Raw genomic sequence first — 56,255 nt, 5'->3', positions numbered from 1 at the left:
GGCGTTGCGCACGACGAACAGGTCGCCGAGGCCGAGGTCGAAGATGATCTCGGCGGCGAGGCGCGAGTCCGAGCATCCGAACAGCGTCGCCACGGGATGCTGAGCCGCGGCGAGGTGCTTACGGCGGGCGACGTCCTGATTGGGGTGCCGGGGAGCGTCATCGACGAATCGCTGATTGCCTTCCTGCATCTGCTTCCAGGCGGCGGCGGGCGTGAGCGTGTCTGTCATGAGGGCTACTCCGAGAGTTCGCGGATCTGGGGGACGAGGGACTCGGCGAGCTCGGCAGTGGAGTCGGCCGAGCGCGAACCGTAGAGAAGCAGGTAGTCGTCACCCGCCTGGGTGCCGATCGCATGCGTGATGTTCTGCTTCGCCCCGGCATCGCCCAGCTCGTAGACATCCCACTCCAGACCGCCGATCGAGGTCGTGTCGGTGGGTGCCGTGCCGTTGAGACGCTGCGGTGCCCACGACGAATCGGAGTCGAAAGCCTGCGCGATCTTGATGAATCCCCGCTCGTCCTCGGCTGAGGGTGCGAGGGTCAGGTCCCATACGAGTGGAGCGCCGGTGGTGAGCTTGGCGACGTTCACCCGCCAGAAATCGCCGAGATCGGGCACGATGACCGGACTGTCGACGGTGGACTCGACGTCGCTCGCGATGCCGACCATGTCGACCGTCGGAGCGCTCGCGGGCTCGCCCCGCGGCACGGCGAACACGATCACCATCACGATGGCGAGGGTGACGATCAGAGCGGCGACCAGACTGCGAACCGTCTGGCTCGAGCGGTACGCCTTGCTGGACGCGGCCTTGCGTGCGGCGGTCTCCTCGGGGGTCTCCGGGCGCCCGAGCTCGGCGACGATGGGCGCAGGCTTGTTCATGACTCCGCCTCGTCAGAGTTGTCGGATGCCGCAGCACGTGCGGCCTCGAGGCGACGCTTCGCGCCGAGGAGCCATTCTTCGCAGCGGGCGGCGAGAGCCTCTCCCCGCTCCCACAGGGCGAGCGACTGTTCGAGCGTCGGCGAGCCCTGTTCGAGCTCGGACACGACCTTCACGAGCTCGTCGCGAGCGGCCTCGAACGACAGCGTGTCCACAGGGGTGTCGTTCAGCGCACTCACCCCTCCATCCTACGCGGTGCAGGCGGGGTGCTCATGCGGAGCGGGCGGCAGCTCCCTCGGCGATCTCGCCTTCGGAACGGACAGCCACCGAGCCTCGGTCGACGGTGATGGTGAGGGCGCTGCCGGCCGGTGCGTCGGCCGCATCGCGAAGGATCACACCGCCGTCGAGGTGCGCGATCGCATATCCGCGAGCGAGGGTGGCCGCGGGCGAGAGGGCGCGCAGCGACGCTCGCAGCTCACTGGTCGTGCGGCCGGCCGCCTCGTGCTGCCGCGCGAGGGAGTCGCGCCCCCGGGAGACCAGCAGCCAGATGTCCTGGGATCGCGATTCGATGATCGGATCGGGGGAGCGCAGCGCGGGACGGGAGCGCAGCTGCTCCAGCTGGGCGATGTCGTGCGACAGCCTCTGGGTGAGCCTGGTGGTCGCGCGGGAGCGCAGCTGAGCGATGAGGGCGCGCTGTTCGCTGACATCGGGCACCACTCGTTTGGCGGCATCCGTCGGCGTCGAGGCCCGGAGGTCTGCGACGTCGTCGAGCAGAGGATGATCGTTCTCGTGCCCGATCGCGCTGACGACCGGAGTCGATGCCGCTGCGACAGCTCTCACGAGCCGCTCGTCGCTGAAGCCGAGCAGGGTCTGCGGGTCACCGCCGCCCCGCGCGATGATGATGACGTCGACATCAGGATCCGCGTCGAGCCGGGCCAGAGCGGCGAGGGTGTCGGGTACGCAGCGATCGCCCTGCACAGCGGCGTACTCGGTACGGAATCTCACCTGCGGCCAGCGCAGCTCCGCGTTGCGGTGCACGTCTTTCTCCGCATCCGAGCGCTCGCCCGTGATCAGTCCGATCACGTGGGGCAGGAACGGGAGACGCTTCTTGCGCGAGGCGTCGAAGAGGCCTTCCTGGCGGAGTTGGAGCCGGAGCTTCTCCAGTCGCTCGAGCTGATCGCCGAGCCCGACGTGCTTCATCGCCGACACCGTGAAGCTGAAGTCGCCGGCCTTGACGAAGTAGTCCGCCTTGACCGCGGCGACGACGTGGTCGCCGACGGCCAGATCGCCGGGAATCCGAGGGCGGACGCTCGACCAGATCCGGATCGAGATCTGCGCGTCGGAGCGCGTGTCTTTGAGGCGGGCGAAGATGTTGCCGCCGCGGACGTTCCACGACGTGATCTCGCCTTCGACCCACACCGTGTTCCACCGGGCGACGAAGTCGCGGATGGTTCCGTTCAGTCGGGCGACCGAGGTCGGAGCGTCGGCGGAGGAGTCGCGTGGAGCGACCGCATCGGCCGGTGGCGTCTCGCCGGGGCGTGTCGACGCTTCGAAGACCGTCATCCGTTCAGTGCACCTTCCGCTCCTGCTCAGGTTGTCGGCAGTAGAATTCTGGAGTGACCTCGACTGTCGTACATCTCCCTGCCCCGCGTGTCCCACGAGTGCGTGCGGCGACCGGGCGGCTTCAGGATAACCCGGTCGTCGGACACAAGCGTGTTCTCCTCGCCGCTCCGCGCGGTTACTGCGCGGGCGTCGATCGAGCCGTGGTCGCGGTCGAGAAGGCGCTCGAGCGCTACGGTGCACCGGTCTACGTGCGCAAGCAGATCGTGCACAACATCCACGTGGTGACCGAGCTCGAGGAGAAGGGCGCGATCTTCGTCGAAGAGGTCGACGAGGTTCCCGAGGGAGCGCACGTCGTCTTCAGCGCCCACGGTGTCTCGCCTGCTGTCGTCGATGCCGCTTCCGAGCGAGGCCTGCATGCGATCGACGCGACGTGCCCGCTCGTCACCAAAGTCCACCGCGAAGCGGTGCGCTTCGCCCGCGACGACTTCGAGATCCTCCTGATCGGCCACGAGGGACACGAAGAGGTCGAGGGGACGGCTGGTGAGGCCCCGGAGCATGTGACCATCGTGAACTCTCCCGACGAGGCTGACACCGTGCAGGTCAAGGATCCGTCGAAGGTCGTCTGGCTCTCCCAGACGACGCTCTCGGTCGACGAGACGATGGAGACCGTCAACCGACTCCGCGCTCGCTTCCCCGAGATGCACAATCCGCCGTCGGATGACATCTGCTACGCGACGCAGAATCGGCAGGTCGCGATCAAGAAGGTCGCGGCGAACGCCGACCTCGTCATCGTCGTCGGATCGTCGAACTCCTCGAACAGCGTGCGCCTGGTCGAGGTCGCGCTCGAGTACGGCGCCAAGGCCGCCTACCGCGTCGATTACGCCGAAGAGGTCAAGCAGGAGTGGCTCGACGGCGTCGCGACGGTCGGCGTCACCAGTGGAGCATCCGTCCCTGAGGTGCTCGTGCGCGAGGTGCTCGATGCGCTCGCAGGCGCCGGGTACGAGGATGTCGAAGAGGTCAAGACGGCCGAGGAGGACCTGATGTTCTCTCTCCCGAAGGAACTGCGTCAGGACTCGTCGGGCCAGCGGGATGCCCGCGCACTGGGAGGCCGCACCTCCGGCGGAAGCGCCTGACAGTGCCCGCCGCCGAGGCGGAACCCACTCTCATCGGCAGTGTGCAGCGCGCGCTGCGGCTCGTCGACATCGTCGCCAACTCGGCGCGCCCACTGCCGGTCAAGACTCTGGCTGCGATCACCGGCCTCACCCCGGGGACGACCTACAACCTGATCCGCACCCTGATCCACGAGGGGTACCTCGCCAACGAACCCGACGGTCTGGTTCTCGGCGCGCGGTTTCCGACGTTCCGGACGAGCGTCGACTCGCGAGGTGTCTTCCTCGCTCGGGTACGTGCTGCTCTGCGGGATGTCACAGAAGAGGTGGGTGCCACCGCATACCTCTCGCGATACAGCGACGGTGAGATGCACCTCGTCGACATCGTCGATGCGGCCCGCAGTCCTCGGATCGATCTCTGGGTCGGCATGGACTCCAGCGCCCATGCAACGGCTCTCGGCAAGCAGATCCTCACCGACCTCGCATGTGACGAACGACTCGACTACCTCTCCCGACACCGGCTCGAGGAGCTGACTCCCCGGACGATCAGCGACAGGCGCACGCTGCTGACTCACCTCGAGCACTCGCAGGGGTTCGCCGTGGATCGGGAGGAGTACTCGATCGGGAACTCCTGCGTCGCTGTGCCGGTGATCGCGCCGGGCGTCACGGCGTCGCTCGCGATCTCGCTTCCCGCCGACAGCGCGGCGCTCGACGGCGCACTCGTCTCCACGCTCCAGCAGACCGCTCGACGTCTATCCCTGCAGCTGGGTGCGGACGCCCTGATCGGCGAGGGGTCTGGCGCCCAGGGCGATATCTGACCGCTGTTCATTATCTGAAGAATGGGATCTGGCGACCGCGGCCCCGGTTTCCTATCGTTGAAGAGTAGTCGTCAGTGCGAACGGCGCTACCGGCGAGTGAACGTCCCCAGCGTTCATCGCTCACTTGGACGGCGAGTGTCCCCAGCACTGTCATCCGCGGCCCCGAGGAGTCCCCACTTCTCCGGGGCCGCCATCAGTTTCGGGCTGTCTTCCTGAGAAGCCCCCACCGCCGATCCGACTAGCATGCTGGAATGACGGATCAACGGCCCCAGTACGGCGAGATCGCGACACTCGAGGAGCAGCGCAGGGCAGCAGGGCTGCCGCCGATCGCGGAGGTGGCTCCCGAGAGCATCCAGGCAGCTCCGACGCAGCCTTCGACGTCTCCGCGGGGCGCGGTACGGACGAGCCGTCCCGTCGACCGGTTCGTCACGATCGCTCTTCTGGCCTACGGTCTCGTGAACGTCGTCATGACCGGCCTGTCGTACCTCGACTTCTCGACGGCGATGAACGAGGTCATGACTGTTCTCGGTATCGACGGCGAGTTCACGAACTACGCGCAGGGCCGCCTCTGGGGCACGATCGCCGCGATCGTGCTCGCGGTCGGATGGTCGATGACCGCGTACCTCTCCATCCGCAGGCTTCGCAGCGGAAAGGTCACCTGGTGGGTGCCGATCGCCGGTGCGTTCGCGACGATGATCATCGCGTCGATCTGCGTCGCGGTTCCGATGATGGGCGACCCGGCGTTCGTCGAGTTCCTGACCTCTTCCGCGCTGCAGTGACGCAGTGAATGCGAAGGAGCCCCTGACCCACGGGTCAGGGGCTCCTTCGCATTGAGGATCAGATCAGCTCTTCGACTGGCCGTACGAGCCGAGCTGGCGAGTCGACTCGACCACGCGGGCTGCCATGGCGGTCTCGGCGACCTTGCCCCAGGCGCGCGGGTCGTACTGCTTCTTGTTGCCGACCTCGCCGTCGACCTTCAGCACGCCGTCGTAGTTCTTGAACATGTAGTCGGCGATCGCGCGGGTGTACGCGTACTGCGTGTCGGTGTCGATGTTCATCTTGATCACACCGTTCGCGACGGCGAGGGCGATCTCGTCGTCGGTCGAGCCGGACCCACCGTGGAAGACGAGGTCGAGCGGCTTCGCGCCGGTGTTGTACTTCGCGGCGACCTGCTGCTGGATGTCGCCGAGCAGTTCGGGGCGCAGCTTCACGCCGCCCGGCTTGTACACGCCGTGCACGTTGCCGAAGGTGAGCGCGGCGATGTAGCGACCCTGCTCGCCCAGGCCGAGTGCCTGAACAGCCTGGTCGACGTCCGCGAACGTCGTGTAGAGGGCGTCATTCGAGCCCTCGTGCGCGACGCCGTCCTCCTCGCCGCCGACGACGCCGATCTCGACCTCGAGGATGGCGTTGATGTTCTTCATGCGGGGGAGGAGATCCTTGGCGATCTCGATGTTCTCGGCGAGCGGCACAGCCGAGCCGTCCCACATGTGCGACTGGAAGATCGGGTTGCGACCGGCCTTGACCTCTTCTTCGGAGGCGGCGATGAGCGGCTCGACGAAGCCGGCGAGGGCGTCCTTCGGGCAGTGATCGGTGTGAAGCGCGACCGTGACGGGGTAGTTCTTGGCGACCTCGGTCGCGTAGCGCGCGAATGCAAGGGCACCGGTCGCGCGGGCCTTGACGGTGTGGCCGGCGAAGTAGTCGGCGCCACCGGTGGTGACCTGGATGATGCCGTCGGAGCCGGCCTCGGTGAGACCCTGCAGGACGGAGTTGATCGTCTGCGAGCTCGAGACGTTGAATGCGGGATACGCGAAGCCGCCGGCCTTCGCGCGGTCGAGCATTTCGGCGTACTGATCCGGGGTGGCGACGGGCATGAGAACTCCTGCGATAGGTGAAGCCGGGACAGCTGTCACTCTATCGGGGAGCGTGGGTCGATGCTGGCCGACCGGACTCCGCGCTGAGCCTCGCATACTCTCACGTTAAGAATTGCGATTCCTTCACCCAGCACGGCCTGAAAAGTGGTCGATCGAACACCTCTCGTGGCTAGGCTGACCGCATGGTGAGTCTTACGGCCGATCTGAGCCCCCTGCATCCTGACCGAAATCTCGCAATGGAGCTGGTGCGTGCGACCGAAGCGGCTGCGATCCGTGCCGTGCCCTTCATCGGCCGCGGAGCGAAGGAGGCCGCCGACGGCGCGGCGGTCGACGCGATGCGCGCCTTCCTCGGCACCGTCGCGTTCCAGGGGCGGGTCGTGATCGGCGAGGGCGAGAAGGACAACGCCCCGATGCTCTTCAACGGCGAGGTCGTGGGCACCGGCACCGGGCCGCAGTGCGACATCGCGGTCGACCCGATCGACGGCACATCGCTCACTGCGGCGGGCCGACAGAACGCCCTTTCCGTGATCGCGGTGTCCGACCGAGGATCGATGCTCGACGCCTCCAGCGTCTTCTACATGGACAAGCTCGTGACGGGCCCCGCGGGCGTCGGGGTGGTCGACATCCGTCTGCCGGTCGGCGAGAACATCCGCAAGCTCGCCGGCGCGCTCGGCAAGCCCGTCGATGAGATCGTGGTCTCGGTGCTCAACCGGCCGCGGCACGAGAAGCTGATCCAGGAGATCCGGGATGCCGGCGCAGGAACGCGTCTCATGAGTGACGGCGACGTCGCCGGAGGCATCAACGCGGCACGGCACGGGGCTCGCACCGACATGTGCGTCGGGGTGGGCGGCAGCCCCGAGGGCATCGTGACCGCGTGTGCGATCAAGGCTCTCGGCGGTCACATCCAGGGTCGCCTCTGGCCCCGCGACGATGACGAGCGCCAGCGCGGCATCGATGCCGGACTCGACATGGACAGGGTCTACGAGGCGGGCGATCTCGTGCGTGGAGACAACACGATCTTCGTCGCGACCGGCGTCACTGACGGCCAGCTCGTCGACGGTGTGCGCCGCGAGGGCGGGTACATCTACACCGAGAGCGTCGTGCTGCGCGGCGCTTCCGGAACGCTGCGCAGGATCGCATCGGAGCACCTCGTCTCGAAGTGGCTCTGACCTCCTCTCGCTGAGGCCGCGAGGGGCATCGTTATCGACCCGGTACCGCTGTGCGCAGCGGTGCGCCCTGCTTCTCCGGCCGCACGTGTCACAATTGTCACTGGATTTGTCGCCGTCGACGGAGCCGCCAGGCACCGCAGGCACAGGAGGGCAGACCGATGACAACGCAGCACACGAGTGGCTCCACAGCCGCGCCGACCAAGATCGTGACCACGGCCACCGGCCGCATCCTGCGGGTCAACGTCGATGAAGCAGGCGTGCCGCTCTCGACCGGAACGCCGGTCGCGCCCGCAGCAGCCTCGCCTGCGATCGCCGACCCTGCCCGTCGTGCCGACGTTCTGTTCCGCGTTCGTCGCGCCGAGGGGCACGAGCTGAGCGCGTGGTGGATGGTCGGGGCGTTCGTGGTGACGAGCGGTCTGGTGATCCTCCTGCTCAGCGGTGTTCCCGGCATCGCCTGATCAGTCGTCGGCCTCCAGGCGGGAGCGCACGTCTCCGACGTCGGCGTGCAGTGGTGCCGCCTCGTCATCCGGCGGTGCTGCCGACGCATGGTCGGATTCGGTGTCGATTCTGGAGTCTGTGTCGACGAGTTCGGCTGACGTGAATCGACGCGTCTGCGCCGTGATCGCAGACGGCGCGGCGTCGAGCGCGGAAGGGTCGATCCCCGGGAACTGCCGTGCAGTGACGAGCACACGACTCTCGAGTGACCCTGCGAATCGGTTGTAACTGTCGACCGTACGCTCCAGTGCCCGTCGAAGATCGTCAGCGTGACCTGCGAGGACGCCGAGCCGGTCGTACAGCTGCGTGCCCAGGTTCAGGAGCGATCGTGCCTCGGTGGACACCTCCTGCTGTGTCCAGGTGTAGGCCACCGTCTTCAGCACGGCCCAGAGATTGACCGGTGAGGCGAGAGCGACGCGCCTGCCGAAGGCGTAGTCGAGCAGGGTCGGGTCTTCGTCGATCGCGGCGGCGAGCAGCGACTCGCTCGGCAGGAAGCAGATGACGAACTCGGGGCTCGCGTCGAGTCCGGTCCAGTACGCCTTCTTGGCCAGAGCGTCGATGTGCGCGCGCACGGCCTTCACATGCTTCTGCATGTGCGCCCGCCGCTGACTCTCGTATGCGTCGCCGATCGGCAGCGCGGAAGCCTCGAGGTAGGCGTCGAGCGGAACCTTGGCATCGACTGCGATCGACGTGCCACCCGCCAGCCGTACGACCATGTCGGGGCGCCCCTGGCCGCGGTCCGACGAGATCGTCGTCTGCAGGTCGAAATCGACGTGGCGGGTCAGGCCTGCCGCTTCGACCACTCGGCGCAGCTGGGTCTCTCCCCACACGCCGCGGGTCGCGGTGGAACGAAGGGCGCCGGCCAGCGACTCGGTCGTCGCGCGCAGCGCCTCGTCGGACTCCTGCGCCCGTCTGAGCTGCTCGGCGAGAGAGCCGAACTGCGCATGACGCTCCTGCTCGATCGCCGCGACCTTCTGCTGCATGTGTTGAAGGCTCTCGCGCACGGGAGCCAGAGCCGTGAGCACGGCGTTCTGCTGCTGTACGCGCTGGGCCTCGGCACGCTGTTCGTGTCGTGCGTGCTCCACAGCGTCGCGATACAGGTCGTACTGCCTGTCGCGATCGTCACGTGCGGCCGCGAGTTCGGCCTGTGCGCGGGCCAGATCAGCCGCCCCGCGCCCCGCGCGCAGGAACCACCCCGCGGCGGCGCCGACCACCAGCGCAGCCAGAAGAAGAGCGATCGTCAGAGCATCCATGTGCTCCATGATGCCCGGGGCCACGGACATCCGCGGGAGGTGCGCTCAGGCGACCGCGCGCTCCGGCGTGGCGACCACGGGATCCGTCACCCGGATGCTCAGCGAGTCGGCGAGCTCGAACAGGTCCGACGCATCGACTCGACGGGCGGCGTCGATGACGATGTGCGCGCAGGCGAGAGCATCCGCGAGGGCGTCGTGATGAGAGAAGCCGGTGAACCCCGCAGCCTCGGCCGCCTTGGGGAGGCGATAGGAATCGAGCTCATAGGTCTTGCGTGCCACCTGCAGGCTGCACAGTGAGCGATACGGAGGGCAGTCGCCACCCGTGGCCTCGGATGCGCGGCGCAGAACGTTGAGGTCAAACCCGGCGTTGTGCGCGACGAGCACATCAGCGCCGGCGAAGGCGCACAGACGGTCGAACTGGTCGACCCAGGACGCGGCCGTGAGCACGTCCTGCGCACGGATGCCGTGGATGCGTGTGTTCCACTCCTGGAACTCGTCATGACCGGCGGGAGGTCTGATCAGCCAGCCTGCAGTGGCGACGACCTGGCCGTCGCGCACTCGCACCAGTCCGACGGAGCACGCCGAGGCGGGGCTGGAATTCGCCGTCTCGAAGTCGATGGCGGTGAAATCCAGAGGCACCTGTACACTCTCTCCCGGTGTTCCGGCCGCGTGCGGAGGACGCGCCGTAGGCTGGCCATATGAGTGCAGACCAGGCGACATCGTTCGGCGCCGAAGCCGCGAACTATGAGGCCGGCAGGCCTGAGTACCCCTTCGAAGCCGTCGCGTGGATGCTCGAACCGATGCCTGCAGGGTCACGCCGCATCGTCGACGTCGGCGCCGGGACCGGCAAGCTCACCCGCGTCGTCGCGCACGCTCCGGGCGCCGAGGTCGTCGCCGTCGATCCCGATCCCGAGATGCTCGAGGCGCTCCGACGGAGCGTTCCCGGAGTCCCGACCATCCAAGGATCCGCCGAACGCATGCCCTTGCCCGACGCGAGCGTCGACGCGGCCGTGCTCGGACAGGCGTGGCACTGGGTCGACCCGATCGCCGCGTCGACGGAACTCGGTCGCGTCGTGCGCCCCGGAGGGGTGCTCGGTCTCATCTGGAACATCCGCGATGAGCGTGCGGACTGGGTGCGTCGGCTCACGGACGTCATGCACAGCAGCTCCGCGGAGAACATGATCAACGGCCCCGGCTCCGGCGGTCCCCGTGTGGAGCCGCCGTTCGCGCGGCTCGAAACCGAGCGCTGGGAATGGAATCGCCCGATGGCGAGAGCGCAGCTGCGCCAGATGGCACTGTCGCGCAGCTACCTCATCACGGCACCGCCGGAGGAACGAACGGAGATCCTCCGGAGAATGGATCAGCTCTTCGACGAGCTCGGGCTCGCCGACGGCACGATCGATCTTCCCTACGTCACCCATGCCTTCCGCGCCGTGCGCGATGAGTGAGCCCCTCGCGGCCGTCTTCTTCGACCTCGACGGAACGCTGGTGCGCGAAGGGGCGGGCGAAGCGGTGCAGCGCACCGCCGTGACGCTGGCGCAGCGGCATGGGCTGTCGGCCGAGGGCATCCTCGCCGCCAACACCTCCGCCTGGCGCGACTGCTGGGCCGATCAGGGCGAGCGGTGGATGCGCGGAGAGCTCTCCCGCGATGCGCTGCCGCGAGACATCTGGCAGCGCACCCTGGAGCGTTTCGGGCAGGACGACCCGGCGCTCGTGGACGAAGCCGTCGAGATCCATGTCCGCGAGGAGAGAGCGACCTTCACGCTCTTCGAGGAGTCGCTCGAGGTGCTCGATGCCCTGCGAGCGGATCGGATGCCCCTGGGCCTCATCACGAACGGGCCCGCCGAATCGCAGCGGGCCAAGCTCGTTGCCGCGGGGATCGACGACCGCTTCGACGTCGTGATCGCGTCGGGTGACCTCGGCGTCGTCAAGCCCGAGCCGGAGATCTTCCGGCATGCGCTCGATCTGCTGGGCATTCCGGCTGCGCAGGCCGCGCACGTCGGCGACAGTTTCGCCGCCGACATCGTCGGAGCGGCGAGTGTCGGAATGAACGCGGTCTGGGTCAATCGCGAGGCCGAAACGCCGCCACGCACCGACGTGCCGCACCACGAGTGCCGCTCGCTGCGGGAGATCCTCGCGCTGGTCGCGCAGGAGAGCGGCAGTCGGGGCCGGTAGACTCGACCCCCGTGGCTCTCACTATCGGAATCGTCGGCCTGCCCAATGTCGGCAAGTCCACCCTCTTCAACGCTCTGACCAAGAACGACGTGCTCGCGGCGAACTATCCGTTCGCGACGATCGAGCCGAACGTCGGGGTGGTGAACCTGCCCGATCCGCGTCTCGAGAAGCTCGCCGAGATCTTCGGCAGCGAGCGCATCCTGCCCGCCGCCGTGTCGTTCGTCGACATCGCCGGCATCGTGCGCGGTGCGAGTGAGGGTGAAGGCCTCGGCAACAAGTTCCTCGCGAACATCCGCGAGGCGGATGCCATCGCGCAGGTCGTCCGCGGCTTCGCCGACGATGACGTCGTGCACGTGGACGGGGCCGTCAACCCGGCCTCCGACATGGAGACCATCAACGCGGAGCTGATGCTCGCCGACCTCGAGACGGTCGACAGGGCGATCACCCGCTACGAGAAGGAAGTACGCGGCAAGAAGATCGAGCCGGTCGTGCTCGAGACGGCTGTCGCCGCGAAGGATGCTCTGGAGCGCGGCGTGCTTCTGTCGGTCGCGGGCATCGACCTGACGCCGATCCGCGAGCTGGGACTGCTGACGTCCAAGCCGGTCATCTTCGTCTTCAACGTCGACGAAGCGGTGCTCACGGATGACGCCCGCAAGGCTGAGCTCGCTGCTCTCGTCGCCCCGGCCAAGGCGATCTTCCTCGATGCGAAGATCGAATCCGAGCTGATCGACCTCGACCCCGAGGATGCCGCCGAGCTTCTCGCCTCGACCGGACAGGACGAGTCGGGCCTCGACCAGCTCGCCCGCATCGGCTTCGACACCCTCGGTCTGCAGACGTACCTCACCGCAGGTCCCAAGGAGGCTCGCGCCTGGACGATCCCCAAGGGCTCGAAGGCTCCGCAGGCCGCAGGAGTCATCCACACCGACTTCGAGAAGGGCTTCATCAAGGCCGAGATCGTGTCGTTCGACGACCTCGTCGAGACCGGCTCCGTCGTCGAAGCCCGTTCGAAGGGCAAGGCACGCCTCGAGGGCAAGGATTACGTCATGCAGGACGGCGACGTCGTGGAGTTCCGCTTCAACAACTGAGCGGGGTCCTGCCCGAGGGGCGAGGAGATCGGAAGGCGGCCGGTGCAACGCCGCAGATCGGGTATCAGGTCTCGTCGCTACGTCGAGCACGCACGGTCCAGCCGACCTGCACCAATGCCTCCTCAAGGCGCTCGGCGGCAGCGCGAGCGACTTCGACGCCTGCGTCAGAGCAGACGTCGATGGCGATCGGGGGCGGATCGGCAAAACGCGGTATCTGCACCTCTGCCCAGGCGTCGGGCGAAAGCGGCACGCGTGGTGACGAGGTGCGTGCGTCTCGTATGGCGCTGTCCGCCGCGAAGGCTATGACGTCCAGCGCATGGAGCTTCGTGATCGGCATGTCCACGACGATGGTCACGACGAAAGTCGCATCTGCGGCATCCCCGAACTCTGGTCTCACGGCATGAAGATATCACCGCGTCGACGGCGCGGACACGAGACGGCGATAGCGGCGGACCCCCACCCATCACGGAGATCGTGACATCGGCGGGCGACGATAGCGATGAGATCGAGTCGCGAGCGAACTCGGCGTGAACAGCCGATCTAGCCGTGACGCTCGACGTCCTGTCGCAAGACCTCGGGCCAGTCTTCGACATCTTCCGGGGTGCGGGCGATCGTCAGGGTCGCGTGGGGGAGCAGTGCGGCGAGGCGTTCCGCGGTGGAAAGAGGATGCCCGGGATCGTCGATCCAGGCCAGGATCGTCGTCGGCACCTCGATGCGTGCGACGTTCTCCGGCGAGGGCAGGTCGCTGAGCCCGGCGCCTCGAAGCAATGACGGCAGGAGAGCGTCGGCGACATCAGGTGAGGTATCCGGCGCGCCGACGGTGGCCGGTGGCGGTGTGCCGCGCGTGCCCGCGAGGAATCCTTTTATGCCGTCGGACTCGATGAGCGCAGCCGCCGTTCGGTAGATCGCGGCCTGATCGGCTCTGGTCTCCCACGCCGTGGGCGGCACCATGAGGGTGAGCCCGGCGAAGCGGTCCGCGTCGAGTGATGCCGCGTGCAGGAGAGTCGCGGCGCCCATCGAGGGGCCCACCCCGTGGACGGCTTCGCCCGGGAACCAGCGGTCGAGTACACGCAGAAGATCCTCTGCGAGGTTCTCCCAGCGATAGTCCGCGGGGACCTTCCGCCCCGTCGATCGGCCGTGGCCGCGTGCGTCGTATCGCAGTAGTCGAGTCCCGCTGAGACCTCGGCCGAGGTCGAGATTGAGCACCCGGTCTCGAGCCCGGCTCGAGGTGAGGCCATGCAGCTGAACGACCGGGTGACCACCTTCATCGCTCAGGGCCACAGCCAGCTCGGCTCCGGGAACCTCGAGAGTGGGCATCAGTCTCCTCGATCGGCGACCGGCCGCGTCGGGTCGGGCGGTCGTGGAGTTTTCAGGTTATCCGGGAGCGATAAGGTACTGCGCATGCGACTGACCAACGTCACGCACCTCCGCCTCCCGTTCGGACGGCTCTGGGGGTACGACGTGAGCGCGTCTGAACCCGGGCGTCGCCTCCCCGTGTCGTTCGATCAGCGACTCCATGTCGGGGCCGGCGACCGACCAGGCTCCTGGATGGCGCTCTCCTTCCGCTTGCCCGCACCGACTCGTCGCGAATCGATCGCCGATGCCTGGCTGGCAGTCATCGCCCGTCACGGCACACTGAGGACGGCGTTCGTGCCCGGTGCTGATGGCGATCCGGCGCTTCACGAGATCGAGATCGGCCCCGGACACTGGGTCGAGCACGAGGTGGGACCTGGCCAGGCTGTCAACGACGCGTTGCGGGACATCCTCGACGAGGCGTGTTCGCCGTACCGTCGTCCCTCCCACCGCCTGTGTGTGCTGGAGACTGCCGCCGGGCTCACGGTCGTGATCGCAGCCGACCACGCGCACGTCGACATGTGGTCGATGCTGGTGATCGCGCGCGACCTGCTGTCTGCGCTCGACGCGAGGAGCGCGGGGATGACGCCGGTACCGCGGCCGGCACCTGCCTTCGTCGAACACACGCAGGCGCTGCTGGATCGGGATGCTGCACCGGATCGTGTGCGCCGGCGATGGGGAGACATCATCGAGGAGAGCGGTGGCGTGATGCCCCGGTTCCCGCTGTCGCTGGGTGCTCCCGAGCACCATCGTGAGCGCGTGGAAGTGCGCGATGTGTTCGATGTCGACGACGCCGCGGCGTTCGCCGCGCAGGCCCGAGACGACGGCGTCTCGACCCTCGCTCGTGCAGTGGTCGCGATGACCGCGGTGACCCGCGAGTTGGCGGATGCCCCGCTGCGCGCCGTGTTTCCCGTGCACAGCCGCTTCGATGACGACTGGCATGACTCGGTCGGGTGGTTCATCACCAACTCGGTGCTCGAGTCAGACCTCGCCGAACCTCACGCGGCGGCGTCCGCGGTGAGAGAGGCGGTGCAACTGGGCGCATGGCCGCTCGCAGACGTACTGGCTCCGTGGGGCGACATGCCCGTGGCTCCCGGAATGTTCGCGATCTCGTGGCTGGACCTGCGCAGGCTGCCGGTGCGGATCGACTCGGTCGGGCTCGACGCCCAGTACGTCGGCGCGGCGACTGCCACCGACGGCGTCATGCTGTGGTTCATCCTGGATGAATCGGGTCTGCATCTGAGATGCCGTTATCCCGACACGACTGAGGCTCGCGTCAACGTCGGCGGATGGCTCGATCTGCTCGTCGCCAGGTTGCAGGCTGACGCGCGGGCCTCGGTGCGAGGGCGGTTGCATGCGGCAGGTCGGACCTACCGGATCGAACGAGCGAGCCGCGATGACATCGAGGACATCGCAGCGCTGCTGTTCGATGATCAGTTCGGCGCGGACCGTGAGGGCGTCGAGCTCGAGCGATATGAATCGGCGTTCCGCGCGGTCGCTCGAGACGGATCCCACTACCTGGGGGTCGTCCGCGACGGCGCCGACCGCATCGTCGCCACCATGCAGCTGACCGTGATCCCGGGCCTCTCCCGCGGTGGCTCGACCCGACTGCAGATCGAGGGACTGCGAGTCGCGGCAGGGGAGAGATCACAGGGCCTGGGCGCGGCGATGCTGGAGTGGGCCCACGAGTTCGGCCGCGCGCGCGGGGCGCGATTGGCTCAGGTCACCACCGACGAGGCGCGGGATCGAACGCGCGCCTTCTACGCCCGACTCGGATACCAGACCGCCCATGTCGGACTGAAACGGCACCTGTAGCGGCGTACGCTGTGCGTGTCGCCGACCGAAGGATTCGTCATGTCTGACCACCACGAGCACATACCCGCCCCGGACGAGCCGTCAGTCCCGGAACTCGAACTCGACGAGACCGTCGCGCCGCGACCGGAGGAGGAGATCGCCGACGCCTTGCGCGCGAAGCCTGACCTCGGGGACCACAGTGCGCATTCCGGATGACGGTCGTGCGTGCCGGCGCGCCGCGTGATGCACTCGCCCCGTCGTGCGGTCGCGGTCCTCGGACTCATAGGTCTCGTCTGGGCTCTTGCCGGGTGCTCGATTCTCGGCATCCCGCAGAACCTCACCGCCGATGAGCTCGCAGAGATGTCGATCGCCGTGACCGAGGCGCAGCCGTCGCTCGAGGCCACGCTCACTGCGGACTCGAAGACCTGTGGGGGCCTGTGCCAGCACGTGGCGGTGAATCTCGTGCCGCGGACCGATGCGTTCGAGCCTGTCGAAATCGGGCTTGCGATCCGCGAGGCCGATACGCTTCTCTCCGCGCGGGACATCACCTCGTTCGACGTGTGCTTCCACTCGACGTCGTGGGATGAGAGCGCGGCGGAGGATCTCGGGCGCAAACTCGCCGAGGTCGACGGTCTGACCTATCTCGCGAACCCGTCGAACCCCGGCACGTTCCGGCCCATGTACGACTGCGGTTCGTTCGCGGTGATCGACGCACGCGAACTCCTCGACGCCTACCTCGCAGAAGAGGGCGTGAGCGACTGACCCGGCCCGGCCGGTTCCGGCGAGGGCGGACCGGAGCCCGCGGCACGTTCGCCCGCAGTGGCGGGATACGCTGGATGCCGAGGCGCCGCCGTGCTCATCTCGTGAGCTCGCCCGCCTCTCCACCACCGCGACGGCACGAGGAGAACCACGCCCATGACCGAGACCCAGATCTTCGAGCCCGAGGGCCGCGCCATCCCGTTCGCGGATGAGGGCGACGGGCCGGTCAAGCTCGTGCTGATACAGGAGCAGGGGCTCGCCGCCGATGTGCTGGGCGTCGCCGCGCACTACCTCGCCGAGGAGGCAGGTTTCCACGTGCTGCGCATCGGTCACCGTGCCGGTGAGGCCACGCTCGACGAGCGCGTCGACGATGTCATCGCGGTGATCGACCACGTCGGCATCGACGACACCTGGGTCGGGGGACACGGCTTCGGTGGAACCATCGCTCGTGCTCTGGTCGCGGCCCACACGGAGCGCGCGAACGGTCTGCTGCTGCTGGGGGTCGAAGACGTCGACATCGCGGTCGCCCCTGCGATTCCGGTGCTGATCGTGCAGGGGACAGAAGACACCGACACCCCGGCGACGAACGCCGAGGCGCTCCACGCGACGATCCCCGACCGCTCGAGCATCAAGTCCATCGCCGGCGATCACCTGTTCCCGATGCATCACCCGATCGAGACCGGTGTGATCATCGAGGAGTACCTGGACTGGGACTGACTCCGGTGCGGTCGCCCGAGCGCACTGTCGTCCTCGCGATCGATCTGCAGGCAGGCGTGATGCCGGGATGCTTCGACGAACAGGGCGTTCTCGCTCGCGCCGCAGGACTCGTGGCGCGTGCCCGCACTGCTGATGCTCCCGTCGTCTGGGTGCACCACGACCCCGTCGGAGTGGGCACACCCGAGTGGGAGCTCGCGGCCCCGCTGCAGCGTGCCGAGGGCGAGCCGCTGGTGCGCAAGAGCTACCGGGATTCGTTCGCCGGCACGGACCTGCGACAGACACTCGACGAACTCGGCGCGACACGACTCGTGATCATCGGCGCGCAGTCGGATTTCTGCGTGCGCACCACGATGCAGCGCGCGGCGGCCGAGGGGTACGACGTCACCCTTGTGAGCGACGCGCACACCACCGTCGACACCGAATGGGACGGCGTGCCGATCTCGGGTGAGCAGATCGTCGCGCACACGAACATGTACTTCTCAGGGCTGCGGTATCCGGGGCAGGACTTCGCTCTCGCCACCCACGATCAGGTCGTGTTCTGAGCCGTACCCGCGCAGTCGCAGCGTCCCGCACCTGACAGACTGGTCTGATGACCGCAACGCTCGTCGCCCAGAACCTCGCAGGTGGCTACGGGCACCGCATCCTCTTCGAGGGCCTCGATCTGACGGTCGCACCCGGAGATGTCATCGGCGTGGTCGGCGCCAACGGAGCGGGCAAGTCCACCCTGCTCCGGATCCTCGCGGGTGTGCTCCCACCCGCTGACGGCAGCGTCTCGCTCGCCCCGATCGACGCCTTCGTCGGCTGGCTTCCGCAGGAGCATGAGCGCATCGAGGGTGAGACGGTCGCCGAGTACATCGCGCGCCGAACGGGATGTGCCGACGCGACGCGGGAGATGGATGCGGCCGCAGCCGCGCTGGGCGATCCTTCCCTCGCACCGGCGGGCACGGATCCCGCCGACACCTACTCGGTCGCGCTCGATCGCTGGCTCGCGAGCGGTGCCGCCGACCTCGACGAGCGCATCCCGGCAGTGCTGGCCGATCTCGGTCTGCCGAGCGGCGGCGGTGTCGCAGCGGATGCGCCGATGACAGGCCTCTCCGGCGGCCAGGCTGCCCGCGTCGGACTCGCCGCCCTGCTGCTCTCGCGCTTCGACATCGTCTTCCTCGACGAGCCGACCAACGACCTCGACCTCGACGGCCTCGATCGGCTGGAGTCCTTCGTGCGAGGGCTTCGAGGCGGCGTGGTGCTCGTCAGCCATGACCGGGAGTTCCTGGCGCGCAGCGTGACGCGCGTGCTCGAGCTCGACCTCGCGCAGAACTCCCATCGTGTCTACGGCGGCGGCTACGACGCGTACCTCGAGGAGCGTGCTGTCGTACGTCGTCACCTGCGCGAGAAGTACGACGAGTTCGCCGAGAAGAAGGCGGACCTGGTCGCCCGTGCCCGTACGCAGCGCGAGTGGTCGAGCCAGGGCGTGCGCAACGCGATGAAGAAGACGCCGGACAACGACAAGATCAAGCGCAAGGCATCGATGGAGTCGAGTGAGAAGCAGGCGCAGAAGGTGCGCCAGATGGAGAGCCGCATCGCTCGCCTCGACGAGGTCGAGGAGCCGCGCAAGGAGTGGCAGCTGGAGTTCACCATCGGTTCGGCGCCGCGCTCGAGTACCGTCGTCTCGACGCTGAACTCAGCGGTGTTCCGACAGGGTGACTTCGCGCTGGGCCCGGTGTCCGTCCAGATCGATGCGGGCGACCGCATCGGCATCACCGGCCCGAACGGCGCCGGCAAGTCGACCCTGCTCCGCGGACTGCTCGGACGACAGCAGCCGGTCGAAGGCTCGTCGGCGCTCGGCAGCAGCGTGCAGATCGGCGAGATCGACCAGGCTCGCTCGCTGCTGGTCGGCGATGCGCCCCTCGCCGACACGTTCGAGGGGTTGGTGCCCGAGATGGCGTCAGCCGAGGTGCGCACGCTGCTCGCGAAGTTCGGGTTGAAGGCGGACCATGTCACCAGACCGGTCGGCGGACTGTCTCCGGGGGAGCGCACGCGCGCGGCCCTGGCGCTTCTGCAGGCGCGCGGCGTCAATCTGCTGGTGCTCGATGAGCCGACGAACCACCTCGACCTGCCTGCGATCGAGCAGCTCGAGCAGGCACTCGAGTCGTACACGGGCACTCTGCTTCTCGTCACCCACGACCGCCGCATGCTCGACGCCGTGCAGACGAACCGTCGATGGGCCGTCGAGGCCGGCCAGGTCAGCGAGCTCTGATGCTCAGCCGGATCTGACGCTCAGCGGCCCTGTCCTTCAGCGGCCCTGGCTTTCAGCGACCCTGGCGCTTCTTGTAGGGCTTCGGCTGACCCTTCACGATGGGTGCTCGGCCCTTGCCCTTCGACGCCTTCGCTTTTCCGCCGGCCGGCGCAACCGTCTTCGGAGCGGGCGGCGGAGCGGCGGCGACCGTCGCGCGGGCCTCTTCGAGGAACAGCTCGCCGACGCTCGTCAGACGCGGCGTCCCTTCGCGGTTGATGAGCGTGTGGCCGACCTCGGCCTCCAGCTTGTCGAGTGAGGTGTAGAGCGAGGCGAGTGGAATCCCCAGCTCCTTCGCGGCACGGGGGAAGTGCAGCGTGTCGGCGAGGACGACGTACCGGCGGAGCAGTGCCAACTTCATGCGGGGGAACGGTCCTTCTGGAGCGGCGACGATCGCGGCTCTCCGTCTAACTTACGCGAGCCGGGTGCTCCGGACGCACGGATGCCGCGGCTCGATGAGCCGCGGCATCCGGGGAGTCTTGTTCAGGCGACCTTCGGGAGGACGGCGAAGGACACCGAGCCCTCGTCGTCGACGCCGGCATCGAGGATCTTGTCGTCGAGGGCCGCGGCGGCGGTCTCATCGAGGAAGAGACGCGTACCCGAGACCTCGACCACCTGGTCGGCGGGTTCGGGGTCGGGAGTGACCAGGACGGCGAGGCGCGCTCCGCCGTCGGGCCCGGGAGCAGGGGTGGAGTGAATGCGGAGCCCTGCGTCGGTGGCGTCGGTCTGACGGCTGACGAGGGTGTTCACGATTGCGGTGGCGTTATCGGTGAGGGTGAGCACGAGACTCTCCTTCCGGTTGCGGTCACGGCGCGGGTGCGACGTGTCCGGGCCACGATTCCTCACCCGCCGATGCGTTTCAACCCGACGCGCCCGGTTCGGAGGGGTCTCCCACCTGATGCAGAGGTTTTCTCAGGAACACCTGATCCGTGCCGTCTCCCTGCGGCACACGTTCGGCTTCGCGGTAGCCGCAGGCCTCGTACAGGCGGATGTTCGCCTCGCTCAGGCTGCCTGTGAACAGCTCGGCGACTCGAGCAGACGACGACTGCTCTGCGGCCTCCAGCAGAGTGCGGCCGATGCCTTCGCCCTGCATGTCCGGCGCGATGGCGATGCGGCCGATCAGCAGCACGCCGTCGTCTTCGACGTACCGGATCGCGCCCACGAGCCGACCGTTCAGACGGGCCGTCAACCCGTCGCCCGAGCGCAGTTCGGCTTCGACCTCGGCCAGCGTCTGCGTGAGGGGCGGCATGTCGGCGGAGCCGTAGATCTGCGCTTCCGAGACGAAGGCCGCTCTCTGCAGCGTGAGCACCTCACCGGCATCTGCGTCGGAAATCGTCGCGATCGCCACATCGGAGGGTGCGTCGTCCCTGGACGGTTCGCGGGCTTCGTCGGTGCTTTCTGTCGTCATCACCTGCGCAACGATCGGGCGTGGGGCACTGCACTGTCAACCCCCTGGGCGGGTCGACCCTGCGGCGGTACGGTCGCAAGTCGACACGAGGAGGACAGTCATGGCTGAGAACACGAAGACCAAGGCCGCCGGCGCATCGAAGCGCGGAGCGAAGACGACCAGGCGGCAGAACGCCGAGAAGGGCTTCACCGCCTCCACGACTCTGGCGGCCAACCTCCAGATCGTGCTCGTCGATCTGATCGAGCTCTCGCTCCAGGGCAAGCAGGCGCACTGGAACGTGGTCGGCCGCAACTTCCGAGACACGCATCGTCAACTCGATGAGATCATCGATGCCGCGCGCACCTTCAGCGACACGGTCGCCGAGCGGATGCGCGCGCTGCACGCAGTGCCTGACGGTCGCACGGATACGATCGTCGAGACCACATCGCTTCCCGCCTTCCCCGCGGGTGAGGTCTCGACCACCGACACGATCGATCTGATCACCGCGCGCCTCGACGGAGTGGTCGGCACGATCCGCGAGGTCCATGATGCCGTCGACGACGAGGATCCGACTTCTGCCGACATCCTGCACGCCGTCATCGAGAGTCTCGAGCAGTTCGCGTGGATGGTCAGCGCCGAGAATCGGAGTCCGGCGGGTCGCTGACGCACGCGGTGCTGCGGGAGGTCAGTTGCGACCGGCCTCCCGCCGCCCCCGTTCGGCCTCGCGGTGCACCAGCTTCGGGAGTACGAGCCAGAGCAGCAGGACCCCGATCAGGGAGGACACGAGAGCGATGAGCCCCGCCGCCCTGTTCACGGTGAAGTCGATGATGAGAGTCGTCACGCCGATCGTCAGCGCGGAGATCGCCACGAGATCGATCTTCACGATGCGTGCCGCCACCCGAACCAGTTCGGGCTTGCGGCTGCTGCCGAACAGCGCCCGGTGCATACCCACGGGTGCGAGCGCGAGGATCGTCGCCAGCGCTGCCAGAGCGACGAGCACCACGTACACATCGCGCTGGAACTCATCCATGTCTTCGAAGCGCGGCGTGAATGCGACGGCGAGCAGGAATCCGGTGAGGATCTGCGTGCCGGTCTGCATGACACGCAGCTCCTGCAGGAGCTCCTCCCAATTGCGATCGGCGCGCTCGTTGCGCGTCTCGTCTCGCCCGTCGAGGCGATCGTCGCGCTCGGCAGACGGAGCGGGGCGGTCATCAGGTCTCATCCGCCCAGTCTCCCGGGCGGGCTCCGATCCTGTCCAGCCACTTGCGCAGCCGCCCCGGAGGAGACCGAGATGACGCTTCCCCCGATCCGTGACTGGTGGTCGGAGCTGTCGCTCGAGGCTCGTGTCGAGGTGCTCAGCGATGCAGCACCCCATCTCGGTGAGAAGGCGCGCGAAGAGATCCGCACGATCACGGGAGCGGTGGTCGGCATGGCCGAGACGCTTTCGGACGACGATCTCGACTACGCCCGCTCCGAGACACGCGCGGAGATCGAGCACGAGACCACCGACTGACCGGAGCGTCGACGCTCCCGTGGGTCAGCGACCGTCGGCCGCCTTCTCCTCGCGCAGGCGGGGAACCGTGCGTCGTTCCGGGCGCAGCCCCGCCTTGTCGGCGTAGAACGCGCGGATCCGGTCCATGTCGGCCGAGACGTCGCCCGTGAGATCGAGAGTGGGGCCGAGCCCGGTCCTCATGGTCGTCCTGTCGACGAAACCGAGCGTGACCGGCATCCCGGTCTCGCGCGCGATGCGGTAGAACCCCGACTTCCAGTAGTCGTTGCCGCCCCGGGTGCCGTCGGGAGTGATCACCAGACCGAAGACAGTGCCCGAATGGACCTGCGCCACCACATCGTTGACGACTCGAGCGGGGTCGGATCGATCCACGGGGATGCCTCCGAGGCCCCGCATGATCGGACCCCGCCAGCCGCGGAAGAGGCTGCTCTTGCCGAGCCAATGCACCTCGATGCGCAGGCGCCAGGCGATGGCGAGCATCAGGACGAAGTCCCAGTTGGAGGTGTGGGGCGCACCGATCAGGATCGTCGGCCGTGTCGGTGTTCCCTCGGCCGTGAGGGTCCAGCGGCTGAGCGTCCAATACAGTCGGGCGACGAGTCGTTTGAGCACCCGTCAACCGTAGGGGAGCACGCCTGTCGTTTCGCTGTCGGTCGGCGTGTCGATTTCGACGCCACCCACGTGCATCAGGCGTAGCATCGAGGGATGGCCAAGACACAGGACTCCGTCGAGCAGGATGCACCCGTCGTGCTCCAGCCGATTCCGGAAGCTCTGAACCTGCTCGAGCACGACTCCGTCGGGTACTGCAGCGGCGGCGTCTGNAGGATCGTCGGCCGTGTCGGTGTTCCCTCGGCCGTGAGGGTCCAGCGGCTGAGCGTCCAATACAGTCGGGCGACGAGTCGTTTGAGCACCCGTCAACCGTAGGGGAGCACGCCTGTCGTTTCGCTGTCGGTCGGCGTGTCGATTTCGACGCCACCCACGTGCATCAGGCGTAGCATCGAGGGATGGCCAAGACACAGGACTCCGTCGAGCAGGATGCACCCGTCGTGCTCCAGCCGATTCCGGAAGCTCTGAACCTGCTCGAGCACGACTCCGTCGGGTACTGCAGCGGCGGCGTCTGCCACATCCCCGCGCCCAAGACGCAGTAAGAGTCAGACGCCGCCGTCACGGCGATCAGTGACCGGCGTGCATGCCCGCCGCGACGTCATCGGCCGGCTTGCGCACGAACGCACTCAGTGCGACCGCGGCGAGCGAGATGATCGCCGCGATGAGGAATGCCATGCGCGCGCCGGGTGCTCCCGCGGCAGCCGTCTCGAGGCCCTCGGCCTCGCCTGCGTGCAGGATCGCCGAGTAAGTCACGGTGAGCACCGCCACTCCGGCTGCGCCGCCCACCTGCTGGAGCGTGTTGAGCACCGCGGAGCCGTGCGAGTAGAGCGAGCGCTGGAGCGAACCGAGCGACGCCGAGAACAGGGGCGTGAAGGACATCGCGAGGCCGACGGACATGACCGCCTGCACGATGATGAGCACCCACCAGACGGTGTGCTCGCCGACGGTCGAGTAGTAGAACAGCGCCGCCGACACGAGGATCGTCCCAGGGATCAGGAGCGGACGAGTGCCGCGTGCGTCGTACACGCGACCCATGATCGGACCCAGGAGGCCCATCAGAACGGAACCGGGCAGCAGGATGAGTCCCGACTGGAGGGCGTTGAGCCCGGCGACGTTCTGCAGGTACTGCGGGAGCAGAGTCAGTGTGCCGAACATCGACAGGGCGAGGATCGTCATGATGATGACCGAGAAGGTGAAGTTCACCGAACGGAAGACGCGGAGATCGAGCAGCGCGTCGTCGACCCGCTGCAGCACGAGCTGACGCCATACGAAGAGTGCCAGAGCCACGGCGCCGAGGATCAGCGAGCTGATACCGACGACCTCGCCGGACCCTCCGTGCCCGCCGAACTGGCTCAGACCGAAGACGATGCCGCCGAAGCCGAGCGCAGCGAGGGGGATCGAGATCACATCGAGCGGCACGGCGCGGGTCTCGCCGAGGTTCGTCATCCACTTGGCACCCATCAGCAGCGACACGATCGCGATCGGCAGCACGACGGCGAACAGCGCGCGCCAGTTGAGCGTCTCGAGAACGGCGCCCGCGAGCGTCGGGCCGATGGCGGGAGCGAGGGAGATGACCAGACCGACGCGGCCCATCATGCGACCGCGCGACTGCGGCGGAACCACGTTCATGATCGTGGTCATGAGCAGCGGCATCATGATTCCGGTGCCGGCCGCCTGGATCACGCGGCCGGCGAGAAGGACCTCGAAGCCGGGAGCGACCATCGCCACGAGCGTGCCCGCTGAGAACGCCGTCATCGCCGCGATGAAGACCTGGCGGGTGGTGAACCGCTGGAGGATGAAGCCGGTGGTCGGGATCACGACGGCCATCGTGAGCATGAACGCGCTCGTGAGCCACTGTCCGAGCTCCGGCGGGATACCGAGGTCGGTGTTGAGATGCGGGATCGCGATCCCCATGGTCGTCTCGTTGAGGATCGCGACGAACGCCGCCACCAGCAGCAGCCAGATCACGCGCATGTCGCTGCGGGGGATCTCGCCGGGAGCCGTGGTGGGGGGCGTGGTGATCGAACCGGTGTCGACGGCAGACATGCGGCCTCCTAGGCACAGAAGAAAGAGGGAGGGAGCGCGCGAGTGCGCGAGGAACATTCAGCGTAACCACAGGTTCGGACATTTCATTCCGGATTCGGTCGAATCCGCTCTCGGCGGAGCCGGATCGCGCGGATCGACCCGCGGCGTCCGATGCCCTGGTTACGCTGACTGGATGAGCATGGGTGGGATGCATGGCGGGTTCCGCCGCATGGACGAGGACACGCAGCGTCGGCTGAATGCCGATGCGCCTCGGATCAGCGGACTCGGCGCGAGGGTGATCGCACTCTTCCGGCCCTATAAATGGCGCATCGTCGTCACGGGCATCCTGGTCGTGCTCGGCGCGGGCATCGCGGTGATCCCGCCCCTGATCGTCCAGCGCATCTTCGACGACGCGCTCTTCCCGGTCGACGGCGGGGGCCCGCAACTGCAGCCTCTGATCTGGCTGGTCTCGGCGATGGTCGTCTTCTTCCTGCTCTCCGCGGTCCTCGGAGTGGCGCAGACCTGGCTCACATCGACCGTCGGAAACAGCGTGACCGGCGACCTGCGAGTCCGACTGTTCGAGCATCTCCAGGCGATGGAGCTCGGGTTCTTCACCCGCACGAAGACGGGAGTCATCCAGTCGAGGCTCCAGAACGACGTCGGCGGGGTCTCCGGGGTGCTGACGAACACCGTCACCAGCATCCTCGGCAACGTCGTCACGGTCATCGCCTCGCTCGTCGCGATGATCCTGATCGACTGGCGCCTCACGCTGATCGCGGTCGTCCTGATGCCCTTTCTCATCATCGTGCAGCGGCGCGTCGGGCAGGTGCGGGCGCGCATCGCGGGCGAGACGCAGGAGTCGCTCTCCGAACTCACGTCGATCACGCAGGAGACTCTGAGCGTGTCGGGGATGCTGCTCTCGAAGGCGTTCAACCGGCAGCGCACCGAGTCCGCCCGCTATCAGGCCGAGAACCGCAACCAGGTGACTCTGCAGGTGCGGCGGGCGATGAGCGGTCAGGGCTTCTTCGCGGTCGTCCAGGTGCTCATGGCGAGCGTCCCGGCGGTCATCTACCTCGTCTCCGGCTACCTGATCGCGGGCGGGACCGGGGCCATCACGGCGGGAACGGTCGTCGCGTTCACGACGGTCCAGGCACGGCTCCTGCAGCCGCTCATGGGCCTGATGCGTGTGTCGCTCGATCTGCAGACCTCCTCCGCCCTGTTCGCCCGGATCTTCGAGTACCTCGACCTGGTCCCCGAGATCCGCGACGCACCGGATGCCGTCTCGGTCGACGAGGCGCCCGGGCCACGCGGCCGCATCGAGTTCCGCGACGTGGTCTTCCGGTATCCCGACGCCGCGCCGGAGTCTCGGGCCACGTTGCAGGGCGTGTCGTTCGTCGCCGAACCAGGCCGGCACGTCGCGTTCGTCGGCCCGTCCGGCGCGGGCAAGACTACCGTCCTCTATCTCGCTCCACGGCTGTACGAGGCTCGCGGCGGGGCCGTTCTGTTCGCCGGCGAAGACGTGCGCGCACTCACACAGGAGTCGATCATCGACAACGTCGGGATCGTGTCTCAGGAGACGTATCTGTTCCACGCCACGATCCGCGAGAACCTGCTCTACGCCAAGCCCGGCGCGACCGAGAAGGAGATGATCGCGGCCTGCATCGCGGCGAACATCCACCACATCATCGCGGGTTTCGAAGACGGCTACGACACCGTGGTCGGCGAGCGAGGCTACCGGCTCTCCGGCGGGGAGAAGCAGCGCATCGCGATCGCGCGCGTGCTGCTCAAGGATCCGCCGGTGCTGCTGCTCGACGAGGCGACCTCCGCTCTGGACACCGTGTCGGAGCGGGTGGTGCAGGAAGCCCTCGACGAGGCCGCGAAGGGACGCACGACTCTGACCATCGCCCACCGCCTCTCGACGGTGATCGGTGCCGACACCATCCACGTGCTCGAAGCGGGGCAGATCGTCGAGTCGGGGACGCATGCGCAGCTCCTCGCTCGGGGAGGGCTCTATGCCGAGCTCGCCGCGCAGCAGGTCGCCGCGTCGCGCGTGATCGAGACGGAGGCCGTGATCGAAGACGCGGTCACCGGGGGAGTGGCGGCCGCGCTCTCGCACCGCCGCGCCGACCGAGCCCCCGCTGACTCGGCGGGTGCCGATGCCGTCGCGGCGCTCACCGCACCTGTTCCGTTGCTCGATTCATCGCGACCCGACGAGCGGGTCTACCCAGCGGAGGCGTGATCAGCGGTATCTCATCGCCCGCGAAGGCGGGATTCCGACGGTCAATGCACTGACATGCCGCCGTCGATGAAGATCGACTGCCCCGTCACATAGGACGAGCCGGCGCCGGCGAGAAAGACGGCAGCGCTCGCGAAGTCGGCGGGGACGCCGTTCCGGCCGATCATCGTCCGTGCGGCGAGAGCGGAGATCTGCGCCGGATCCTCCTGCAGCCGCGCGTTCAGCGGCGTCAGCACGAAGCCCGGCACCAGCGAGTTGCTCGTCACCCCGGTACCGCCCCACGCTTCGGCCTCGGAGCGCATGAGCGACTCGACAGCGCCCTTGGAGGCGCCGTACACACCGCTGCCGACGAACGCGCGGTGCGCCTGCTGCGAGGTGATGTGGATCAGTCGCCCGTAGCCGCGCTCCGCCATGCCGGTCGCGAACCGCTGGCCGAGAAGGAAAGGCGCGAGCGCGTTCACGGTCATGGTCGCATCCCAGTCCGCCTCGGTGATCTCGGCGAACGGCGGGCGGATGTTGATGCCTGCCGAGTGCACGATGATGTCCGGCTCACCGTAGGGGGAGGCGAGCGCTTCCGCCACGGCATGGATGCCGGCGCGCGTGCCGAGGTCGCCGACGACGCCGGCCGCGGTGCACCCGGCGTCCGTGAGCTCCCGCACGGTCTCGGCGATCCGCGACTCGCCCCGCGCGACGATCACGGTCGCCGCGCCCGCCCTGGCGAGTGCCGTCGCGATGCCGCGGCCGATCCCCGAGCTGCCACCCGTGATCGCTGCGGTCCGGCCCGCGAGTGAGAAGAGCCCGGCGAGGTAGTCGTTCGTGCGCTGCGAGTCGGGTATGTGATCGTCGTTCATCAGGCTCCTGGGCCTTTCTCTCACCAGGCCAGCGCGGCGGCGATCGTCGGGTCGGGGTGGGCGCGCGAGTACTCCGGCAAGGCCTCGAGCTCTGCGACGAAGGACGACACGAGCGTTGCGTACTCGGGGTCGGGGTGCGTTCCCGCGATGTCGATCAGCGGGGGGACGTCCATGGCGAGGATCAGTTCGAGCCGGGCGCTGACGGCCTCGGCCGCACCCGCTTCGTGCAGTACCCGGAGGCCGCCGCGGAGCGCTTCGATGTAGTCGCGCAGCACGGGGAGCCGGGCCTTTCCCTGCGTGATCGACGTGCCGTCGGCCCGCAGCCGCCACCGCACCACGACGTCGGGGATGACGTCGAAGGCCCGGGCGCGCGTGTACATCGTCTGGGCGACGAGCTGGTCCTCGTAGGCGACGCCCTCGGGGAAGCGGAGATCGGTCCAGAGGTCGAGGCGACTGATCTTCGACCACGCGACGATGTTCGAGCTGGCATGCGGATGCTCGTGGATCGTCGTGCCGCGGCGCTCCGGATCCGTGGCGGCCGACACCCACGGCTGCACCCGACCCGCGGCGTACCGCCCGCCGTCGTACCGTGTGCGCACATAGGCGCCCGCGACGAAGTCGCTGCCGGACTCGGCGAGTGTGCCCGTGAGCCTCTCGAGAGCGGTGGGCGTCAGCTCGTCGTCGCCGTCGAGGAATCCGACGAGCTCGGTGTCCACGAGATCCAGTGCGACGTTGCGCGCCGCGCCGAGTCCGCGGGACGCCTCGTGCGCGATGTGTCGGAATCGGGGATCCTCCGCGGCCGCGGCGCGGAAGATCGCGCCGGTGTCGTCGCTCGAGCCGTCGTCGACGAGGATAGCGCGCCACCGCTGCTCGGTCTGGGCGCGGAGCGAGTCGAGGGCGTCCGGTGCGAAGGCGGCGATGTCGCGGCCGGGAACGATCACGGTCACGAGGGGGGATGCAGCGGTCACGAGCCGATTCTATGGCTGGGGTGTCGTCGCAGGGCGCGCGGGGACTCTCACATGTCGCCGACGCTGCGGACAGAGTCGGCGACGAGTGACGCGAGGCGCTCGGGGGCGTCGTCCGCGAGGGTTTCGCGTCCGAAGGTGAAGCGCACCGAGGTCTGGGCGACCCGCGGATCGATGCCGCATGCGAGCAGTACGTGCGACGGCTCGTCACTGCCGGCAGCGCACGCGGAGCCGCTCGACGACACGACGCCCCTCCGCTCGAGCTCCAACAGCACCGCCTCGCCGCTGACCCCGGCGAACGTGAACGACGCCGTACCGGGAAGGCGGTCGCGCGGATCTCCCGTGAGCTCTGCATCGGGCACGAGCGTTCGCACGGCGCCGATGAAGCGCTGCGTCGCCGCTCCCACGCGGGCGGCGATCGCCTCCCGCTCCGCCTCGGCGAGCTCGAGCGCGGTCGCCAGCCCCACCGCCCCCGCGACGTTCTCCGTGCCGGAGCGGCGTCCCCGTTCCTGCCCACCACCGTGCAGCAACGCCTCCATCGGCACGCGGCCGCGCACGCCGAGGGCGCCGATGCCCTTGGGGGTACCGAGCTTGTGCCCGGCGATCGCGATGGCATCCGCTCCCGATCCCGCCAGAGACAGCCACCCCGCCGATTGCACGGCGTCCACGTGCACCGGCACGCTCGCCCCGTGCGCGACGGCGATGAGCCCGGGGAGGTCCTGGACCGTGCCGATCTCGTTGTTGGCGTGTCCCAGTGCGACGAGAGCGGTGTCGTCGCGCAGCGCGTGTCGCAGCGATTCCGAGTCGATCCGTCCTCGCGGGTCCACCGCCACGCGGCTCACCTCGACACCGTGGAAGCGCCGCAGGTACTCGGCCGATTCGAGTATCGACTCGTGCTCGATCGGCGACACCACGAGATGTCGGCGCCCCTGGGTGAGCGCGGCCAGGACGATGCCCTTCACAGCGAGGTTGTTCGCCTCTGTGCCGCCGGCGGTGAACACGATGTCGCCTGTGCGCATCCCGAGCACCCGAGCGACCCGAGAGCGCGCGTCCTCGAGAGCGCTCGCCGCGGACTCGCCGACCGTGTGATGGCTCGACGGATTGCCGAAGACGCTCGTCAGGTACGGGGTCATGGCCTCGAGCACCTCGCGGCGCACCGGGGCAGTGGCGGCATGGTCCAGGTAGATCACGGTTCAGTCGATCCGAACGTCCAGGCCCAGATCCAGAGCTCGCGCCGAGTGGGTGAGCGCCCCCACCGAGATCACATCGACACCGGTCGCGGCGATGTCGGCGACGGTGTCGAGGGTCACTCCGCCGGATGCCTCGACCTGGGCGCGACCCCCGATCGCCGCGACACCCGCGCGCAGCTGGTCGAGCGAGAAGTTGTCGAGCAGAACGGTGTGCGCACCGCCGTCCAGCACGGCTGCGATCTGGTCCAGGCGGTCGACCTCCACCACGACGTGGGCCGTGTGCGGCAATCGCGAGAGCGCTTCGCGGAGCGCGGTCGCCAGGTCGGCACCGGAGCGCTGCAGCACCGCCAGATGGTTGTCCTTGGCCATGACGGCGTCGGACAGCGAATATCGGTGGTTGTGCCCGCCGCCGCTCACCACGGCGTGGCGCTCGAATGCGCGGAGTCCAGGGGTCGTCTTGCGCGTGTCGGCGATCCGTGTGCGCGTCGAGGCCACTGCGCGCACGTAGGAGGCCGTCATCGTGGCGATCCCGCTCATCCGCTGCGTGAAGTTCAGCGCGATGCGCTCGGCGGTCAGGATGCTGCGTGCGCTGCCCGAGACGGACGCGAGCACGTCGCCGGCAGAGAACTCGTCTCCGTCGCCGACGTGCACGTCGATCCGGAGGGCCGGGTCGGTCAGCGCGAACGCGGCCGTGAAGGCGTCGCCGCCGCTGAACACCCCCGCCTCGCGGGCGACGAGGTCGGCGACCGCCGTGGTGTCGGCAGGCAGCAGTGCGGAGCTGGTGAGATCGCCCCAGGGGGCATCCTCTTCCAGGGCCGCTCCGACGACGCGGGCGATGATGGCAGGGGTGAGCATCAGGCGATCTCCAGAACGGGGGCGGCGGTCGTTTCGAGGTGGTGAGAACCCACCGATTCGGTGCGGTCGAGGGCGGCGGACGCGGTCGTCGCGGCGAGCAGCAGCAGGTTGGCGTCCTCGTGATCGGCGACGGTTCGCGCGGAGCTCGGCTGTGCCGTCCAGACGGCGATCGTGTCGCGCGCGCGGCGAAGGCCCTCAGCGGTGCGCAGCAGCCCGACGTCGTCCCACATCAGTCGCTGTAGCGCAGCCCGGGTGAACGAAGCGGTGTCCGTGAACGGCACGGTGTCTGTGAAAGGCACGGCGCTGTCGTCCTGCGGTGCGGCGGCTCGTGCAGCGATCGTCGAGCGGCGTGCCCTCGACTCGACGGGCCACGGCAGCGCGAGCGCGGCGGCGGCGCGAGCGCCGAAGACAGCACCCTCGAGGAGGGAGTTGGAGGCGAGCCGGTTCGCGCCGTGAACGCCGGTGCGCGCGGTCTCTCCGACGGCGAAGAGACCGGGGATCGTCGTGCGCCCGTCGACGTCTGTGACGATTCCCCCCATGAGATAGTGCGCGGCCGGAGTCACCGGAATCGGTGCGTGCGCCCAGTCGAAACCGCGCTCCCTGGTGACCCGATCGATGGTCGGGAATCGGTCGCGCAGCGTCTCGGCCCCGAGCATCGTGGCATCGAGCCGCATCGGCGATCCCTGCTCCGCAGCACACCGGGCGATGGCCCGCGCGACCACGTCGCGCGGTGCGAGCTCTCCGTCGGGGTGGCTGTCGAAGGTGAAGCGCCGTCCGTCGTCATCGATCAGCGTCGCGCCCTCGCCCCGGACGGCTTCTGAGACGAGGAACGCGGGACCCGCCGCCAGGATCGTCGGGTGGAACTGCACGAACTCGAGGTCCGCGACATCCGCACCTGCGCGGAGCGCCGCGGCGATCCCGTCACCGGTCGTTCCTTCGGGATTCGTGGTGTGCGCGTAGAGGTGACCCGCGCCACCGGTCGCGAGCACGACGGCCTCCGCGTCGACATGCGTCGGAACACCGTCGACCAGCATGCGGGTGCCTCGCACGGAGCCGTCGGACACGACGAGGTCGAGCAGGAACGCCTGTTCCACGACCGTGATGGCCGATGCGCGCGTGGCCGAGACGAGTGCACGCGCGATCGCGGCTCCTGTGGCGTCACCACCCGCATGCACGATCCGGGCCCGACTGTGGGCAGCCTCCCGGCCGCGAAGAGGAATGCCGTCCGCTGAGCGGTCGAAGGCCACTCCACGCATGATCAGCTCGGCGATGCCGGCTCCTGCGCCCTCGACGAGCACCTCGACCGCTGCGGCATCCGCCAGACCCGCCGCCGCGGCCAGAGTGTCTGCCGCATGCAGGGCGGGGGAGTCATCGGGACCGTACAGGCCGGCCACGCCGCCCTGCGCGTATCCCGTGCATCCGTCACCGAGCGCTCCCTTGGTCATCACGGTCACGGAGTGACCCCGCTCGTATGCATGCAGTGCCGCCGTGAGTCCGGCGATGCCGGAGCCGACGACGACGACGTTCATCGCGCGCTCGCCGTCACCGGGGGCTTGGCGGCCAGCATCCGCTCCAGCGCGACCCGAGCGGGATCGGCGACGTCGGCAGTCACCGTGATGCGGTTCGGGGTGCGCCCGGCGACGAGCTCTTCGAGCACCCAGGCCAGATATCCGGGGTGAATGCGATACATCGTCGAGCACGGGCAGACCACCGGGTCGAGGCAGAAGATCTCGTGCTGCGGGAACTGTGCGGCCAGTCGGCGCACGAGGTTGATCTCGGTGCCGATCGCGAAGGTCGTGGGCTCGGTCGCCGCGGCGATCGCTCGGCGGATGTAGTCGGTCGATCCGGCCTCGTCGGCGGCGTCCACCACGTCCATCGGACACTCAGGGTGCACGATGACCCGCACTCCGGGGTGCTCCTCACGCGCCTGATCGATCTGAGCGACCGTGAAGCGGCGGTGCACCGAGCAGAACCCGTGCCACAGGATCACACGCGAGTCGACGAGGTCGGATGCCGAGGACCCGCCGAGCGCCTGGCGCGGGTTCCACATCGGCATCTGCTCGAGGGGTACCCCCATCGCCTTCGCCGTGTTGCGACCGAGGTGCTGGTCGGGGAAGAACAGCACACGACGTCCCCGCTCGAACGCCCACTCGAGCACGGTCTGCGCGTTCGAGGACGTGCACACGATGCCGCCGTGCCGGCCGACGAAGCCCTTGATCGCGGCGGAGGAGTTCATGTAGGTGACCGGGATCACCGGAACCCGGCCGTCGGCATCCTGCGCGTCGAGGTCGCCCAGTACGTCGGCGAGCTGCTCCCAGCAGTCCTCGACCTGGTCGATGTCGGCCATGTCGGCCATCGAGCACCCGGCCGCGAGGTTCGGCAGTATCACGGCCTGGTCGGGACCGGAAAGCAGATCGGCGGTTTCGGCCATGAAGTGCACGCCGCAGAACACGATGGCCTCGGCATCCGGTCGCTCCTTCGCTGCGGTGGCGAGCTGGAACGAGTCGCCCACGTAGTCGGCGTGGCGCACGACCTCCTCGCGCTGATAGAAGTGCCCCAGCACGACGGCCCGGTCGCCGAGCGTGGCCTTCGCCACGCGGATGCGCTCGTCGAGTTCTTCTTCACTCGCCTCGCGGTACTCCGAGGGAAGCTCGCCCTGGCGCGGTGCTCCGGTCGGGATGACGTCGCCCATCGAGGATCCGGGACCGTACCCGGGACGTGAATCGAAATCCCAGGGACCCACGGCGAGATCGGTCGTGCACGTCGCATCGGTCGACGTGCCCGACACGATCGACTGGATCGCGTGGTCGACGGACGCGTCGACGGGAAGGACTGACGGCGTCGGAACAAAGGTGATGCTCATCGGGTGCTCGTTTCCTCGGGGCCGAGGGGGCCGTGATCGGCCAGCTCGACATCGGTGTTGTAACGGTAGAGGCGGGCGGGGCGGTGGCTGCCGGTGCGGAACTGATCGGTGGGGAGGAGATTGCCCGCCGACTCGACCTGGCGCCGGAAGTTGGCCGGATCCAGATGCCTGCCGAGGATCGCCTCATAGGCTTCTCGGAGATCTGCGAGGGTGAACTCGGCGGGCAGGAATCCGTGTGCGACGCGGCTGTAGCCGACCTTGCTGCGGAGTCGCCACAGCGCATAGTCGACGATCTTGGCGTGGTCGAACGCGAGCGGAGGCAGGTCGTCGAGATCGAACCACCGCACGTTCTCCGGGGCTCGACCGGATGCGCGGTGGGCCGCGCTCTGCGCGTCGACATCGTCCTGGCGCAGCAGCGCCCAGTACACGATCGACACCACGCGCGTGGGGGAGCGGTCGACGGCGCCGAAGGCGTAGAGCTGCTCGAGATAGCTCGGAGTCAGACCCGTGGTCTCGGCGAGGGTCCGGGCGGCGGCATCGACGGGGGACTCGGCGACGGTGAGCCATCCGCCGGGCAGCGCCCACTGGTCGGCGAACGGCTCGCGCGTCCGGAGCACGAGCGGCAGGGCGAGCGTCGCGGACCCTTCAGCGGTGCGGCGCAGGGTGAGGATCACCGTGGACACGGCGACGTCGATGCCCGAGCTTTGAGTCATTGGTACCTTAACCTCCCGTCACGATCTTAGTGTCAATGCGACCCTTAGTGCACCTGTGTGACGACCCGGTTGCTGAGGCCGAAACGTTATATACCAGCGTTCTGAACGCTTGTCGCCCCGAAACGGATTTGTTAGGTTACTGTCCTAACAAATCCCTTTCCCTGGGATCTGTCACGAGTCCCATCCGGGGCCCGGCTCCATCCGGAGATCCCTCCTGCAGTGCAGCACCGAGAGGAAATACAGAATGATCCGTAACGGAAGGCGCAAGATCGCGCTCACCGCTGTGGCGGGGGCATCCGTCCTCGCCCTGGGTTTGACCGCCTGTGGCGCAGGCGGCAGCAGCGAGGGGAGCGGTGGCGACGGCGACCGCGCGCTTCGCGTCTGGGCAGGCAGTCAGACTCCCATCACCGCGAACTACAACCCGTTCGCCCCGACCGTGCTCCACGGAGCGCTCGGACCCATCTACGAGCCGCTGTTCTTCTTCAACAAGACGGCCGACTCCGAACCCGTCGGACTGATCGGCGACTCATACGAGTACAACGAAGACGGCACGGTGATCACGATCACCATCAAGCCCGACCTGAAGTGGAGCGACGGCGAGTCCCTCACCGCGGCCGACGTGGCCTTCTCCTTCACCTACGAGGCGAACAACCCCGAGGGCAACGGCCTCGTCTCGGCCGAGGCGACCGACGACACGACCGTCGTGCTCACCTATGCGACGGCCCAGTACACGACCGAGTTCCAGCGTCTCGGCTCGACCTACATCCTGCCCGAGCACATCTGGGCCGAGGTCACCGACTTCGCGAACTTCGCCAACGAGGAGCCGGTCGGCTCAGGGGCGTACGTGGTCGACAAGACGACGAGCGAGTCCTACACGCTCGTCGCCAACGAGAACTTCCGCGACGCCGACGATCTCGGCGTCAAGAAGGTCCAGTACATCGCGGTCGACAACAACCAGACCGCACAGGACCTTCTCGCCGCAGGTCAGCTCGACTGGACCGGCATGTTCATCCCGAACCCCGACGACGTCACCGGCAACGGGGCGATCGAGTGGATCAACACTCCTCAGGATCCGACCGTCCTCTACACCTGCTCGAACGCCGAGCTGGGCTGCGCAGGCCCGCAGACCGATGTCGCGGTGCGGCAGGCGTTGAACGTCGCGATCGACCGGGACGCGATCAAGGACAAGGCGTTCGTCGGGCTCACCGGAGACATCTCCCCGGCGTTCACGCTGCTGCCTCGCGACGAGAAGTGGCTCGCCGACCCGGCCAACGAGGTCAGCCCGCAGGAGGCGGATGCCGCCGAGGCAGGCTCGATCCTCGAGGCGGCCGGCTACACGAAGGGCTCCAGCGGCATCTACGAGAAGGACGGCGTGCCGGTCGAGCTCAGCCTGATCTCGGTCGACGGCTGGACCGACTACAACGACGCCGCCAAGCTGATCGCCGAGCAGGCCGAGGCAGCGGGCATCAAGGTCACCGCCTCGACGGTGCAGTGGCAGGAGTTCTCCGACGCCCGTCAGGGCGGTGACTACCAGCTGATCGTCGGAGGCGTCATCGGCACCTCCGTCGCGGACCCGTTCCAGATTTACCGCGACTGGTTCGGTGGCACGACGGTCGAGTCGACCGCTCCCGTCGGCACCGAGGTTCCTGCGGGACGCTGGAACTTCAGCCGCTACAGCAACCCGGTCGTCGATCAGGCGATCCAGTCGGCCGTCAGCACGAACGACGAGGCCGCGAAGAAGGAGCTGTACGCCACGATCCAGACCGAGATCGTCCGTGACCTGCCGTACATCCCGCTGGTCGTCAACGCGACCCAGACCTTCTACAACACGAAGGACTTCACGGGCTGGCCGACGGAGGACGACCTCTACGCCTTCCCGCCGTCCTGGGGCGCGATCGCGGCAGGGTACATCCTGACGCAGCTCGAGCCGGTCAAGTAACGAAATGGGGTCGGGGGAGCAGGAAGCAAGGTCTGTGACATGAAGTTCTATGCACGAAGAATCGGGTTCTACGCGTTCACGCTGTGGGCCGCGATCTCACTCAACTTCCTGCTTCCCCGGCTCATGCCGGGGAACCCGGCGGACATCATGATCGCCAAGATGCAGCGAGCGGGCGGAGAGGTCTCCGAGACCACGATCCGCAACATCAAACTGCTTCTCGGCGGTGACGACTCCTCGCTCTGGGAGCAGTACATCGCATACTGGGGGCGGATGCTCCAGGGCGACCTGGGCGTCTCGGTGACGAAGTTCCCGACGCCGGTGAGCGAGCTGATCAGCCAGGCGCTGCCCTGGACTCTCATCCTGGTCGGCACCGTGACCGTCATCTCGTTCATCCTCGGTGTCGTCCTCGGCGCCTGGGCCGGGTGGAAGCGCGGTACCTGGGTCGACCATCTCATCCCTGCGACCACCGTGCTGCAGTCCATCCCGTACTTCTGGATGGCGCTGCTGCTCGTCTCCGTCTTCGCGGTCGGCCTCGGCTGGTTCCCGATCTTCGGCGGCTACGACGTCTTCGAGTTCCCCGACGGACCCGAGCCGACGTGGGCGTTCTTCACGAACGCGCTCTCGCACGCGATCCTCCCCGCCCTCACCATCGTGATCTCGTCGGTCGGCGGCTGGATGTTCGGGATGCGCAACATGATGGTGCAGACCATGGCCGAGGACTACGTCCTCACGGCCGAGGCCAAGGGGCTCCGTCCCCGACGCATCATGACGACGTACGCCGCTCGCAACGCGGCGATCCCGTCGATCGCGGGCTTCTCGATCACGCTCGGATTCGTCGTTGCCGGCTCCATCGTGATGGAGCAGGTCTTCACCTACCCGGGCATCGGCAAGCTGATGTTCCAGGCGGTCACGAACAACGACTACGCGCTGATGCAGGGACTCTTCCTCGTCATCACGATCACGGTACTCGCCGCCAACTTCATCATGGACCTCGTCTATGGCTTCATCGACCCGAGGGCTCGCCAGAATGTCTGACACCGAGAACACAGTGCTGATCACGAAGGATCAGCCCACGACCCAGCCCGCAAGCACCATCTCACTGGCGACCCAACGGGGGCGCACGCGTCGTCGCGTGCTCCCGATCACCTCGCCGAAGTTCGTCGTCGGCGCGATCCTCGTGCTGTCGATCGTGCTGTTCGCGATCATCGCACCGATCTTCTCGCAGAACCCGCGCAGCACCGACAACCCGGCGCTGCTGCCGCCCTCGCCGGAGCACTGGCTCGGAACCACCAAGCTCGGCAACGACATGTTCGCCCAGCTCGCGATCGGGGCGCAGGGCTCGCTCCTGGTCGGCGTCGTCGCCGGCGGCATCGCGATCATCCTGTCCCTGGTCTTCGGCGTCCTCGCCGGCTACCTCGGCGGATGGCGCGAGGATGCCCTCGCCCTGCTGACGAACGTGATGATCGTGATCCCGGGGCTTCCCCTCGTCATGGTGATCGCCTCGTTCGTGCCGCAGCGCAGCTGGCAGCTGGTCGCGTTCGTGCTCGGCATCACATCCTGGGCCGGTGCGGCGTACGTGCTCCGGCTGCAGACGCGGTCTCTGCGGACCCGCGACTACGTCTACGCCTCGAAGGTCGCGGGGGAGCGGTCGTTCCGCGTCATCCTCGTCGAGATCATGCCGAACCTGCTCCCGTTGCTCACCGCGCAGTTCCTCTTCGCGATCATCTTCGCGATCCTCGGAGAGGCCGGTCTCTCGTACCTGGGCCTCGGTCCGAACTCCTCGATCACCTGGGGCACGATCCTCAACGACGCGCAGTCGGGCCAGGCGCTCGGACGAGGAGCATGGTGGTGGTTCATCCCGCCGGGAATCATGATCGCTCTGCTCGGGGCCGGCCTCGCGCTCATCAACTTCGCGATCGACGAGGTCATCAATCCCAAGCTGCGAAATGCACCCGACGCCGCGCGTCGAGTGCGCAAGGCCGCCAAGACGAAGGGGGTCGCCGCGTGAGCGCTCCGGATGCCGTGCTGACCGCACGCAACGTGTCGATCGAATACGAGGTGGATCCGCCCGTCAAGGCGGTCCGCGACGTCACTCTCACTCTCAACCGTGGTGAGATCCTCGGGCTCGCCGGTGAGTCCGGATGCGGCAAGACGACACTCGCGTACGGGATGAATCGTCTGCTCAAGGCCCCGGCGCTCATGACCAGCGGTGAGATCGTCTTCCACGACCGTGACGGTCATGACATCGACGTGGTGGCTCTCGACGGCGACGGGCTCCGGGCGTTCCGCTGGGACAAGATCTCGATGGTCTTCCAGGGCGCGATGAACTCGCTCAACCCGGTGATCAGCGTCAGGGCGCAGATCTTCGACATCTTCGACACGCATCGTCCCGGCATGTCGAAGAAGGACAAGCAGGCCAGGGCAGAGGAACTGCTCACGCTCGTCGGAGTCGATCCCTCGCGATTGACGAGCTTCCCGCACGAGCTCTCGGGCGGCATGCGCCAGCGCATGATGATCGCCATGGCCCTCGCGCTGGATCCTCAGGTCATGATCATGGACGAGCCGACCACCGCACTCGACGTCGTGGTGCAGCGCGGCATCATCCGAGAGATCATGCGACTTCGCGAAAGGCTCGGCTTCGCGGTGATCTTCATCACGCACGATCTGCCGATGCTGATCGAGATCAGCGATCGCATCGCCGTGATGCTGCAGGGGCAGATCGTCGAGGAGGGCACGGCGGAGGAGATCTACCGCACACCCCAGCACGAGTACACGAAGAAGCTGCTGTCGAGCTTCCCGAGTCTGACCGGCGAGCGCGGAGATTTCGTGCGCACCGGCAACCAGCCCAGTCAGGAGGAGGTCCGATGAGCACCGCGACTCTGGAGGCCCGCAATCTCGTCAAGGACTTCACGCTCCGCTCGGGGGTGAAGACATCGATCCTGCATGCGGTGAAGGACGTGTCGTTCACTCTCGAATCCGGCAAGACGATCGCTCTGGTCGGCGAGTCCGGATCGGGCAAGTCCACCATCGCCCGGATGCTCATGAAGCTCGAGAGTCCGACGAGCGGCCAGATCCTGCTCGACGGCCGGGAGACCGGGACTCGTGGCCGCGCGGTGGAGCGATACCGCTCGCAGGTGCAGATGGTGTTCCAGGATCCGTTCGCGTCACTCAATCCCTTCCACTCGATCATCCATCACCTGGAGCGTCCCATCCGGCTGCACCACCCGAAGCTGTCGGGTGCGCAGGTGCGTGCCCGCGCGATCGAACTCCTCGAGCGGGTGCGGCTGTCGCCGGGGGAGAGCTTCGCGGACCGACGTCCGCACGAGCTCTCGGGTGGTCAGCGACAGCGCGTCGCGATCGCCCGGGCGCTCGCACCGGGCGCACGGTTCATCGTCGCGGACGAGCCGGTGTCGATGCTCGACGTGTCGATCCGACTCGGGGTGCTGAACCTGCTGGCCGATCTGCAGCGCGAAGACGACCTCGGGGTCCTGTACATCACGCACGACCTCGCGACGGCCCGTCACTTCAGCGACGAGATCATGGTGCTCTACAAGGGCGACGTGGTCGAGCGAGGTCCGGCCGACGAGGTCATCCTCAACCCGCAACACGAGTACACGAAGACCCTTCTCGGAGCGGCTCCGGAACCCGAGAACCTCGGTCGCCTGCGTGATGAGGTGCGGGCCGAGCTCGCCGGGCGCTGACCCTCGCCACCGAGCGCTGACCCTCGCCACCGGGCGCGTTTCCTGCCGCACTCGACCTGCGCGGCGACGGGAGACGCGACCGGAGTGCATGCCTGACTGAGTGCACGCGACCGGCTAGACTGATGCCACAACTGAAGACAGGCCGAATGACCCACGCGGGAGAGCCCCGGCGAACGCAGCCGGGCACCGAAGGAGCAAGCCTCCCCGCCAATCTCTCAGGTACGCGTACCGCGCGGTTCCGGCCACTCTGAAAAGCGATTTCAAGCAAAGCGAGAGATCGGGCTGAGCGAGGGCGTCCGCGCCCGAGCCGAAACCCTGGCGACCTGCACTCCGCGCGTCTCCCTCTCCGCTCGCCCATGATCCGCCGACGGTGAAAGCCCAGTCCCTGGGCGAAGCTCTCAGGCCCATGACAGAGGGGGAGTTCCGAGGAACGGCGTCATCGCTGTTCCGCCCGAACCAGCCCGGGAGAACTCCATGTCCGACCCTCGCTACACCCCGCTCCGCGAACGCCATGAGGCGCTCGGCGCATCCTTCACCGATTTCGGCGGATGGCAGATGCCGGTCCGTTACACCTCCGACCTCGCCGAGCACCACGCCGTGCGGCAGGCTGCAGGGATCTTCGACATCTCGCACATGGCCGAGTTCACGGTGCGCGGTGCGGATGCCGCGGCCTACCTCGACCACGCGCTCGCCGGACGGCTGTCGGCTCTCGCGGTCGGCAAGGCGAAGTACTCGCTCCTGCTCGCAGCGACCGGCGGCATCATCGACGACGTCATCGTCTACCGCCTCGAGGACGCTGACTTCCTCGTCATCTCGAATGCCGGCAACCGGGACGCGGTTCGTGAGGCTCTCGACGCTCGCGTCGAGGATTTCCACGTCAAGGTCGCAGACGTCTCCGACGACTACGCGCTGATCGCCGTGCAGGGGCCGCAGTCCGAGGCGATCCTCGCCGCGACCACGGGCATCTCCGATGTCAGCATCCCCTGGGCGGAGCAGAAGTACTACGCCTGGGCAGCGGCGACCTTCACCGGTCGTTCGCTGTTGCTCGCCCGCACCGGGTACACCGGCGAAGACGGCTTCGAACTGCTCGTCGCCGCAGACGACGCTGTCGCGCTGTGGGACGCGGTTCTTGCGGCCGGCGCGCCGCACGGCCTCGTGCCTGCGGGCCTCGCGGCGCGCGACACCCTTCGCCTCGAGGCGGGCATGCCGCTGTACGGACATGAGCTGACCCTCGACACCAAGCCGGTGCAGGCGGGACTCGGCCGTGTCGTGGTCTCGGCGAAGGAGGCCTTCGTCGGGAAGGACGCGGTAGACGCTGCACCCGACGCGCCCGTGCTCGTGGGCCTCGTCGCCGAGGGCAAGCGAGCGGGCCGGGCCGGCTACGCCGTCGTCGATGAGGACGGCGTAGCGCTCGGCGAGATCACCAGCGGCGCGTTGAGCCCGACGCTGGGACATCCGATCGCGATGGCTTACATCGCACCGTCTTCCGCCGCGGCGGGAACCGCAGTATTCCTTGATGTGCGGGGGACCAGGATCCCCGCGACCGTGACCACCCTGCCTTTCTACCGGAGGACAAAATGACCGACCTCAACGCGCTCCACTACACCGACGAGCACGAATGGATCGCCGCCGACGGCGGCACCGTGACCATCGGCATCACCGACTATGCGGCTGAGAAGCTCGGCGACGTGGTGTTCGTCGAGCTCCCCGCCGTCGGCACCGAGGTCACCGCAGGCACGGTCGTGGGTGAGATCGAGTCGACCAAATCGGTCGGCGAGCTCTACGCGCCCGTCACCGGCACCGTCGTCGAGATCAACGACACGGTCGTCGACGACCCGTCGCTCGTGAACGCCGAGCCCTTCGCGGGCGGCTGGCTCATCAAGGTCGCCGTCGCCGACGGTGCCCTCGAGGGACTGATGGACCGCGACGCGTACGTCGCTCTGACGGAGGGCTGATCCACCCGTGACCTCTTTCGCCGATCGTCACATCGGAACGACCGCAGCCGCCCAGCGTCAGATGCTCGACGCGCTGGGCGTCGAGTCGGATCTCGCGGACTGGAGCCCGGTCGAGGCGCTGATGCGCCAGGCCGTACCCGTCTCGATCTACACCGCAGCGAACGATGACTCCGTGATCCCGCGCGCCGCGAGTGAGACCGAGGCTCTCGCCGAGCTTCGGGCACTCGCCGCGCGTAACACGGTCAACCGGCCGATGATCGGTCTCGGCTACTACGGGACCATCACCCCGCAGGTGATCCAGCGCAACGTGCTCGAGAACCCGTCCTGGTACACGGCATACACGCCGTACCAGCCGGAGATCTCGCAGGGACGTCTCGAGGCGCTCATCAACTTCCAGACCATGGTGGCGGAGCTCACCGGGCTCTCCACGGCCAACGCGTCGATGCTCGACGAGTCGACGGCGGTCGTCGAGGGGATGCTGCTGGCCCGTCGTGCGTCGAAGAAGGCGTCGAACGTGTTCGCCGTCGACGCGGATGCGTTCCCGCAGACGGCTGCTCTGCTCGCCGCCCGCGCCGAGGCCGTGGGCATCGAGCTCGTGACCGTCGACTTCGCGGCAGGCGAGGAGCTCCCCGCCGAGCTCTTCGGCGTGTTCGTGCAGTATCCGGCGGCGTCGGGACGCGTCTGGGACCCCAGCGCGGTGATCGACGCGGCGCACGTCGCGGGCGGTCTCGCGGTCGTCGCCGCCGATCTGCTGGCGCTGACCCTCATCGCATCGCCCGGATCGCTCGGCGCCGATGTGGCTGTCGGCACCACCCAGCGCTTCGGCGTGCCCATGGGGTTCGGGGGCCCGCACGCGGGGTACATGGCCGTTCGCGCGGGTCTGGAGCGCCAGCTCCCGGGGCGTCTGGTCGGAGTCTCGGTCGACGCCGCCGGAAAGCCGGCCTATCGCCTGTCGCTGCAGACGCGTGAGCAGCACATCCGTCGTGAGAAGGCGACCAGCAACATCTGCACCGCCCAGGTGCTCCTCGCCGTCATGGCCTCGATGTACGCCGTCTATCACGGACCTGAAGGTCTCCGCGCGATCGCGGCGGAAGCCGCGGCGAAGGCGGCGCTGCTGCGCGACTGGCTCACCGACGCGGGTGTCGAGATCGTGCACGACGCGTTCTTCGACACGATCAGGGCTCGCGTGCCCGGACGGGCGGCCGAGATCGTCGAGGCGGCCCACGCCGACGGCATCCTGCTGCGTGCGAACGACGCCGACACCGTGAACATCGCGGTCGACGAGACCACCACGGTCGCCGACCTCCACCGTGTCGCCCAGGTGTTCGGCGGCAAGCGCGAGCGGGCGTTCGGATTCTTCGGGATCGGCGCGGCCGGCGCTCTGCCCGAAGAGCTCCACCGTCAGGACGAGTACCTGACCCACCCCGTGTTCCACGCGCACCGCAGCGAGACCGCCATGATGCGGTACCTCAAGAGCCTCGCCGACCGCGACTACGCGCTCGACCGCGGCATGATCCCGCTCGGATCCTGCACCATGAAGCTCAACGCGGCCACCGAGATGGCGTCGATCACCTGGCCCGAGTTCGCGGGCATCCACCCGTTCGCCCCGGCGTCCGACGTGGCCGGGTACCTCGATCTCGTCGACCAGCTCGAAGCCTGGCTCGCGGAGGTCACCGGGTACGACGCGGTGTCGCTGCAGCCGAATGCGGGCTCGCAGGGCGAGCTCGCCGGGCTTCTCGCGATCCGCGGCTACCACCTGGCGAACGGCGACGACCAGCGCACGGTGTGTCTGATCCCGTCGTCGGCGCACGGTACGAACGCGGCGTCCGCCGTGCTCGCGGGCATGAAGGTCGTGGTCGTGGCGTGCGACGAGCTCGGGAACGTCGACCTCGCAGACCTCCGCGCCAAGATCGACGCGCATGCGGCCGAGCTCTCGGCACTCATGATCACGTACCCGTCGACGCACGGCGTCTACGAGCAGGACGTCGTCGAGATCACCTCCGCCGTGCACGGCGCAGGCGGACAGGTCTATGTCGACGGTGCCAACCTCAACGCACTGCTGGGGTACGCCCGGTTCGGCGATCTGGGTGGCGATGTCTCGCACCTCAACCTGCACAAGACGTTCGCGATCCCGCACGGTGGTGGCGGACCGGGCGTCGGCCCGGTCGCTGCGAAGGCGCACCTCGCGCCGTTCCTGCCCTCGCATCCGCTCGCGCAGCGCGCGGAGCACGCGGGCGGATTCGTCTTCGAGGGCGGTCCGATCTCGGCCGCGCCCTACGGCTCGGCGGGCATTCTGCCGATCTCCTGGGCCTACGTCCGAATGATGGGTGCCGACGGCCTCCGGCACGCGACCGCAGCGGCCGTGCTGTCGGCGAACTACATCGCGGCCCGCCTCGCCGAGCACTACCCGGTTCTGTATGCGGGGGAGAACGGCCGGGTCGCGCACGAGTGCATCCTCGACCTGCGACCGCTCAAGGAGGCGACCGGCATCACGGTCGACGATGTCGCGAAGCGCCTGATCGACTACGGCTTCCACGCGCCCACCATGTCGTTCCCGGTCGCGGGAACGCTGATGGTCGAGCCCACGGAGTCGGAGGATCTCGGCGAGATCGAGCGGTTCATCGAGGCCATGATCATGATCAGGGCCGAGGCTGACGACGTCGCCGCCGGCCGCTGGCCCGCCGACGACAATCCGCTCGTCAACGCACCTCACACCGCGGTTTCGCTGATCGCGGGGGAGTGGAATCACTCGTACACGCGTGAGGATGCCGCCTACCCGGTGCATGCGCTCGTGGCCGGCAAATACTGGCCGCCGGTGCGTCGCATCGATCAGGCCTACGGCGACCGCAACCTGGTGTGCGCGTGCCCGCCGATCGAGGCCTTCGCCTGAGTCGCCGAGTGCCCTTCGACGGCGTCGCGTCCTTCCCGGGATGCGACGCCGTCGCTCGTTTCCGTGCATTTCCGCATGTTTCCGCGATATTACAGATGGTCACCACTGAGTAACAGTTCATTAGCCGAGTGCGGCGTCCCCTGAAACGCGGGATACAGTCAACTATCCCTACGCGTTCGATGATGTGCGCGCAGTCTGATGAATACCCGTCCACAGGAGGACACTAGTGAAGCGCAACAAGATCGCCCTTGCGGGCACCGCGCTGTTCGCGATCGGCGCCCTGGCGCTCGCGGGCTGCGCGAGCGGTGGCAACGGCAACGACGACGGTGGCAGCACCGCGGGCGACGCCAACGCGGATGCCATCATCACGACGAACGGATCGGAGCCGGAGAACCCGCTCATCCCCACCAACACCAACGAGGTGGGTGGCGGAAAGATCCTCGACGAGATCTTCGCCGGTCTGATCTACTACGACGCCGACGGCAAGCCGGTCAACGACGTGGCTGAGGAGATCACCACGGAAGACCCCCAGAACCTCACCGTCAAGATCAAGGAGGGCCTGACCTTCACCGATGGTGAAGAGGTCACCGCCGACAACTTCATCAAGGCGTGGAACGAGGGCGCGAAGCTCTCCAACGGCCACCTCTCCAGCTACTTCTTCGAGGACATCGAGGGCTTCAGCTACGAGACGGACTCCGAGCTCACGGGTCTGAAGCAGGTCGACGACTACACCTTCACGATCGCGCTGAACAAGCCGGCCTCCGACTTCGCTCTGCGTCTCGGCTACTCGGCGTTCTACCCGCTGCCCGACGTCGCTTTCGAGGACATAGACGCCTTCGGTCAGAACCCGATCGGCAACGGTCCGTACATGATCGACGGCGACGACGCGTGGCAGCACGACGTGCAGATCGAACTCGTCCGCAACGACGACTACGACGGAGGCCGCAAGGCTGCCAACGGCGGTCTGACCATCAAGTTCTACGCGACGCAGGAATCGGCATACGCCGACCTGCTCTCGAACGAGGTCGACGTCATCGACGCGATCCCGACCAACTCGCTCCCGGTCTTCACCGACGAGCTCGGCGACCGGGCTGTGAACCAGCCGTCCGCCGTGTTCCAGTCGTTCACCATCGGCCAGTTCCTCCCGCACTTCAGCGGCGAAGAGGGCAAGCTGCGTCGTCAGGCGCTGTCGATGGCGATCAACCGTGAAGAGATCACCGAGACCATCTTCTCGGGAACCCGCACGCCGGCGTCCGACTTCACGTCGCCGGTCATCGACGGCTGGTCGGACTCGGTCCCCGGCAGCGAGGTTCTCGACTACGACCCCGAGAAGGCGAAGGAGCTGTGGGCCGAGGCCGACGCCATCGCCCCGTGGGACGGCGAGTTCAAGATCGCCTACAACGCCGACGGCGGGCACGACGCCTGGGTCGACGCGGTGAGCAACAGCATCAAGAACACGCTGGGCATCGAGGCTTCGGGCGACCCGTACCCGACCTTCCAGGACCTTCGCTCGAAGATCAACGACCGCAGCATCACCACCGCTGCGCGCTCGGGCTGGCAGGCCGACTACCCGGGTCTGTACAACTTCCTCGGACCGCTCTACGCCACGGGCGCCGGTTCCAACGACGGTGACTACTCGAACCCCGAGTTCGATGACCTCATCAAGGCCGGCATCAGCAACCCCGACGCCGACGCGCAGATCGAGGACTTCACCAAGGCGCAGGAGGTCCTGTTCCAGGACCTGCCCGCGATCCCGCTGTGGTACTCCAACGTCACCGGCGGCTTCAGCGAGAACGTCGACAACGTCACGTTCGGCTGGAACTCGGTTCCGCTCTACTACGAGATCACGAAGGCCGGCGAGTAAGTCTGACGGCACTTCACCTGTGAGGCGGTGACGATTCTTCGTCACCGCCTCACAGGCTTGTGTTCACGTAGCTTTCTTTCCCCTCAAGAAGGGACAGGCGGATGCTCGGTTACATTCTGAGACGTCTTCTGCAGGTGATCCCGGTCTTCTTCGGAGCCACCCTGCTCATTTACTTCCTCGTTTTCGCCATGCCCGGCGACCCGATCCTCGCCCTGTTCGGTGACAAGACCCCCAACCCGGCGGTCATCGAGCAGCTGCGCGCGCAGTACCACCTGGACCAGCCGTTCATCGTGCAGTACTGGTACTACATCACCGGCGTGTTCCAGGGCGACCTGGGCACCACCTACTCCGGTCGGCCGGTCTCGGCGGTCCTCGCCGCGACACTCCCCGTTACCGGGCGCCTCGCCGTCATGGCGATCGCGATCGAGTTCGTCCTGGCGATCATCATCGGAACGATCTCGGCACTGCGCAAGGGCAAGCTGTTCGACAACGTGTCGCTCATCGTCGCGCTCGTCGCGATCGCGATCCCGATCTTCGTCGTCGCTTTCCTCGCCCAGTACTTCCTGGCGATCCAGCTCGGATGGTTCAAACCCACAGTGGGAGCGGACAACGACTGGGGCGGCCTGTGGCTCCCGGCGATCGTGCTCGGCTTCAGCCTGTACGCCGTCAGCATGCGCCTGATGCGCAGCTCTGTCATCGACACGCTCAACCAGGACTGGGTGCGCACCGCGTACAGCAAGGGTCTGTCGCGCAACCGTGTGCTTCCCGTGCACGTTCTTCGCAACTCGCTGATCCCCGTGATCACGAACTCTGCGACGAACTTCGGTGTGCTGCTCGTGGGTGCGACCGTGACCGAGGGCATCTTCAACGTCCCCGGGGTCGGAAACACCCTCTTCCAGGCGATCCAACGCGGAGAGGGCCCCACGGTCGTCTCGTTCGTCACGGTGTTCGTCATCCTGTACGTGTTGGTGAACCTTCTCATCGACCTGCTCTACGGTCTGCTCGACCCGAGGATTCGCTATGCCTGATCCCACCACCCAGAAGCACTACGTCGCCCCGGTCGAGACCGAGTCGATCGCCGTCGATGCCGTGCGCATCTCTGACAAGCCCAGCAACCTGTGGCGGGACGCCTGGTTCGACCTGCGTCGCCGCCCCCTGTTCTGGTTCTCCGTCGCCCTGGCGGTCTTCTTCCTGGTGATGGCCGTGTGGCCGACGCTGTTCACCTCGACGCCGCCGAACGACGACTGCCAGCTGTCCAACAGCAACGGCGGTCCGACCGAGGGACACCCGCTCGGCTTCACCTTCCAGGGCTGCGACATCTACGCGCGCATCGTGTGGGGATCCCAGACGTCGCTGGCCGTGGGCCTGATCGCCACGGTGATCTCCTCGGTCCTCGGTCTGATCATGGGCGCCCTCGCCGGATTCTACGGCGGATGGCTCGACGGCCTGCTGTCGCGCATCGGTGACATCTTCTTCGCGATCCCATACATCCTGGCGGCTGTCGTCGTGATGACGGTGTTCCGGGATGCTCGCTCGGTCTGGACCCTCGCATTCGCGATCGGCGCGTTCGCCTGGGCATCCACGGCCCGAGTCGTGCGAGCCGAAGTGCTCCGTGTGCGCCAGGCCGACTTCGTGATGGCTTCGCAAGCTCTCGGTCAGTCGAAGTTCAAGATCCTCGTGAACCACGTCGTCCCGAACGCCATCGCACCGCTGCTCGTGGTGTCGACCCTCGGTCTCGCCGCGGCGATCGTCGCGGAGGCGACCCTGTCGTTCCTCGGTGTCGGTCTCGGCAGCGACGTCATGTCGTGGGGCAACGACATCGCCAAGGCTCAGGCCTCCCTGCGCGTCGCTCCGATGGCGCTCATCTATCCGTCGATCGCCCTGACCCTCGCGGTGCTGGCGTTCGTCACCCTGGGCGAGCTCATCCGAGACGCCCTCGACCCGAAGGCGAGGGCACGCCGATGAGCGAGCGCATCACCGAACAGGTCCCGCTGCTGAGCGTTCGCGACCTCACCGTCGCGTTCCGCACGCAGGAAGGTCTGCGCGAAGTGCTCCACGGAGTCAGCTTCGACATCATGTCCGGTGAGACCGTCGCCATCGTGGGGGAGTCGGGTTCCGGCAAGTCCACGACCGCCACGGCGATCGTGAACCTGCTCCCGGGTACCGGTCAGGTCACGTCCGGATCGATCACCCTCGACGGTCGCGAGCTGACCACGCTCAGCCGTCGCGAGATCGAGGCGGTCCGCGGTCGGGACATCGGCTTCGTGCCGCAGGACCCGATGTCGAACCTCAACCCCGTGTGGAGCATCGGATTCCAGGTCAAGGAGGCGATCCGTGCGAACGGCATCGCCCAGGGCCGCGAGGCCGCCAAAGCACGCACGGTCGAGGTGCTGCAGCAGGCCGGGCTCGCCGACGCCGAGAAGCGTCTGCACCAGTTCCCGCACCAGTTCTCGGGCGGAATGCGTCAGCGTGCGCTCATCGGGATGGGCCTCGCGGCGGACCCGAAGCTGCTCATCGCCGACGAGCCGACCTCAGCTCTCGACGTGACGGTGCAGCGCGTGATCCTCGATCACATGGCGTCGCTCACCCGCGACAAGGGCACCTCGGTGCTCCTGATCACGCACGACCTCGGCCTCGCCGCCGAGCGCGCGGACAAGATCATCGTGATGAACGGCGGCAACATCGTCGAGGCGGGGCCGAGCCGGCAGATCCTCGAGGATCCGCAGCACCCGTACACGAAGCGTCTGGTGGCTGCGGCTCCCAGCGTGGCGTCGCAGCGCATTCAGGCCGTGGTGGAGGACCGGGGGATCGAGACTCTCGAAAATCTCGCCGCCATTCCGCCGACCGTGCGTGTGGCGGGACTCACGAAGGACTACAAGATCCGTCAGGGGAACTTCCGCAGCGAAGCGTTCCGTGCGGTCGACGACGTGTCCTTCGAGATCCCCCGCGGCAAGACGCTGGCTCTGGTGGGGGAGTCGGGTTCGGGCAAGTCCACCGTCGCGAAGATGGTGCTGAAGCTCGAGGAGCCGACCAGCGGCACCATCGAGATCGACGGCCAGGATGTGTCGAAGCTCTCGAACGCTCAGGCGTTCGGTCTTCGTCGGCGCATGCAGCCGGTCTTCCAGGACCCGTACGGATCGCTCGACCCGCTGCGCAACATCGGCAACACGATCGCTGAGCCGCTGCAGATCCACGGCGTCGGCGACCGCGCCTCGCATCGTGAGCGCGTCGAGGAGCTCCTCGACCAGGTCTCGCTGCCCCGAGTGCTGGCCACCCGGTATCCGAACGAGCTCTCGGGTGGACAGCGCCAGCGCGTCGCGATCGCGCGTGCGCTCGCTCTCAAGCCCGACATCATCGTCCTCGATGAGGCCGTGTCTGCTCTCGACGTGCTGGTGCAGGACCAGGTCCTTCAGCTCCTCGCCGAGCTGCAGTCGGAACTCGGACTCACGTACCTGTTCATCACGCACGACCTCGCGGTCGTCCGTGTGTCGAGCGACCTCGTGTGCGTCATGGAGAAGGGGAAGATCGTCGAGCAGGGCACCGTCGACGAGATCTTCGCCAACCCGCAGCAGGAGTACACGGATCGTCTGCTCAAGGCGATCCCGGGTGCGTCGATCACCCTCGGCGGTCACTGAGCGTGACCACCACCCCTCCACCGGAGGCCGTACGGACATTCCGTGCGGCCTCCGGGCCTGTCTCCCTCGTGCTGTGCTCCCTGCTGGCGCTGTTCCTGCTCGGCGACGCCGCCGTGCGCGCCGGCTGGGGGCAGATGCTGTTGCTCGCGCCCTGGGTGCTCCTCGGGCTCTGGGTGGTCTACGAGATCGCTTTCGTGTCGGCCGTCCGTGTCGACGACGAGGGCGCGGTCGTGCAGAACATGCTTCGCAAGACGTCTTTCGGGTGGAGGCGTGTGCGCGACATCGATCTGCGCTGGCAGCTGCTCTTCTCGCTCGACGACGGCTCCGACCTCTCCTGCTATGGAGGTCCCGCGCGAGCACGTCCGGTGCGTCGTCCGGCCGGCGGAGACGAGGAGGCCAAGGCACCGACCGGTCTCCGTGACCTGACCGAGATCCGCGACCGGTGGGAGGCCGCTTCCCACACGGCGGATGCTCCGATCCGCCGAAGCTGGGATTCTCAGGCGCTCATCGCGCTCGGAGTCATCGTGCTCTGGGCCGTCGTCTCCGTGCTCATCGCGAACGGCTGAACGACCCCCTGCACGTCGGACCGTCTCAGTCCGGGAGGCCGAACAGTGCGGGGAATGCACTCGCCGCCCACGGATACCCGACGAACACCGTCGCATCGATCAGGAAGTGCGCGACGAGGAACGGCATGAGCCGGCCACTGCGCTGGAAGAGCGAGCCGAACAGAAGCCCCATCGCGAGGTTGCCGATGAAGGCTCCCGGCCCCTGATAGAGGTGGTAGCTCGCTCTCAGCAGCGAGGTCGTGAGGACGATGGTCCAGGGCCCCCAGCCCAGCTGCTTCAGCCGCGCGAAGAGATAGCCGAGCACGACGAACTCCTCCTGCAGTGATGCGCGAGCGGCTGCGAGAAGCAGGACCGGCACGGTCCACCAATGGGCACCCTGGCCCGAGGGGTCGACTGCGACGAAGAAGCCCAGGGATCTCCCGGCCAGGTAGAGCCCGATGCCCGGGATGCCGATCGCCGCGACGAGCAGGACGCCCCGTCCGATGTCGGATGCCGTCCTCGTGCCGTCAAGGCCGAGCCTGCCGAGATGGGGCCGGGATGACTGCCAGAGCAGAAAGCACACGAGCAGCACCGGGACCAGCGAGAAGCCGATCGAGAGCACCTGGTAGATCAGGTCGAAGATCTCGCGATCGCTGCGCGACGGATTCAGCGTCGCCGTCTGGTCGGCGAGGGGCGTCTCATCGGTCAGCCGATAGGCCAGCTGCACGATCGCGTAGATCGCGGACTGGCCCAGGCCGAGGGCCAGCACGATCGCGATCTCCCACCACAGGCGGGTGCGCGACGGGGCGGAATCGGCGAACGGGGAGGTCACGATCCTGATCGTACTTCGACTGCTCAGGAACCCGCCGTGCGCGTACGGTAACCTGGAATGTCGGCTTCCCGGCAAAAACCCACACTCTTTAGGACACTTGCATGGCGCACGCCCTTCGCTCTGACCTCCGTAACGTCGCAATCGTCGCGCACGTCGACCACGGTAAGACCACCCTCGTCGACGCGATGCTCCGCCAGACCGGCTCGTTCGGTGAACACGCCCACGTCGATGAGCGCGCCATGGACTCGAACGACCTCGAGCGCGAGAAGGGCATCACGATCCTCGCCAAGAACACGGCGATCACCTACAAGGGCAAGCACGCCCAGGGCAAGGAGATCACGATCAACGTGATCGACACCCCGGGTCACGCCGACTTCGGCGGTGAGGTCGAGCGCGGACTGTCGATGGTCGACGGGGTCGTCCTGCTCGTCGACGCGAGCGAGGGGCCGCTGCCGCAGACCCGCTTCGTGCTGCGCAAGGCTCTCGAGTCCAAGCTCCCCGTCATCCTCCTGGTCAACAAGACCGACCGCCCCGACGCTCGCATCGCCGAGGTCGAGGAAGAGGCGCACGACCTGCTGCTGGGTCTCGCATCCGACCTCGTCGACGATGTGCCCGACCTCGACGTCGACGCGCTGCTCGACGTGCCGGTGGTCTACGCGTCCGGTCGTGCCGGCGCGGCATCGCAGAACCGTCCCGCCGACGGCTCGCTGCCCGACAACGACGACCTCGAGCCGCTCTTCGAGGCGATCCTCGAGCACGTCCCCGCTCCGGCGTACGACGACGAGCACCCGCTGCAGGCCTGGGTCACCAACCTCGACTCCAGCCCCTTCCTCGGCCGCCTCGCGCTGCTGCGCGTCTTCAACGGCACGCTGAAGAAGGGTCAGACGGTCGCGTGGGTCCGCGCCGACGGCAGCACCAGCAACGCCCGCATCACCGAGCTGCTCAAGACCCGTGCGCTCGAGCGCTACCCGGCCGAGTCCGCCGGCCCCGGCGACATCGTCGCCATCGCCGGTTTCGAGAACATCACCATCGGTGAGACCATCGCCGACCCCGAGGACGTCCGCCCGCTTCCTGCGATCACGGTCGACGACCCCGCCATCTCGATGACGATCGGCACGAACACCTCGCCGCTCATGGGCAAGGTCAAGGGGCACAAGCTCACGGCTCGCATGGTCAAGGACCGTCTCGACAAGGAGCTGATCGGCAACGTCTCGCTCAAGGTCGTCGACATCGGACGCCCCGACGCGTGGGAGGTGCAGGGACGCGGTGAGCTGGCTCTCGCCATCCTCGTCGAGAACATGCGTCGCGAGGGCTTCGAGCTCACGGTCGGCAAGCCGCAGGTGGTCACGAAGAAGATCGACGGCAAGACCTACGAGCCTTTCGAGCACCTGACGATCGACACGCCGGAGGAGCACCTCGGCGCGATCACGCAGCTTCTCGCGAACCGCAAGGGCCGCATGGAGAACATGACGAACCACGGCACCGGCTGGGTGCGCATGGAGTTCATCGTCCCGTCGCGCGGCCTCATCGGCTTCCGCAGCGAGTTCCTCACCACGACGCGCGGCACGGGCATCGCCAACGCGATCTCGCACGGCTACGAGCCGTGGGCCGGTTCCATCACGACCCGTCAGAACGGCTCGATCGTCGCAGACCGTCAGGGTGTCGTCACCCCGTTCGCGATGATCGCCCTGCAGGAGCGCATGTCGTTCTTCGTGCAGCCCACGCAGGAGGTCTACGAGGGCATGGTCATCGGCGAGAACTCGCGCGCCGACGACATGGACGTGAACATCACCAAGGAGAAGAAGCTCACCAACATGCGTGCGGCGAGCTCCGACACCTTCGAGTCGATGACGCCTCCGCGCCAGCTGACTCTCGAGGAGAGCCTCGAGTTCGCGCGTGACGACGAGTGCGTCGAGGTCACGCCCGAAGTAGTCCGCATCCGCAAGGTGAACCTCGACGCGAACACGCGTGCGCGCGAGACCGCTCGTCTGAAGCGCCAGGACGCCAGCGCCTGAGAATCCTCTCAGAGAAGGGCCCTGTACTGCCGTAACGGCTGTGCAGGGCCCTTCTCTCACGAAACGCCCAGGCGAGCTGTTGCAGAATCGTTACCTTGCGCCTGGGGCCGACTCCCGATGAGGGTCCTGTGACGGGCGTACGACGACCCGAAAGTCGATTCATGCTTCATGACTCCCGTGCGCTTCGGCGCGCCTCCGACGCGGCATCCGCACGTGCCTCTGTGAACTCCCGCCGCTCCCGGTGGATCCTCGGCTCTGTGACCGGTGGCGTCATCGGCCTCGCCCTGACCGCGGGCATCGTCGCAGCTCCGGCCGCGGGTGCCGAGCTGCCCGACACCGTCGACCATGTGACCGCCCTCGTCACCGGTTCGGATCCTCTGCACAAAACCGTCGACGACTCGGCGATCACGATCAAGCTCGCGAAGGATGCGATCGCCGCGGCCGACGCGAAGACGGCCGAGGTCGCAGGCTCCGGTCTCGACCTCGCCGGCGCGCCCGCAGCCGTCGAGACCCAGGACCTCACCGCGTGGATCGGACAGCTCGGCGATCGCGACTCGCTCAGCGATCGTGAGCTCACGAGTCTGACCGCATACACCGTCACCGGAACCGAGGCCGTCGTCGCCGAGACGGCGGCGCTGCAGGCGTCATATGACGCCGCGCAGCAGGCCAAGGCTGCGGCCGAGCAGGCCGCAGCCGAGGCGGCGGCGGCGGCAGAGGCGCTGGCTCAGGCCAACACCGTGGACGGCGCGAAGGCGACCGCCCGCAGCATGGCTTCGAGCCAGTACGGCTGGGGCGACGATCAGTTCTCGTGCCTGAACTCGCTGTGGACGAAGGAATCGGGCTGGAACTACAAGGCCTACAACGCCTCGGGCGGGGCGACCGGAATCCCGCAGGCCCTCCCGGGAAGCAAGATGGCCTCGGCCGGCAGTGACTGGCAGACGAACGCGGCGACCCAGATCTCCTGGGGTCTCGGATACATCTCGTCGGTCTACGGCACACCCTGCAGCGCCTGGGGGCACTCGCAGGCGACGAACTGGTACTGATCCGACAGGTCGCATGACCGCATGCGACCTGAATTCTGGAATGACGGCCCTCTGCCCTAGGCAGGGGGCCGTCTCTGCCGCTACGGTGAGCGGAAGATGGCTGGGGCGTCGTCGATCCTGAGGAGGACGAGTGGACCCCGCAGTGCTCACCGACATCACGCAGAGCGTCTCGACCGGCACACTTCCCGGGTGGGAGCGCGTCGATGAGCTCGTCCGTGAGGCGCACCGCCGCCATACGGATGAGCGGAGCGGGACGGTCGCGGACTACATTCCCATCCTCGCGGAGGCCGACCCGGAGCTCTTCGGCCTCGCGCTGATCGAATCCGACGGCGGGCTGCATGACGCCGGTGACGCGCTCCACAGCTTCTCGATCCAGTCGATCTCGAAGATGTTCGTCTACGCGCTCGCGATCCAGGAGCACGGTCACGAGCGAGTGCGTGAGATCGTCGGCGTGAACAACACCGGGCTGCCGTTCAACTCGGTGATGGCGATCGAGCTCAACGGGGGCCACCCCATGAATCCCATGGTGAACGCGGGGGCGATCGCCACCACGGCGCTCATGCCCGGGTCGACGTCCGTCGAGCAGTGGGAGCGACTCCGTGACGGACTCTCCGCGTTCGCCGGGCGCTCGCTGGGTCTTGATGGGGTCGTGTACGCATCGGAGGCGGAGTCGAACGACCGCAACCGCGCGATCGGTCGGCTGCTGCGCGGCTATGGGCGGCTCGAGGGCGAGCCCGACGAGGTGGTCGACGTCTATACGCGGCAGTGCGCACTCAGCGTCACAGCTCATGACCTGGCCGTGATGGGAGCGACCCTGGCCGACGGCGGTGTGAACCCGGTGACCGGCGCCCGCGTGGTGTCGGCAGACGTCTGTCGTGACACGCTCGCGGTCGTGGCGTCGACGGGACTGTACGAGCGCTCGGGGGAGTGGCTCTTCGAGATCGGCCTTCCGGCCAAGTCCGGTGTGTCCGGTGGCATCGTCGCGGTCGCTCCGGGCAAGGGCGCGGTCGCCGGTTTCTCGCCGCGGCTCGACGACGCGGGCAACTCGGTGCGGTCGCAGCTCGCCATCGGGCACCTGTCACGGTCGCTCGGCCTGAATCTGTTCGCCTCAGCGCCCGCGGCGCCCGAGACCACCCGTTCCTGATACCCCACACGCTTCGTTCAGAGGACACGGCAATGACCCACTCTCCCTCTCCTTCCACGACGACGAAGGCATCCTGGATGCCTCTGGTCAGTCTCTTCCTCGCGCAGGTGCTGATGTCGTTCAACGTCGCGGCGCTTCCGATCTCGTTGGGTGGGATCGTCAGTGAATTCGGCG

At 67.6% G+C, this 56,255-nt stretch carries 58 protein-coding genes and 1 riboswitch (2 of these 59 only partly in view); of the genes, 35 read left to right on the top strand and 23 right to left on the bottom strand.

The features are described 5' to 3' along the window. The 4 genes in view from IXW21_RS13640 to xseA are tightly spaced (at most 31 nt apart) and all read right to left on the bottom strand, a layout consistent with a single transcriptional unit that may run on beyond the window. Window positions 1–228, bottom strand: the 5' end (the start) of a protein-coding gene (locus tag IXW21_RS13640; RefSeq protein ID WP_194764794.1) for a carbonic anhydrase. It extends 423 nt beyond the left edge of the window; 228 of the gene's 651 nt are visible here — the first part of the coding sequence; the start codon lies at window positions 226–228; its stop codon lies off the left edge, out of view. A 5-nt stretch (window positions 229–233) separates the two neighbouring features. Further along, window positions 234–872 carry a DUF4245 family protein gene (locus IXW21_RS13635; protein ID WP_194764793.1) on the bottom strand — a complete coding sequence of 213 codons (639 nt, stop codon included), beginning with the start codon at window positions 870–872 and terminating at the stop codon, window positions 234–236. Next, window positions 869–1,108 (bottom strand): exodeoxyribonuclease VII small subunit, encoded by a 240-nt coding sequence (locus IXW21_RS13630; protein ID WP_194764792.1) that lies wholly within the window; start codon window positions 1,106–1,108, stop codon window positions 869–871. Before IXW21_RS13630 ends, IXW21_RS13635 begins: the two co-directional genes overlap by 4 nt. A 31-nt stretch (window positions 1,109–1,139) precedes the next feature. Beyond that, window positions 1,140–2,432 (bottom strand): exodeoxyribonuclease VII large subunit, encoded by a 1,293-nt coding sequence (gene xseA / locus IXW21_RS13625; RefSeq protein ID WP_194764791.1) that lies wholly within the window; start codon window positions 2,430–2,432, stop codon window positions 1,140–1,142. A 53-nt stretch (window positions 2,433–2,485) separates the two neighbouring features. Between xseA and IXW21_RS13620 the strand changes: the two genes are divergently transcribed. From IXW21_RS13620 to IXW21_RS13610, 3 genes are all read left to right on the top strand, one after another. After that, complete coding sequence (locus IXW21_RS13620; protein WP_194764790.1) at window positions 2,486–3,565, top strand: 4-hydroxy-3-methylbut-2-enyl diphosphate reductase; 1,080 nt, start codon at window positions 2,486–2,488, stop codon at window positions 3,563–3,565. Window positions 3,566–3,567: 2 nt separating this feature from the next. After that, window positions 3,568–4,359 carry an IclR family transcriptional regulator gene (locus IXW21_RS13615; RefSeq protein WP_194764789.1) on the top strand — a complete coding sequence of 264 codons (792 nt, stop codon included), beginning with the start codon at window positions 3,568–3,570 and terminating at the stop codon, window positions 4,357–4,359. A 251-nt stretch (window positions 4,360–4,610) separates the two neighbouring features. Beyond that, window positions 4,611–5,138, top strand: a complete 528-nt coding sequence (locus tag IXW21_RS13610; RefSeq protein WP_194764788.1) for a DUF6264 family protein — start codon at window positions 4,611–4,613, stop codon at window positions 5,136–5,138. A 63-nt stretch (window positions 5,139–5,201) separates the two neighbouring features. Here the strand turns inward: IXW21_RS13610 and fbaA are convergent, their stop codons facing one another. After that, entirely contained in the window at window positions 5,202–6,230 is a 1,029-nt protein-coding gene (fbaA, locus tag IXW21_RS13605; RefSeq protein ID WP_194764787.1) for a class II fructose-bisphosphate aldolase, read from the bottom strand. Between the two features lie 182 nt (window positions 6,231–6,412). On the opposite strand from fbaA, the gene glpX reads away from it, so the two are divergent. Both glpX and IXW21_RS13595 read left to right on the top strand, forming a co-directional pair. Continuing rightward, the gene (gene glpX / locus IXW21_RS13600; RefSeq protein ID WP_194764786.1) at window positions 6,413–7,399 is read left to right on the top strand and encodes a class II fructose-bisphosphatase; all 987 of its coding nucleotides are present in this window, start codon (window positions 6,413–6,415) and stop codon (window positions 7,397–7,399) included. Between the two features lie 158 nt (window positions 7,400–7,557). Continuing rightward, complete coding sequence (locus IXW21_RS13595) at window positions 7,558–7,857, top strand: hypothetical protein (RefSeq protein WP_194764785.1); 300 nt, start codon at window positions 7,558–7,560, stop codon at window positions 7,855–7,857. Here the strand turns inward: IXW21_RS13595 and IXW21_RS13590 are convergent, their stop codons facing one another. Both IXW21_RS13590 and IXW21_RS13585 read right to left on the bottom strand, forming a co-directional pair. Continuing rightward, window positions 7,858–9,147, bottom strand: coding sequence for a DNA recombination protein RmuC (locus IXW21_RS13590; RefSeq protein WP_194764784.1), 1,290 nt, complete (start codon window positions 9,145–9,147; stop codon window positions 7,858–7,860). A gap of 45 nt (window positions 9,148–9,192) precedes the next feature. Then, window positions 9,193–9,786 (bottom strand): exonuclease domain-containing protein, encoded by a 594-nt coding sequence (locus IXW21_RS13585; RefSeq protein WP_194764783.1) that lies wholly within the window; start codon window positions 9,784–9,786, stop codon window positions 9,193–9,195. Window positions 9,787–9,845: 59 nt separating this feature from the next. On the opposite strand from IXW21_RS13585, the gene IXW21_RS13580 reads away from it, so the two are divergent. The 3 genes from IXW21_RS13580 to ychF are packed head-to-tail and all read left to right on the top strand — an operon-like array spanning window position 9,846 to window position 12,407. Then, the gene (locus IXW21_RS13580; protein ID WP_194764782.1) at window positions 9,846–10,595 is read left to right on the top strand and encodes a class I SAM-dependent methyltransferase; all 750 of its coding nucleotides are present in this window, start codon (window positions 9,846–9,848) and stop codon (window positions 10,593–10,595) included. Continuing rightward, window positions 10,588–11,322, top strand: a complete 735-nt coding sequence (locus tag IXW21_RS13575) for an HAD family hydrolase (RefSeq protein ID WP_194764781.1) — start codon at window positions 10,588–10,590, stop codon at window positions 11,320–11,322. Before IXW21_RS13580 ends, IXW21_RS13575 begins: the two co-directional genes overlap by 8 nt. A gap of 11 nt (window positions 11,323–11,333) precedes the next feature. After that, complete coding sequence (ychF, locus tag IXW21_RS13570; RefSeq protein WP_194764780.1) at window positions 11,334–12,407, top strand: redox-regulated ATPase YchF; 1,074 nt, start codon at window positions 11,334–11,336, stop codon at window positions 12,405–12,407. Window positions 12,408–12,471: 64 nt separating this feature from the next. Here the strand turns inward: ychF and IXW21_RS13565 are convergent, their stop codons facing one another. Next, complete coding sequence (locus tag IXW21_RS13565) at window positions 12,472–12,762, bottom strand: hypothetical protein (protein ID WP_323742255.1); 291 nt, start codon at window positions 12,760–12,762, stop codon at window positions 12,472–12,474. A 185-nt stretch (window positions 12,763–12,947) separates the two neighbouring features. Next, the gene (locus IXW21_RS13560) at window positions 12,948–13,724 is read right to left on the bottom strand and encodes an alpha/beta fold hydrolase (protein WP_194764779.1); all 777 of its coding nucleotides are present in this window, start codon (window positions 13,722–13,724) and stop codon (window positions 12,948–12,950) included. 84 nt (window positions 13,725–13,808) lie between these two features. On the opposite strand from IXW21_RS13560, the gene IXW21_RS13555 reads away from it, so the two are divergent. The 6 genes from IXW21_RS13555 (at window position 13,809) to IXW21_RS13530 (ending at window position 19,284) form a co-directional block, all read left to right on the top strand. Then, on the top strand, window positions 13,809–15,575 hold the full coding sequence (locus IXW21_RS13555; protein ID WP_194764778.1) for a GNAT family N-acetyltransferase: 1,767 nt from the start codon (window positions 13,809–13,811) through the stop codon (window positions 15,573–15,575). A gap of 39 nt (window positions 15,576–15,614) precedes the next feature. Further along, window positions 15,615–15,770: a hypothetical protein gene (locus tag IXW21_RS13550; RefSeq protein ID WP_194764777.1), complete on the top strand. Its 156-nt coding sequence runs from the start codon at window positions 15,615–15,617 to the stop codon at window positions 15,768–15,770. 24 nt (window positions 15,771–15,794) lie between these two features. Further along, complete coding sequence (locus tag IXW21_RS13545; RefSeq protein WP_194764776.1) at window positions 15,795–16,316, top strand: hypothetical protein; 522 nt, start codon at window positions 15,795–15,797, stop codon at window positions 16,314–16,316. A 153-nt stretch (window positions 16,317–16,469) separates the two neighbouring features. Beyond that, window positions 16,470–17,030, top strand: a complete 561-nt coding sequence (locus IXW21_RS13540; RefSeq protein WP_194764775.1) for an alpha/beta fold hydrolase — start codon at window positions 16,470–16,472, stop codon at window positions 17,028–17,030. Between the two features lie 5 nt (window positions 17,031–17,035). Further along, the gene (locus IXW21_RS13535) at window positions 17,036–17,572 is read left to right on the top strand and encodes a cysteine hydrolase family protein (RefSeq protein ID WP_323742254.1); all 537 of its coding nucleotides are present in this window, start codon (window positions 17,036–17,038) and stop codon (window positions 17,570–17,572) included. A gap of 47 nt (window positions 17,573–17,619) precedes the next feature. Continuing rightward, window positions 17,620–19,284 (top strand): ABC-F family ATP-binding cassette domain-containing protein, encoded by a 1,665-nt coding sequence (locus IXW21_RS13530; RefSeq protein ID WP_194764774.1) that lies wholly within the window; start codon window positions 17,620–17,622, stop codon window positions 19,282–19,284. A 52-nt stretch (window positions 19,285–19,336) separates the two neighbouring features. Here IXW21_RS13530 and IXW21_RS13525 read toward each other — a convergent pair whose 3' ends face one another. The 3 genes from IXW21_RS13525 to IXW21_RS13515 form a co-directional block, all read right to left on the bottom strand. Next, on the bottom strand, window positions 19,337–19,681 hold the full coding sequence (locus IXW21_RS13525) for a LysR family transcriptional regulator (protein ID WP_194764773.1): 345 nt from the start codon (window positions 19,679–19,681) through the stop codon (window positions 19,337–19,339). Window positions 19,682–19,803: 122 nt separating this feature from the next. Then, window positions 19,804–20,103, bottom strand: coding sequence for a Fe-S cluster assembly protein HesB (locus IXW21_RS13520; protein WP_194764772.1), 300 nt, complete (start codon window positions 20,101–20,103; stop codon window positions 19,804–19,806). Window positions 20,104–20,179: 76 nt separating this feature from the next. Then, window positions 20,180–20,728 (bottom strand): GNAT family N-acetyltransferase, encoded by a 549-nt coding sequence (locus IXW21_RS13515; RefSeq protein ID WP_194764848.1) that lies wholly within the window; start codon window positions 20,726–20,728, stop codon window positions 20,180–20,182. Between the two features lie 100 nt (window positions 20,729–20,828). Here IXW21_RS13515 and IXW21_RS13510 point away from each other — a divergent pair, with 100 nt between their 5' ends. Then, window positions 20,829–21,371 carry a Dps family protein gene (locus IXW21_RS13510; protein ID WP_194764771.1) on the top strand — a complete coding sequence of 181 codons (543 nt, stop codon included), beginning with the start codon at window positions 20,829–20,831 and terminating at the stop codon, window positions 21,369–21,371. 21 nt (window positions 21,372–21,392) lie between these two features. On the opposite strand, the gene IXW21_RS13505 is transcribed toward IXW21_RS13510, so the two are convergent. Beyond that, window positions 21,393–21,929: a DUF6328 family protein gene (locus tag IXW21_RS13505; protein ID WP_194764770.1), complete on the bottom strand. Its 537-nt coding sequence runs from the start codon at window positions 21,927–21,929 to the stop codon at window positions 21,393–21,395. A 69-nt stretch (window positions 21,930–21,998) separates the two neighbouring features. Between IXW21_RS13505 and IXW21_RS13500 the strand changes: the two genes are divergently transcribed. Further along, on the top strand, window positions 21,999–22,220 hold the full coding sequence (locus IXW21_RS13500) for a hypothetical protein (protein ID WP_194764769.1): 222 nt from the start codon (window positions 21,999–22,001) through the stop codon (window positions 22,218–22,220). A 24-nt stretch (window positions 22,221–22,244) separates the two neighbouring features. On the opposite strand, the gene IXW21_RS13495 is transcribed toward IXW21_RS13500, so the two are convergent. Further along, window positions 22,245–22,826 carry a 1-acyl-sn-glycerol-3-phosphate acyltransferase gene (locus IXW21_RS13495; RefSeq protein ID WP_194764768.1) on the bottom strand — a complete coding sequence of 194 codons (582 nt, stop codon included), beginning with the start codon at window positions 22,824–22,826 and terminating at the stop codon, window positions 22,245–22,247. Between the two features lie 392 nt (window positions 22,827–23,218). Between IXW21_RS13495 and IXW21_RS13485 the strand changes: the two genes are divergently transcribed. Beyond that, on the top strand, window positions 23,219–23,362 hold the full coding sequence (locus tag IXW21_RS13485) for a hypothetical protein (RefSeq protein WP_194764766.1): 144 nt from the start codon (window positions 23,219–23,221) through the stop codon (window positions 23,360–23,362). Window positions 23,363–23,387: 25 nt separating this feature from the next. Here the strand turns inward: IXW21_RS13485 and IXW21_RS13480 are convergent, their stop codons facing one another. Next, entirely contained in the window at window positions 23,388–24,866 is a 1,479-nt protein-coding gene (locus IXW21_RS13480; protein ID WP_194764765.1) for a DHA2 family efflux MFS transporter permease subunit, read from the bottom strand. Between the two features lie 178 nt (window positions 24,867–25,044). Here IXW21_RS13480 and IXW21_RS13475 point away from each other — a divergent pair, with 178 nt between their 5' ends. After that, the gene (locus IXW21_RS13475; protein WP_194764847.1) at window positions 25,045–27,084 is read left to right on the top strand and encodes an ABC transporter ATP-binding protein; all 2,040 of its coding nucleotides are present in this window, start codon (window positions 25,045–25,047) and stop codon (window positions 27,082–27,084) included. A 41-nt stretch (window positions 27,085–27,125) separates the two neighbouring features. Here IXW21_RS13475 and IXW21_RS13470 read toward each other — a convergent pair whose 3' ends face one another. Genes IXW21_RS13470 through IXW21_RS13440 form a run of 7 tightly spaced genes read right to left on the bottom strand, consistent with a single transcriptional unit; the run spans window position 27,126 to window position 34,518 of the window. Continuing rightward, a complete protein-coding gene (locus IXW21_RS13470; RefSeq protein WP_194764764.1) occupies window positions 27,126–27,932 on the bottom strand; it encodes an SDR family NAD(P)-dependent oxidoreductase in 807 nt (268 codons plus the stop codon). Between the two features lie 20 nt (window positions 27,933–27,952). Next, the gene (locus tag IXW21_RS13465; protein WP_194764763.1) at window positions 27,953–28,900 is read right to left on the bottom strand and encodes a glycosyltransferase family 2 protein; all 948 of its coding nucleotides are present in this window, start codon (window positions 28,898–28,900) and stop codon (window positions 27,953–27,955) included. A 47-nt stretch (window positions 28,901–28,947) separates the two neighbouring features. Then, on the bottom strand, window positions 28,948–30,087 hold the full coding sequence (locus IXW21_RS13460; RefSeq protein ID WP_194764762.1) for a cysteine desulfurase family protein: 1,140 nt from the start codon (window positions 30,085–30,087) through the stop codon (window positions 28,948–28,950). 3 nt (window positions 30,088–30,090) lie between these two features. Next, window positions 30,091–30,942 (bottom strand): carboxylating nicotinate-nucleotide diphosphorylase, encoded by an 852-nt coding sequence (gene nadC / locus IXW21_RS13455; RefSeq protein ID WP_194764761.1) that lies wholly within the window; start codon window positions 30,940–30,942, stop codon window positions 30,091–30,093. Then, the gene (gene nadB, locus IXW21_RS13450) at window positions 30,942–32,471 is read right to left on the bottom strand and encodes an L-aspartate oxidase (protein ID WP_194764760.1); all 1,530 of its coding nucleotides are present in this window, start codon (window positions 32,469–32,471) and stop codon (window positions 30,942–30,944) included. The genes nadC and nadB overlap by 1 nt, the downstream gene beginning before the upstream one ends. Continuing rightward, window positions 32,468–33,805 (bottom strand): quinolinate synthase NadA, encoded by a 1,338-nt coding sequence (gene nadA, locus IXW21_RS13445; protein ID WP_194764759.1) that lies wholly within the window; start codon window positions 33,803–33,805, stop codon window positions 32,468–32,470. Before nadA ends, nadB begins: the two co-directional genes overlap by 4 nt. Beyond that, a complete protein-coding gene (locus IXW21_RS13440) occupies window positions 33,802–34,518 on the bottom strand; it encodes an NUDIX hydrolase (protein WP_194764758.1) in 717 nt (238 codons plus the stop codon). The genes nadA and IXW21_RS13440 overlap by 4 nt, the downstream gene beginning before the upstream one ends. A gap of 244 nt (window positions 34,519–34,762) precedes the next feature. Between IXW21_RS13440 and IXW21_RS13435 the strand changes: the two genes are divergently transcribed. From IXW21_RS13435 to IXW21_RS13375, 13 genes are all read left to right on the top strand, one after another. After that, window positions 34,763–36,457 (top strand): ABC transporter substrate-binding protein, encoded by a 1,695-nt coding sequence (locus IXW21_RS13435; protein ID WP_194764757.1) that lies wholly within the window; start codon window positions 34,763–34,765, stop codon window positions 36,455–36,457. A 39-nt stretch (window positions 36,458–36,496) separates the two neighbouring features. Next, window positions 36,497–37,492 carry an ABC transporter permease gene (locus tag IXW21_RS13430; protein WP_194764756.1) on the top strand — a complete coding sequence of 332 codons (996 nt, stop codon included), beginning with the start codon at window positions 36,497–36,499 and terminating at the stop codon, window positions 37,490–37,492. Then, window positions 37,485–38,465 carry an ABC transporter permease gene (locus IXW21_RS13425; RefSeq protein WP_194764755.1) on the top strand — a complete coding sequence of 327 codons (981 nt, stop codon included), beginning with the start codon at window positions 37,485–37,487 and terminating at the stop codon, window positions 38,463–38,465. Before IXW21_RS13430 ends, IXW21_RS13425 begins: the two co-directional genes overlap by 8 nt. Beyond that, window positions 38,462–39,325, top strand: a complete 864-nt coding sequence (locus tag IXW21_RS13420; RefSeq protein ID WP_323742253.1) for an ABC transporter ATP-binding protein — start codon at window positions 38,462–38,464, stop codon at window positions 39,323–39,325. The genes IXW21_RS13425 and IXW21_RS13420 overlap by 4 nt, the downstream gene beginning before the upstream one ends. After that, window positions 39,322–40,158, top strand: a complete 837-nt coding sequence (locus tag IXW21_RS13415) for an ABC transporter ATP-binding protein (RefSeq protein WP_194764754.1) — start codon at window positions 39,322–39,324, stop codon at window positions 40,156–40,158. The genes IXW21_RS13420 and IXW21_RS13415 overlap by 4 nt, the downstream gene beginning before the upstream one ends. Window positions 40,159–40,304: 146 nt before the next feature. Then, window positions 40,305–40,399, top strand: a riboswitch (glycine riboswitch). Between the two features lie 233 nt (window positions 40,400–40,632). After that, on the top strand, window positions 40,633–41,739 hold the full coding sequence (gene gcvT / locus IXW21_RS13410) for a glycine cleavage system aminomethyltransferase GcvT (RefSeq protein WP_194764753.1): 1,107 nt from the start codon (window positions 40,633–40,635) through the stop codon (window positions 41,737–41,739). Next, window positions 41,736–42,113: a glycine cleavage system protein GcvH gene (gene gcvH, locus IXW21_RS13405; RefSeq protein WP_194764752.1), complete on the top strand. Its 378-nt coding sequence runs from the start codon at window positions 41,736–41,738 to the stop codon at window positions 42,111–42,113. The genes gcvT and gcvH overlap by 4 nt, the downstream gene beginning before the upstream one ends. 61 nt (window positions 42,114–42,174) lie before the next feature. Then, complete coding sequence (gcvP, locus tag IXW21_RS13400) at window positions 42,175–45,003, top strand: aminomethyl-transferring glycine dehydrogenase (RefSeq protein ID WP_228528547.1); 2,829 nt, start codon at window positions 42,175–42,177, stop codon at window positions 45,001–45,003. A 226-nt stretch (window positions 45,004–45,229) separates the two neighbouring features. After that, window positions 45,230–46,867, top strand: coding sequence for a peptide ABC transporter substrate-binding protein (locus IXW21_RS13395; RefSeq protein ID WP_194764750.1), 1,638 nt, complete (start codon window positions 45,230–45,232; stop codon window positions 46,865–46,867). Between the two features lie 101 nt (window positions 46,868–46,968). After that, window positions 46,969–47,895, top strand: coding sequence for an ABC transporter permease (locus IXW21_RS13390; protein WP_194764749.1), 927 nt, complete (start codon window positions 46,969–46,971; stop codon window positions 47,893–47,895). Then, entirely contained in the window at window positions 47,888–48,832 is a 945-nt protein-coding gene (locus IXW21_RS13385; RefSeq protein WP_194764748.1) for an ABC transporter permease, read from the top strand. Before IXW21_RS13390 ends, IXW21_RS13385 begins: the two co-directional genes overlap by 8 nt. Further along, window positions 48,829–50,502, top strand: coding sequence for a dipeptide ABC transporter ATP-binding protein (locus IXW21_RS13380; RefSeq protein ID WP_194764747.1), 1,674 nt, complete (start codon window positions 48,829–48,831; stop codon window positions 50,500–50,502). The genes IXW21_RS13385 and IXW21_RS13380 overlap by 4 nt, the downstream gene beginning before the upstream one ends. A 2-nt stretch (window positions 50,503–50,504) precedes the next feature. Continuing rightward, on the top strand, window positions 50,505–51,068 hold the full coding sequence (locus tag IXW21_RS13375; RefSeq protein ID WP_194764746.1) for a PH domain-containing protein: 564 nt from the start codon (window positions 50,505–50,507) through the stop codon (window positions 51,066–51,068). A gap of 25 nt (window positions 51,069–51,093) precedes the next feature. Here the strand turns inward: IXW21_RS13375 and IXW21_RS13370 are convergent, their stop codons facing one another. After that, window positions 51,094–51,879, bottom strand: a complete 786-nt coding sequence (locus tag IXW21_RS13370) for a type II CAAX endopeptidase family protein (RefSeq protein ID WP_323742252.1) — start codon at window positions 51,877–51,879, stop codon at window positions 51,094–51,096. Window positions 51,880–51,980: 101 nt separating this feature from the next. Between IXW21_RS13370 and typA the strand changes: the two genes are divergently transcribed. From typA to IXW21_RS13350, 4 genes are all read left to right on the top strand, one after another. Then, entirely contained in the window at window positions 51,981–53,894 is a 1,914-nt protein-coding gene (gene typA / locus IXW21_RS13365) for a translational GTPase TypA (protein WP_194764745.1), read from the top strand. Between the two features lie 161 nt (window positions 53,895–54,055). Next, entirely contained in the window at window positions 54,056–54,937 is an 882-nt protein-coding gene (locus IXW21_RS13360) for a phospholipase (RefSeq protein ID WP_194764744.1), read from the top strand. A 130-nt stretch (window positions 54,938–55,067) separates the two neighbouring features. Beyond that, window positions 55,068–56,081, top strand: a complete 1,014-nt coding sequence (glsA, locus tag IXW21_RS13355) for a glutaminase A (RefSeq protein ID WP_194764743.1) — start codon at window positions 55,068–55,070, stop codon at window positions 56,079–56,081. A gap of 32 nt (window positions 56,082–56,113) precedes the next feature. After that, window positions 56,114–56,255 carry the beginning of an MFS transporter gene (locus IXW21_RS13350; RefSeq protein ID WP_194764742.1) on the top strand. Its footprint extends 1,490 nt past the window's final position, so the window shows 142 of its 1,632 coding nt (coding positions 1–142); it begins with the start codon at window positions 56,114–56,116; its stop codon lies beyond the right edge, outside the window.

The sequence above is a fragment of the Microbacterium sp. UFMG61 genome, assembly GCF_015354505.1.
Classification (GTDB): Bacteria; Actinomycetota; Actinomycetes; order Actinomycetales; family Microbacteriaceae; genus Microbacterium.
This window is presented reverse-complemented; position numbering and strand designations above follow the sequence as displayed.

Bases quoted from the DNA above. Each gene is read 5' to 3' on its own strand.
- IXW21_RS13485 (WP_194764766.1), top strand. From the start codon at position 23,219: ATGGCCAAGACACAGGACTCCGTCGAGCAGGATGCACCCGTCGTGCTC.
- IXW21_RS13510 (WP_194764771.1), top strand. From the start codon at position 20,829: ATGGCTGAGAACACGAAGACCAAGGCCGCCGGCGCATCGAAGCGCGGA.
- IXW21_RS13550 (WP_194764777.1), top strand. From the start codon at position 15,615: ATGTCTGACCACCACGAGCACATACCCGCCCCGGACGAGCCGTCAGTC.
- nadA (WP_194764759.1), bottom strand. From the start codon at position 33,805: ATGAGCATCACCTTTGTTCCGACGCCGTCAGTCCTTCCCGTCGACGCG.
- gcvP (WP_228528547.1), top strand. From the start codon at position 42,175: ATGCTCGACGCGCTGGGCGTCGAGTCGGATCTCGCGGACTGGAGCCCG.
- xseA (WP_194764791.1), bottom strand. From the start codon at position 2,432: ATGACGGTCTTCGAAGCGTCGACACGCCCCGGCGAGACGCCACCGGCC.
- IXW21_RS13540 (WP_194764775.1), top strand. From the start codon at position 16,470: ATGACCGAGACCCAGATCTTCGAGCCCGAGGGCCGCGCCATCCCGTTC.
- IXW21_RS13480 (WP_194764765.1), bottom strand. From the start codon at position 24,866: ATGTCTGCCGTCGACACCGGTTCGATCACCACGCCCCCCACCACGGCT.
- IXW21_RS13390 (WP_194764749.1), top strand. From the start codon at position 46,969: ATGCTCGGTTACATTCTGAGACGTCTTCTGCAGGTGATCCCGGTCTTC.
- IXW21_RS13555 (WP_194764778.1), top strand. From the start codon at position 13,809: ATGCGACTGACCAACGTCACGCACCTCCGCCTCCCGTTCGGACGGCTC.
- IXW21_RS13380 (WP_194764747.1), top strand. From the start codon at position 48,829: ATGAGCGAGCGCATCACCGAACAGGTCCCGCTGCTGAGCGTTCGCGAC.
- IXW21_RS13500 (WP_194764769.1), top strand. From the start codon at position 21,999: ATGACGCTTCCCCCGATCCGTGACTGGTGGTCGGAGCTGTCGCTCGAG.
- IXW21_RS13580 (WP_194764782.1), top strand. From the start codon at position 9,846: ATGAGTGCAGACCAGGCGACATCGTTCGGCGCCGAAGCCGCGAACTAT.
- IXW21_RS13435 (WP_194764757.1), top strand. From the start codon at position 34,763: ATGATCCGTAACGGAAGGCGCAAGATCGCGCTCACCGCTGTGGCGGGG.
- IXW21_RS13590 (WP_194764784.1), bottom strand. From the start codon at position 9,147: ATGGATGCTCTGACGATCGCTCTTCTTCTGGCTGCGCTGGTGGTCGGC.
- nadC (WP_194764761.1), bottom strand. From the start codon at position 30,942: ATGCTCACCCCTGCCATCATCGCCCGCGTCGTCGGAGCGGCCCTGGAA.
- glpX (WP_194764786.1), top strand. From the start codon at position 6,413: ATGGTGAGTCTTACGGCCGATCTGAGCCCCCTGCATCCTGACCGAAAT.
- IXW21_RS13360 (WP_194764744.1), top strand. From the start codon at position 54,056: ATGCTTCATGACTCCCGTGCGCTTCGGCGCGCCTCCGACGCGGCATCC.
- IXW21_RS13470 (WP_194764764.1), bottom strand. From the start codon at position 27,932: ATGAACGACGATCACATACCCGACTCGCAGCGCACGAACGACTACCTC.
- typA (WP_194764745.1), top strand. From the start codon at position 51,981: ATGGCGCACGCCCTTCGCTCTGACCTCCGTAACGTCGCAATCGTCGCG.
- IXW21_RS13530 (WP_194764774.1), top strand. From the start codon at position 17,620: ATGACCGCAACGCTCGTCGCCCAGAACCTCGCAGGTGGCTACGGGCAC.
- IXW21_RS13635 (WP_194764793.1), bottom strand. From the start codon at position 872: ATGAACAAGCCTGCGCCCATCGTCGCCGAGCTCGGGCGCCCGGAGACC.
- IXW21_RS13575 (WP_194764781.1), top strand. From the start codon at position 10,588: ATGAGTGAGCCCCTCGCGGCCGTCTTCTTCGACCTCGACGGAACGCTG.
- gcvH (WP_194764752.1), top strand. From the start codon at position 41,736: ATGACCGACCTCAACGCGCTCCACTACACCGACGAGCACGAATGGATC.
- IXW21_RS13430 (WP_194764756.1), top strand. From the start codon at position 36,497: ATGAAGTTCTATGCACGAAGAATCGGGTTCTACGCGTTCACGCTGTGG.
- IXW21_RS13560 (WP_194764779.1), bottom strand. From the start codon at position 13,724: ATGCCCACTCTCGAGGTTCCCGGAGCCGAGCTGGCTGTGGCCCTGAGC.
- IXW21_RS13415 (WP_194764754.1), top strand. From the start codon at position 39,322: ATGAGCACCGCGACTCTGGAGGCCCGCAATCTCGTCAAGGACTTCACG.
- nadB (WP_194764760.1), bottom strand. From the start codon at position 32,471: ATGAACGTCGTCGTCGTCGGCTCCGGCATCGCCGGACTCACGGCGGCA.
- IXW21_RS13440 (WP_194764758.1), bottom strand. From the start codon at position 34,518: ATGACTCAAAGCTCGGGCATCGACGTCGCCGTGTCCACGGTGATCCTC.
- IXW21_RS13610 (WP_194764788.1), top strand. From the start codon at position 4,611: ATGACGGATCAACGGCCCCAGTACGGCGAGATCGCGACACTCGAGGAG.
- IXW21_RS13515 (WP_194764848.1), bottom strand. From the start codon at position 20,728: ATGACGACAGAAAGCACCGACGAAGCCCGCGAACCGTCCAGGGACGAC.
- IXW21_RS13595 (WP_194764785.1), top strand. From the start codon at position 7,558: ATGACAACGCAGCACACGAGTGGCTCCACAGCCGCGCCGACCAAGATC.
- IXW21_RS13525 (WP_194764773.1), bottom strand. From the start codon at position 19,681: ATGAAGTTGGCACTGCTCCGCCGGTACGTCGTCCTCGCCGACACGCTG.
- IXW21_RS13385 (WP_194764748.1), top strand. From the start codon at position 47,888: ATGCCTGATCCCACCACCCAGAAGCACTACGTCGCCCCGGTCGAGACC.
- gcvT (WP_194764753.1), top strand. From the start codon at position 40,633: ATGTCCGACCCTCGCTACACCCCGCTCCGCGAACGCCATGAGGCGCTC.
- IXW21_RS13425 (WP_194764755.1), top strand. From the start codon at position 37,485: ATGTCTGACACCGAGAACACAGTGCTGATCACGAAGGATCAGCCCACG.
- IXW21_RS13475 (WP_194764847.1), top strand. From the start codon at position 25,045: ATGGGTGGGATGCATGGCGGGTTCCGCCGCATGGACGAGGACACGCAG.
- IXW21_RS13505 (WP_194764770.1), bottom strand. From the start codon at position 21,929: ATGAGACCTGATGACCGCCCCGCTCCGTCTGCCGAGCGCGACGATCGC.
- fbaA (WP_194764787.1), bottom strand. From the start codon at position 6,230: ATGCCCGTCGCCACCCCGGATCAGTACGCCGAAATGCTCGACCGCGCG.